At 35.2% G+C, this 57671-nt stretch carries 57 protein-coding genes and 1 pseudogene (1 of these 58 only partly in view); 17 read left to right on the top strand and 41 right to left on the bottom strand.

The window, feature by feature from the left end:
* Positions 1-2: 2 nt before the first annotated feature.
* From I7822_RS18415 to I7822_RS18405, 3 genes are all read right to left on the bottom strand, one after another.
* The gene (locus tag I7822_RS18415) at positions 3-1364 is read right to left on the bottom strand and encodes a UDP-N-acetylmuramoyl-tripeptide--D-alanyl-D-alanine ligase (protein ID WP_207980569.1); all 1362 of its coding nucleotides are present in this window, start codon (positions 1362-1364) and stop codon (positions 3-5) included.
* Positions 1365-1519: 155 nt separating this feature from the next.
* Complete coding sequence (locus I7822_RS18410; protein WP_207980568.1) at positions 1520-2602, bottom strand: D-alanine--D-alanine ligase; 1083 nt, start codon at positions 2600-2602, stop codon at positions 1520-1522.
* Between the two features lie 210 nt (positions 2603-2812).
* Positions 2813-3550 (bottom strand): class I SAM-dependent methyltransferase, encoded by a 738-nt coding sequence (locus I7822_RS18405; RefSeq protein WP_207980567.1) that lies wholly within the window; start codon positions 3548-3550, stop codon positions 2813-2815.
* A gap of 335 nt (positions 3551-3885) precedes the next feature.
* Between I7822_RS18405 and I7822_RS18400 the strand changes: the two genes are divergently transcribed.
* Together I7822_RS18400 and I7822_RS18395 are read left to right on the top strand one after the other, a co-directional pair.
* Positions 3886-4404 (top strand): RNA polymerase sigma factor, encoded by a 519-nt coding sequence (locus I7822_RS18400; protein WP_207980566.1) that lies wholly within the window; start codon positions 3886-3888, stop codon positions 4402-4404.
* Positions 4404-5273, top strand: coding sequence for a hypothetical protein (locus I7822_RS18395; protein ID WP_207980565.1), 870 nt, complete (start codon positions 4404-4406; stop codon positions 5271-5273). Before I7822_RS18400 ends, I7822_RS18395 begins: the two co-directional genes overlap by 1 nt.
* A gap of 53 nt (positions 5274-5326) precedes the next feature.
* Here the strand turns inward: I7822_RS18395 and I7822_RS18390 are convergent, their stop codons facing one another.
* Entirely contained in the window at positions 5327-5881 is a 555-nt protein-coding gene (locus tag I7822_RS18390) for a peptidoglycan-binding domain-containing protein (RefSeq protein ID WP_207980564.1), read from the bottom strand.
* A 150-nt stretch (positions 5882-6031) separates the two neighbouring features.
* Here I7822_RS18390 and I7822_RS30835 point away from each other — a divergent pair, with 150 nt between their 5' ends.
* From I7822_RS30835 to I7822_RS18375, 4 genes are all read left to right on the top strand, one after another.
* Positions 6032-6250: a DUF3784 domain-containing protein gene (locus tag I7822_RS30835; protein WP_504739653.1), complete on the top strand. Its 219-nt coding sequence runs from the start codon at positions 6032-6034 to the stop codon at positions 6248-6250.
* A gap of 490 nt (positions 6251-6740) precedes the next feature.
* Positions 6741-7181, top strand: coding sequence for a DMT family transporter (locus I7822_RS18385; protein WP_207980563.1), 441 nt, complete (start codon positions 6741-6743; stop codon positions 7179-7181).
* A 15-nt stretch (positions 7182-7196) separates the two neighbouring features.
* On the top strand, positions 7197-7778 hold the full coding sequence (locus tag I7822_RS18380) for an LOG family protein (RefSeq protein WP_207980562.1): 582 nt from the start codon (positions 7197-7199) through the stop codon (positions 7776-7778).
* Positions 7779-8097: 319 nt separating this feature from the next.
* Entirely contained in the window at positions 8098-8574 is a 477-nt protein-coding gene (locus I7822_RS18375; RefSeq protein ID WP_207980590.1) for a divergent PAP2 family protein, read from the top strand.
* A 99-nt stretch (positions 8575-8673) separates the two neighbouring features.
* Here I7822_RS18375 and I7822_RS18370 read toward each other — a convergent pair whose 3' ends face one another.
* Positions 8674-9300: a LysE family transporter gene (locus tag I7822_RS18370; protein WP_207980561.1), complete on the bottom strand. Its 627-nt coding sequence runs from the start codon at positions 9298-9300 to the stop codon at positions 8674-8676.
* A gap of 323 nt (positions 9301-9623) precedes the next feature.
* Complete coding sequence (locus I7822_RS18365; protein WP_207980560.1) at positions 9624-10145, bottom strand: YfiT family bacillithiol transferase; 522 nt, start codon at positions 10143-10145, stop codon at positions 9624-9626.
* 196 nt (positions 10146-10341) lie between these two features.
* On the opposite strand from I7822_RS18365, the gene I7822_RS18360 reads away from it, so the two are divergent.
* Positions 10342-11322: a DMT family transporter gene (locus tag I7822_RS18360; protein ID WP_207980559.1), complete on the top strand. Its 981-nt coding sequence runs from the start codon at positions 10342-10344 to the stop codon at positions 11320-11322.
* Positions 11323-11415: 93 nt separating this feature from the next.
* Here I7822_RS18360 and I7822_RS18355 read toward each other — a convergent pair whose 3' ends face one another.
* The 3 genes from I7822_RS18355 to I7822_RS18345 all read right to left on the bottom strand — a co-directional run bounded on the left by I7822_RS18355 (position 11416) and on the right by I7822_RS18345 (position 14348).
* Positions 11416-12207 carry an alpha/beta hydrolase gene (locus tag I7822_RS18355; RefSeq protein ID WP_207980558.1) on the bottom strand — a complete coding sequence of 264 codons (792 nt, stop codon included), beginning with the start codon at positions 12205-12207 and terminating at the stop codon, positions 11416-11418.
* Positions 12208-12493: 286 nt separating this feature from the next.
* Positions 12494-13591: a bifunctional diaminohydroxyphosphoribosylaminopyrimidine deaminase/5-amino-6-(5-phosphoribosylamino)uracil reductase RibD gene (gene ribD, locus I7822_RS18350; RefSeq protein WP_207980557.1), complete on the bottom strand. Its 1098-nt coding sequence runs from the start codon at positions 13589-13591 to the stop codon at positions 12494-12496.
* Complete coding sequence (locus I7822_RS18345; RefSeq protein WP_207980556.1) at positions 13584-14348, bottom strand: GTP cyclohydrolase II; 765 nt, start codon at positions 14346-14348, stop codon at positions 13584-13586. The genes ribD and I7822_RS18345 overlap by 8 nt, the downstream gene beginning before the upstream one ends.
* 337 nt (positions 14349-14685) lie before the next feature.
* On the opposite strand from I7822_RS18345, the gene I7822_RS18340 reads away from it, so the two are divergent.
* Together I7822_RS18340 and I7822_RS18335 are read left to right on the top strand one after the other, a co-directional pair.
* Positions 14686-15006: a thioredoxin family protein gene (locus tag I7822_RS18340; RefSeq protein WP_207980555.1), complete on the top strand. Its 321-nt coding sequence runs from the start codon at positions 14686-14688 to the stop codon at positions 15004-15006.
* 213 nt (positions 15007-15219) lie between these two features.
* Positions 15220-15537 carry a cytochrome-c oxidase gene (locus I7822_RS18335; RefSeq protein ID WP_307847807.1) on the top strand — a complete coding sequence of 106 codons (318 nt, stop codon included), beginning with the start codon at positions 15220-15222 and terminating at the stop codon, positions 15535-15537.
* 205 nt (positions 15538-15742) lie between these two features.
* Here the strand turns inward: I7822_RS18335 and I7822_RS18330 are convergent, their stop codons facing one another.
* The 5 genes and pseudogenes from I7822_RS18330 to I7822_RS18310 form a co-directional block, all read right to left on the bottom strand.
* Positions 15743-16294, bottom strand: coding sequence for a glycerol-3-phosphate responsive antiterminator (locus I7822_RS18330; RefSeq protein WP_307847806.1), 552 nt, complete (start codon positions 16292-16294; stop codon positions 15743-15745).
* Positions 16295-16397: 103 nt separating this feature from the next.
* Positions 16398-18089, bottom strand: a complete 1692-nt coding sequence (locus tag I7822_RS18325) for a glycerol-3-phosphate dehydrogenase/oxidase (protein WP_207980553.1) — start codon at positions 18087-18089, stop codon at positions 16398-16400.
* A gap of 241 nt (positions 18090-18330) precedes the next feature.
* Positions 18331-19839, bottom strand: a complete 1509-nt coding sequence (gene glpK / locus I7822_RS18320; RefSeq protein WP_207980552.1) for a glycerol kinase GlpK — start codon at positions 19837-19839, stop codon at positions 18331-18333.
* Positions 19840-20028: 189 nt separating this feature from the next.
* Complete coding sequence (locus I7822_RS18315; protein WP_207980551.1) at positions 20029-20856, bottom strand: MIP/aquaporin family protein; 828 nt, start codon at positions 20854-20856, stop codon at positions 20029-20031.
* A gap of 280 nt (positions 20857-21136) precedes the next feature.
* A pseudogene (locus tag I7822_RS18310) lies at positions 21137-21733 on the bottom strand (ATP-binding protein).
* A gap of 237 nt (positions 21734-21970) precedes the next feature.
* Here I7822_RS18310 and brfA point away from each other — a divergent pair.
* Complete coding sequence (brfA, locus tag I7822_RS18305; protein ID WP_207980550.1) at positions 21971-22204, top strand: ribosome rescue factor BrfA; 234 nt, start codon at positions 21971-21973, stop codon at positions 22202-22204.
* A 36-nt stretch (positions 22205-22240) separates the two neighbouring features.
* Here brfA and I7822_RS18300 read toward each other — a convergent pair whose 3' ends face one another.
* The 17 genes from I7822_RS18300 to I7822_RS18220 all read right to left on the bottom strand — a co-directional run bounded on the left by I7822_RS18300 (position 22241) and on the right by I7822_RS18220 (position 41800).
* Positions 22241-23518 carry an MFS transporter gene (locus I7822_RS18300; RefSeq protein WP_243459540.1) on the bottom strand — a complete coding sequence of 426 codons (1278 nt, stop codon included), beginning with the start codon at positions 23516-23518 and terminating at the stop codon, positions 22241-22243.
* A gap of 279 nt (positions 23519-23797) precedes the next feature.
* Complete coding sequence (locus I7822_RS18295; RefSeq protein WP_207980548.1) at positions 23798-24259, bottom strand: DinB family protein; 462 nt, start codon at positions 24257-24259, stop codon at positions 23798-23800.
* A 319-nt stretch (positions 24260-24578) separates the two neighbouring features.
* Positions 24579-25163, bottom strand: a complete 585-nt coding sequence (locus I7822_RS18290) for a CGNR zinc finger domain-containing protein (RefSeq protein WP_207980547.1) — start codon at positions 25161-25163, stop codon at positions 24579-24581.
* Positions 25164-25336: 173 nt separating this feature from the next.
* Positions 25337-26218, bottom strand: coding sequence for a sugar phosphate isomerase/epimerase family protein (locus I7822_RS18285; protein WP_207980546.1), 882 nt, complete (start codon positions 26216-26218; stop codon positions 25337-25339).
* A 237-nt stretch (positions 26219-26455) separates the two neighbouring features.
* Complete coding sequence (locus tag I7822_RS18280) at positions 26456-27652, bottom strand: MFS transporter (RefSeq protein ID WP_207980545.1); 1197 nt, start codon at positions 27650-27652, stop codon at positions 26456-26458.
* A gap of 66 nt (positions 27653-27718) precedes the next feature.
* Entirely contained in the window at positions 27719-29179 is a 1461-nt protein-coding gene (locus I7822_RS18275) for a CoA-acylating methylmalonate-semialdehyde dehydrogenase (RefSeq protein ID WP_207980544.1), read from the bottom strand.
* A 499-nt stretch (positions 29180-29678) separates the two neighbouring features.
* Positions 29679-30701, bottom strand: coding sequence for a LacI family DNA-binding transcriptional regulator (locus tag I7822_RS18270; protein ID WP_207980543.1), 1023 nt, complete (start codon positions 30699-30701; stop codon positions 29679-29681).
* Positions 30702-31025: 324 nt separating this feature from the next.
* Entirely contained in the window at positions 31026-32048 is a 1023-nt protein-coding gene (locus I7822_RS18265; protein WP_207980589.1) for a LacI family DNA-binding transcriptional regulator, read from the bottom strand.
* A gap of 160 nt (positions 32049-32208) precedes the next feature.
* Entirely contained in the window at positions 32209-33090 is an 882-nt protein-coding gene (fba, locus tag I7822_RS18260; RefSeq protein WP_207980542.1) for a class II fructose-1,6-bisphosphate aldolase, read from the bottom strand.
* 70 nt (positions 33091-33160) lie between these two features.
* Entirely contained in the window at positions 33161-34012 is an 852-nt protein-coding gene (iolI, locus tag I7822_RS18255) for a 2-keto-myo-inositol isomerase (protein ID WP_207980541.1), read from the bottom strand.
* Positions 34013-34055: 43 nt separating this feature from the next.
* Positions 34056-35084: a bifunctional inositol 2-dehydrogenase/D-chiro-inositol 1-dehydrogenase gene (gene iolG, locus I7822_RS18250; RefSeq protein ID WP_207980540.1), complete on the bottom strand. Its 1029-nt coding sequence runs from the start codon at positions 35082-35084 to the stop codon at positions 34056-34058.
* Between the two features lie 49 nt (positions 35085-35133).
* Entirely contained in the window at positions 35134-36036 is a 903-nt protein-coding gene (gene iolE / locus I7822_RS18245; protein ID WP_207980539.1) for a myo-inosose-2 dehydratase, read from the bottom strand.
* A gap of 16 nt (positions 36037-36052) precedes the next feature.
* Complete coding sequence (gene iolD / locus I7822_RS18240; protein WP_207980538.1) at positions 36053-37966, bottom strand: 3D-(3,5/4)-trihydroxycyclohexane-1,2-dione acylhydrolase (decyclizing); 1914 nt, start codon at positions 37964-37966, stop codon at positions 36053-36055.
* A gap of 12 nt (positions 37967-37978) precedes the next feature.
* Entirely contained in the window at positions 37979-38974 is a 996-nt protein-coding gene (iolC, locus tag I7822_RS18235; RefSeq protein ID WP_207980537.1) for a 5-dehydro-2-deoxygluconokinase, read from the bottom strand.
* Positions 38975-38995: 21 nt separating this feature from the next.
* On the bottom strand, positions 38996-39811 hold the full coding sequence (gene iolB, locus I7822_RS18230) for a 5-deoxy-glucuronate isomerase (protein ID WP_207980536.1): 816 nt from the start codon (positions 39809-39811) through the stop codon (positions 38996-38998).
* A 763-nt stretch (positions 39812-40574) separates the two neighbouring features.
* On the bottom strand, positions 40575-40964 hold the full coding sequence (locus I7822_RS18225) for a tautomerase family protein (RefSeq protein WP_207980535.1): 390 nt from the start codon (positions 40962-40964) through the stop codon (positions 40575-40577).
* 71 nt (positions 40965-41035) lie between these two features.
* Positions 41036-41800 (bottom strand): DeoR/GlpR family DNA-binding transcription regulator, encoded by a 765-nt coding sequence (locus I7822_RS18220; RefSeq protein ID WP_207980534.1) that lies wholly within the window; start codon positions 41798-41800, stop codon positions 41036-41038.
* Between the two features lie 381 nt (positions 41801-42181).
* On the opposite strand from I7822_RS18220, the gene I7822_RS18215 reads away from it, so the two are divergent.
* A complete protein-coding gene (locus I7822_RS18215) occupies positions 42182-43603 on the top strand; it encodes a sugar porter family MFS transporter (protein WP_207980533.1) in 1422 nt (473 codons plus the stop codon).
* A gap of 155 nt (positions 43604-43758) precedes the next feature.
* On the opposite strand, the gene I7822_RS18210 is transcribed toward I7822_RS18215, so the two are convergent.
* From I7822_RS18210 to I7822_RS18190, 5 genes are all read right to left on the bottom strand, one after another.
* The gene (locus tag I7822_RS18210; protein ID WP_207980532.1) at positions 43759-44100 is read right to left on the bottom strand and encodes a zinc ribbon domain-containing protein YjdM; all 342 of its coding nucleotides are present in this window, start codon (positions 44098-44100) and stop codon (positions 43759-43761) included.
* Between the two features lie 60 nt (positions 44101-44160).
* Positions 44161-45645 (bottom strand): PH domain-containing protein, encoded by a 1485-nt coding sequence (locus I7822_RS18205; protein ID WP_207980531.1) that lies wholly within the window; start codon positions 45643-45645, stop codon positions 44161-44163.
* Positions 45642-46082 (bottom strand): PH domain-containing protein, encoded by a 441-nt coding sequence (locus tag I7822_RS18200; protein WP_307847804.1) that lies wholly within the window; start codon positions 46080-46082, stop codon positions 45642-45644. Before I7822_RS18200 ends, I7822_RS18205 begins: the two co-directional genes overlap by 4 nt.
* A 92-nt stretch (positions 46083-46174) precedes the next feature.
* Positions 46175-47080: an ABC transporter ATP-binding protein gene (locus I7822_RS18195; RefSeq protein WP_207980530.1), complete on the bottom strand. Its 906-nt coding sequence runs from the start codon at positions 47078-47080 to the stop codon at positions 46175-46177.
* A complete protein-coding gene (locus tag I7822_RS18190; protein ID WP_207980529.1) occupies positions 47080-47769 on the bottom strand; it encodes an ABC transporter permease in 690 nt (229 codons plus the stop codon). The genes I7822_RS18195 and I7822_RS18190 overlap by 1 nt, the downstream gene beginning before the upstream one ends.
* 199 nt (positions 47770-47968) lie before the next feature.
* Between I7822_RS18190 and I7822_RS18185 the strand changes: the two genes are divergently transcribed.
* Both I7822_RS18185 and I7822_RS18180 read left to right on the top strand, forming a co-directional pair.
* A complete protein-coding gene (locus I7822_RS18185) occupies positions 47969-48685 on the top strand; it encodes a response regulator transcription factor (RefSeq protein WP_207980528.1) in 717 nt (238 codons plus the stop codon).
* Positions 48672-50399 (top strand): sensor histidine kinase, encoded by a 1728-nt coding sequence (locus I7822_RS18180; RefSeq protein ID WP_207980527.1) that lies wholly within the window; start codon positions 48672-48674, stop codon positions 50397-50399. The genes I7822_RS18185 and I7822_RS18180 overlap by 14 nt, the downstream gene beginning before the upstream one ends.
* 381 nt (positions 50400-50780) lie before the next feature.
* Here I7822_RS18180 and I7822_RS18175 read toward each other — a convergent pair whose 3' ends face one another.
* On the bottom strand, positions 50781-51221 hold the full coding sequence (locus tag I7822_RS18175; RefSeq protein ID WP_207980526.1) for a cell wall hydrolase: 441 nt from the start codon (positions 51219-51221) through the stop codon (positions 50781-50783).
* A gap of 548 nt (positions 51222-51769) precedes the next feature.
* Here I7822_RS18175 and I7822_RS18170 point away from each other — a divergent pair.
* From I7822_RS18170 to I7822_RS18160, 3 genes are all read left to right on the top strand, one after another.
* Positions 51770-52069: a hypothetical protein gene (locus I7822_RS18170; RefSeq protein ID WP_207980525.1), complete on the top strand. Its 300-nt coding sequence runs from the start codon at positions 51770-51772 to the stop codon at positions 52067-52069.
* A 518-nt stretch (positions 52070-52587) separates the two neighbouring features.
* Positions 52588-53592, top strand: a complete 1005-nt coding sequence (locus I7822_RS18165; protein ID WP_207980524.1) for a DUF3231 family protein — start codon at positions 52588-52590, stop codon at positions 53590-53592.
* A gap of 26 nt (positions 53593-53618) precedes the next feature.
* On the top strand, positions 53619-54074 hold the full coding sequence (locus I7822_RS18160; RefSeq protein ID WP_207980523.1) for a hypothetical protein: 456 nt from the start codon (positions 53619-53621) through the stop codon (positions 54072-54074).
* Between the two features lie 315 nt (positions 54075-54389).
* Here the strand turns inward: I7822_RS18160 and I7822_RS18155 are convergent, their stop codons facing one another.
* Both I7822_RS18155 and I7822_RS18150 read right to left on the bottom strand, forming a co-directional pair.
* Positions 54390-55238 carry an aldo/keto reductase gene (locus tag I7822_RS18155; protein ID WP_207980522.1) on the bottom strand — a complete coding sequence of 283 codons (849 nt, stop codon included), beginning with the start codon at positions 55236-55238 and terminating at the stop codon, positions 54390-54392.
* Between the two features lie 75 nt (positions 55239-55313).
* Positions 55314-55748: a MerR family transcriptional regulator gene (locus I7822_RS18150; protein ID WP_207980521.1), complete on the bottom strand. Its 435-nt coding sequence runs from the start codon at positions 55746-55748 to the stop codon at positions 55314-55316.
* 358 nt (positions 55749-56106) lie between these two features.
* On the opposite strand from I7822_RS18150, the gene I7822_RS18145 reads away from it, so the two are divergent.
* The gene (locus I7822_RS18145) at positions 56107-56364 is read left to right on the top strand and encodes a hypothetical protein (RefSeq protein ID WP_207980520.1); all 258 of its coding nucleotides are present in this window, start codon (positions 56107-56109) and stop codon (positions 56362-56364) included.
* Positions 56365-56528: 164 nt separating this feature from the next.
* On the opposite strand, the gene I7822_RS18140 is transcribed toward I7822_RS18145, so the two are convergent.
* Both I7822_RS18140 and I7822_RS18135 read right to left on the bottom strand, forming a co-directional pair.
* Complete coding sequence (locus I7822_RS18140) at positions 56529-57359, bottom strand: hypothetical protein (protein ID WP_207980519.1); 831 nt, start codon at positions 57357-57359, stop codon at positions 56529-56531.
* A 123-nt stretch (positions 57360-57482) separates the two neighbouring features.
* Positions 57483-57671, bottom strand: the end of a protein-coding gene (locus tag I7822_RS18135; RefSeq protein ID WP_207980518.1) for a DUF1835 domain-containing protein. It continues 642 nt past the right edge of the window; only the last 189 of its 831 coding nucleotides appear in the window; its start codon lies beyond the right edge, outside the window; it ends in the stop codon at positions 57483-57485.

Raw genomic sequence — 57671 nt, 5'->3', positions numbered from 1 at the left:
TCTTAAATAAGTGAATTTACGACTTCTTCGAGTTTCATTCCACGTGATGCCTTTACAAGCACTACATCATCTTTGTTAACCAACTTTTTTAATTGCTCAATTAAAGCCTGTTTATCTTCATAATGGTGAATGTATTCCTCTGACCGATTTTGTTTTGCACCATTAGCAATTTCCTGCCCCAATTTCCCATATGTAAAAATGTGAGAAATCTTATCCTGTTTAATTGATTCTCCAACCTGTTGATGAAATACTTTTTCATTTTCACCTAACTCAAGCATGTCTCCAAGTACAACAAACTTTTGATTAAATCCTTTCAGATCTTCAAGTAAGTGAATCGCTGCTAGCATTGAAGTCGGACTTGCATTGTATGCATCATTTATAACGGATACCCCATTTTTCCCTTGCACTAACTCTAAACGCATTCCTGATATTTTAATGGCACTGAATCCTTCAATAATTGCTTCATTTTTCACTTCAAAATAGCTCGCTACTGCATATGCCGCTAACGCATTACACACATTATGCTTACCAAGAACAGGAATAAAGTATTCTGTATCTTTGATTTTAAAGGATGTTCCATTTAACTCCTGCATAATATTTGTAGGGAAGTAATCATTTTTTTGACTCTCTCCGAAAGTAACAGTAGAAAGAGATAATGAAGGTACTCGGTCTTGTAGTAACGGTTCATCACCATAGTAAATGAAAAGACCATCTTTCTTTAGTCCTTTGACAATTTCCAACTTCGCCTCAGCAATTCCCTCTCTTGAACCTAAATCCATTAAATGTGCTTCACCGATATTAGTAATTACTGCTACATCTGGCTTAGCAATTTTTGATAATAGTTCGATTTCTCCACTTCCGCTCATTCCCATCTCTAAGATTGCAATTTCTGTATCCTCAGCCATACTTAATATCGTTAAAGGCAAGCCTATATGATTATTAAAGTTTCCTTTTGTTTTATGTACTTTATATGTTGTTTCGAGAACTGCTGCGATCATGTCCTTAGTCGTTGTTTTTCCGTTACTCCCAGTAATACCTACTACTTTTGGTTTCAGTTGCTCCAAGTAGGCTTCAGCAAGATCCTGTAGTGCTATTAATGTATCTTTCACAAGAATGACCGGTACATTTTCAGGAGGATTTGTTTCTGACTCATCCCAAATGACTGCAGCAGCTCCTTTTTCAATTGCCTTATCGACAAACTTATGACCGTTAAATTTATCCCCTACTAATGGAAAAAACAAATTTCCTTTTTCAACATGACGAGAATCAGTTGTTACCCCGTTGATTTGCTGGTTTTTAAATTTCGCATCTAACCCCGATCCATTTACCATTGCTTCTATTTCTGTTAATGTACGTTGAATCATTGTCATCGCTCCTTTTCTGTGAAAATAGGTATTTAAAGAACAAATCATAACTTGCTCAAATATCAAATAAAGAGGAACTGATCATAGATGATTTTCAGTTCCTCTTATTTACACCCTTTTAAGGGATTATCTTATTTCTGTTCTTGACAGTTAATTTAGAATGTGTGTTTAATTTGCTGCTTTTGTTCAAAACGTTCTAATGCTAGATTTACAAGCTTTTCAATTAATTGAGGATACTCTACTCCTGTATGTTTCCACAGTAATGGGAACATGCTATAAGGAGTAAAGCCTGGCATTGTATTTACTTCATTTATTAAAGCCTCTCCGTCTTCAGTTAGGAAGAAATCCGCACGTACTAATCCAGAGCCATCAATTGCTTTAAATGATGTAATTGCCATCTCTTTAATTGTTTCATATTCTTTTTCTGTGATGTTACCAGGTATGATTAAATCAGTATCTCCATCTTCGTATTTCGCTTTATAATCATAGAATTCCTTTTTAGGTGCAATTTCTCCCACAACAGAGCATGCAGGTTCGTCGTTGCCGATTACAGCTACTTCAATTTCACGACCGACTATTCCTTCTTCAATAATGATTTTGCGGTCAAATTCAAAAGCTTCCTTGATTGCATTTTCCAAGGATTGTTGATCCTTACATTTATTTATCCCAACACTTGAACCTAGATTAGCAGGCTTTACAAAACAAGGGTACCCTAATGCATCTTCAACTTGCTTGTGTGCTGCTTCTGGTGATTTTTCATAATCACTCTTTATAAAGGAAACATATTTTGCTTGAGCCAGGCCAGCTTGTGCAAATAGGTTCTTCATTATTACTTTATCCATTCCTGCTGCTGAAGCTAAAACGCCATTACCTACATATGGAATATTTAATAATTCAAGCAGTCCTTGCACAGTACCATCTTCACCATTAGGTCCATGTAATAATGGAAAAATTACGTCTAGTTTTTCCTGACCCTTCAAGTTTGAAGGAAATAATTCAGTGTTTAATGAAACTGGAGAAACTGTATTTCCTCCATCTTGGAGTTTAAGCGTGCTTACTTCCTTAACAGGAGCCTCTAAAGCATTCCCTCTTATCCATTCACCATTTTCATTAATATATATTGGATGTATATCAAATTTGTTCATATCTAATGCATTTATAACTGCAAGGGCTGTTTGCAGTGATACGTTATGCTCTGCAGACTTCCCACCGTATACAAGACCTAATTTAATTTTCATGTAAACCTTCCTCCTCAAGTTTCATCATTCTTATTTTATCACTTTACGCTAAAATTGTTATTAGAGATTCCTTTATTTCTTATATAAGTTTTCGTTTTCACGAAAGGGAAAGAAATTTACGCTTATTACTTAAGGAAGAAAAATGCTCTTGAGGATTGAGTAGGCTTCTATTTCTTCATAATAAGAGAAAAAAATTATTTCTACACTACTTCACACTGTTTTACTTGCTTCAAAAGTGAACATCTTCATGTCTGACATTCCGGCATTACTCTTAGATTCCTGGTAATCTCCATACAGTTTAACATCCATAAATCCAATTCTCTCAAGTACTAATTTAAACTCTTTTACTCCAAACCACAAAAACGATTGAAGCTTACGTTCACTTAGAATTAACTCTCCTTCATTCCATTGTTCATAAGACAATAAATACTTTACAATTTGAGCATAGAAGTCAACCTCAATGACTTGAGATTCGCAAATGATCAATTGTCCCTGGCCATTCTTTGTTTTAACTTTTCTTTGGTTCAAATGAAATTCATCTTGTAGAATCAAATCAATCATGATTCTACCATTCGGCTTTAAATGTTCATAGCAACATTTTAACGTCTTAATTGCCTCCACTCTTTCTTGAATTGTTAAAATATATCCAAACGGAATAATGATCACATCATAGAAAGAAGGAAGTTTGAAATTAGCTAGCTCAGCATGATAAACCTTAGCGGAGTGTGATTCAACCTTCTTGTTATTAGGAACAATCCCCTCAATTTGCAGGCCACTCTCCTTTAAAGCTGGTAGTAATAGTAGCTGATTTACTCCTACCTCAAGTATTTTCCCTTTTACATTTAAAAGTTGTTGTTTATAGAAGGTTAAAAGCTTTGAAAAAGTGTCATTTGTTTCTTCGTTCACTTTAACTTTATCCAATAAGAACCAGCGAAAATCAGCGTTCATTTTACATCACTCCTAAATAATCACTTTAAAAAGGTCGCGTGATTACGCCATAGCCATTTTGTATCTTATTATTTCTCTACAAATAACATTTATGTAAATACTACGCTTCATTTCTATAGTTTTTGGCAAATGTCGTCATTAAACAAACAATTTATATTTTTTAAAAAGGATTGTTCTAAAACGAACTACAATTTTTTCTTTATACTAATTACATATGAGCCTTTTTAGAGCAGAATTTCAAACTATTCGATAAACAGTTTTTATAAATTATCTCTATAAACGAAACATCTTTCATATTTAAGCGTCTTTCATTATGAAGCTAGGAGGGAAGGAAAGTGGATACGCAAAGCATTTCACAAATAATTGAGGAACACAGGTCGAAAATCATCAAAACAACGAAGAACATTATAAAAAACCCCTCTTTGGTGGACGACATAGTTCAAGACGCAAGTATAAAAATATATTCATACTTTCAAAAAAAGGATTATGAGCTGCCTAAAAATATTGAAGCCTGGGTAACAATTATTACTAAAAATACAGCTTATGACCATTTAAGAAAGCTAAAACGCCATCAAGATATTCACCAAAATGTAAGTGAAGCATATCAACATCATGACCAGAGTATAGATACTCCTGAAAAAACAATACTCTCTAAAGAGAAAATAAAAGATATAAATGAAGTCTTTCACTTACTTGATGAGGAAACGAAGGAGATATTCATTCTTCGTAACAAAGGTTATTCCTATCAAGATATTGCAAAGATGAAAAAGCTTTCTTTAGGAAAAGTGAAAACTAAGATTTTCCGTGGCCGCAAAAAAATGATGGATTACCTTATTGTAAAGGGGGTGCTGTAATGACCTGTAAAGAATCCAAACAAAGAATATTAAGATTTGATCAACTACCTGAACATGAACAAAATCATTTTTTGGAACATATTGAACACTGTGAGGAATGTCAAACCTATTTTGAACAATACTTAACGTTAGAGGAGGGGCTTGATCTTCTTCTACAAGAAAAGGATATTCATGTCCCTTCTATCAAGAGAAGATCTTCTCAGCGAATCTTTAAAAGGGCATTACTCACCTGCGCATCATTTTTCCTATTAATCATCGGTGCATGGAATACTCCACCTGTAAAGGCTGCTATTGAGAAAGCAATAAACGAAGTGATAATTGATCATTTTCTTAAAGGACAACAACCGCTCGAAAATAAAGGTGTAAATGAAGAAGCTACAGAGAAAATTATTTATGCTGAACAAAAGCTACAGAATAAGGAAATTGTATTTGTTTACCTTTCTGGAAAAAAGGTTAGAAACGAGTATGGAAATGGGAACTATTCTATTTCAGATGGTAAATATTTAGCTACTTACTCTAAAAAAGACAATTTATTTGTAATAAAAAAGCTTGAATATCAAAGTGTTCCTTATGAAGTAGAAATTTTCCGGAGCATTGATCCAAGTAGGATTAAGTATAAAGGTGAAAGAGAGTATTTAGATCGCCAAGCTGAAGTTTATTTAGTAGAAGAAAGTCAAGCTGTTCAAAGGGAATATTGGTTTGATAAAGACACGAGTCTTTTTGTTAAAGAAGTAGAAATTTATAAAGGACATCGTCAAGATCAAGACAACTTGAGTGAATTCAAAATCATTGAGGTTAAGAAAAATCATCGATTATTTGATTTTATTGCACCTGATGGAGCTAGAATTATTGATGAGTCCAATCAATAACCTACCGAGGGTAACGCAAAGGATCACCCCTTTGGAGTTACCCTCCATTTCTATTAGCTCGATGCAAAGGAAAGATAGTGATAGGTTTGTATACCAACTATCCCATCAACAGATAATCCTTTTCGTTGTTGAAATGCTTTTACAGCAGATTCTGTTTTTATCCCAAAAATTCCATCTATTGTTCCAGGGTTGTATCCTAAACAACTCAAAGTTGCTTGTATCCCTTTAACATATGTATTATTATTTCCAGAATACCCCTTTTTAGCTAAATAGGGATAATCAAAATCTATTTTTGTATTATTCAATACAACACCAAGCGATTTTCCGCCAGAATACCCCTCTTGGATATACCCCTTCACCCCTTGATTAATAATCCATGTATAACCAGATGATTCTGATTGAAGTTCTTTAGTCCACGAGCTGTTTCCATTACAAGTAAATGCCCTTACATAGTTATTCGATGCACTTTGTAATTGCATCGTTGTCTTTAGTTCTTGATCTTTGTAAGTTAGAGATGGAATATCCAAAGGTCCCTCTGCTAACACTTGTCCCATGTAACAGCTCCATGCTAATACCAAACCTATGATAACTGTGATTATTTTACCCATAGCTTCTCCTCCTTTTTAATTACTACGAAACAGGAGGTAGAAGGTTTCACCAATACGAACGAAAAGTTAATTTTTGTAAATTATAAAATTTACTATTCAGTCGCACGTATGAATATAATTGAACAACCACAATAAAAATGGGGAGTCACATTGTACCTTGGGGTTATTATAAGCAGTTTTGTTATCTTGTTGTTTATTTTAATAGGATACTTTATTTGGGTAAAGAAGAAACTATTTCTCATAGTTGGTTACAATTCGAAAACTTTTCGGGGAGATAGCAATAATTTAGCGAAAGCAATGGGGATATTTTTTATTTTGGCTGTTTTCGCAAACTTTGTTGCTATTTACCAAGTAATGCGCTCTGGTTGATTTCCGCTCCATTTGCTCGCTTTCCGCGGGGCGGGCGGTGAGCCTCCTCGGCGTATGCGCCTGCATGAGTCTCACCTGTCCCGCTGCTCCCACAGGAGTCTCGCACTTCCGCTCCAATCAACCTGAATTAGTTTTTATTTTAAAAGAAACAATCTCTTAGAAAATAGCCTTTATTTTCATTTGAATTCTTACTTTCCTTTTCGCATTTACGCTTGAAAACTTCTGTTCATATGCCGCGATTTTCTTTTCAATCATCATCACATTCGCGTCTATTGGAATAGGCATTTATGTAAATAGTCTATATAGGGAATGAAATTGCGGTAGGATGTCTAAAAAAATGAATATTATTTTTCTCACTAAGAGACATATATTGCGTTAGAGAGGTCTGACCCTTTGGTTTTTTTAGTCAGCTTTTTTATGAACAACCAGTTTCCAAATTTCAAAAAACCATCTACACTAAGAAAGACAGCTTATAGAAGGAAGGATACATATGTGGTTTTTGTTTATAATATTTGCCTTTATTGCCGGTTTAGCATTACCTGCCCAAGTCAGTATTAATGCTCAGCTTAAAAATTATGTAGGTACACCATTACTAGCATCAACGATTTCATTTTTAGTAGGACTACTAGTTCTCTTAATTGGTACACTTATCCATGGGTCATGGAATCTAGGTAAAAGCCTAACTACTGCTCCATGGTGGATATGGACTGGTGGACTTTTAGGGGCTCTTTATGTTTTTGCCTCCATTATCCTAATTCCAAGGCTCGGTGCTGCAACAACCATTGCTTGCGTACTAGCAGGTCAGGTAGTGGCCTCTATTATGATTGACCATTTCGGTTTATTTCAGGTAACAGTTCATCATGTAACAATCCCTCGTATGTTAGGTGCTTTACTAATTATAGTAGGAGTTATTTTAGTTCAAAAATTTTAAAGGATGTGAATGGATTTGAAACGTGTTAGTGTTTTTTGCGGTTCTAGCTCTGGAGCTTCTACCATTTATACAGATGAAGCAGAGCGGCTTGGCACACAGTTAGCTAAAGAAGGGATAACCCTAGTTTATGGTGGTGCAAGAGTAGGCATTATGGGCACAGTAGCTAACGCAGCCTTGCAAGCAGGTGGCGATGTAATTGGTGTAATTCCAAAAATGTTGATGACACGTGAAATTGCTCATACTGAATTAACAGAACTAATTGTTGTTAATACAATGCATGAACGTAAGGCTAAAATGGAAGAGTTATCTGATGGTTTTATCGCCCTGCCAGGTGGTCCAGGAACAATGGAAGAGTTTTTCGAAGTATATACTTGGGCACAGCTAGGTGAGCATCAAAAACCAATTGGCATGTTAAATAGTAACAGTTATTATGATAAATTGCTTACTTTTTTTGATCATATGATAGAAGAACAATTTTTAAAGCCAGAATATCAATCAATGATCATTGTCGAAAAAGATCCACACGTGCTAATTGAAAAATTTAGAACTTATGAACCACCTAAGCTAACAAAATGGATTAACCGTGAGGAAACGTAACAGAGAAGAAACTTTCTTCTCTTTTTTTATTGGTACCAATACCACTCTCCTCTCTTCTTGAGCTAGTTAGTTCACCTCAATTGTGTTTAATACTGTTAAAAGTGGGAAGAAGACGAATATATAAATCCAATTATTCTTTGGGAAATAATTTGTCTAAAATTGACGAGGACATCATAAAATGGAACATTATTCTATACGGTTTTATTACCAATTAAAAAAGGAATGAATGGTATAGAATGATTTATTCATTATGATCCCATGAAAATTATTTACTTGTTTGAATATCGTAACCAATTTGATAAACACTACATACATAGAGGTGAATGAAATGAATCGTGGGATATGGACAGCTCTTTCAGGTATTGGAATAGCTCAAGGTTTAAAGGTTTTTACAAATAAAAAGGTAAATGGTGTTTGGGATTGGAGACCGATCTTTACAACTGGTGGAATGCCAAGTTCCCACTCTGCTGGAGTGTCAGCCTTAGCAACCTATGTCGCATCAAAAAAAGGTTGGAATTCAACCGACACTGCTTTAGCAGTTATCTTTGGGATTATTGTCATGTATGATGCACAAGGAATTCGAAGACATACAGGTGAAATTGCTAAAATTGTAAATGATCTAGATGCAGATATCGAAGTACTCTCAGGACATATGCCAGGTTTGTTTCATGTTAAACAAGAAAAAGAATTAAATGAGCTTTTAGGTCACCAACCTGCTGAAGTAGCAGGAGGAGCTTTATTAGGCATATTAATTGGTCTTTTTAGTTCGATGACAGAGAGTAGTAAAAGAGGGTGACTTAACCACCCTCTTTTAGATCAAACTCTTTTCACATAAGTCTTTAGATAGGAAATCATTTTTGATTGTAATCTGTCTAAAAGCACACTTTCGGTTTTACTAATTTACTAGTAGGTTGAATGCTTGATAACCAAAGTACAGACCAAAACCAATTAAAGACAAGCCAGATATAACTGAAATTGTGATAAGTAGTTGATTCGTTAAAAACCTTCGAAACGTACTCGCTACACATGCCATAGTAAAATCCCAAATTAGTAGCCCTATTATTATTGCAGAGCTATAAAGAATTAATTGATTTGTACTGTAAGACGTGACTGCATTTGCTAAAACAGATCCATAAATACCCAACCAAAACATAATGGTAAGTGGATTAGCTAAAGACATAAAAAATCCTGACATAAATGATCTTGAATATGTAACCTTTGCTCTTTGGTTTTGTATCGTTATTTTACCTGCTCCTAGAAGACTTTCCATCCCTGTATATACTAAAACAAAAAAGCCAAATATCCATAAAAAGGATTTGATAAAGGGGATTTCAAGAAAGTTTACTAAACCTAAATAAACTAAAAGCATATAGAAAAGGTCAGCAATAGTTGCTCCTAACCCTACTAGCCAAGCATTAAAAAATCCTCCTTTAATTCCTTTATCTAACTGAGCTGCATTTACTGGACCAATCGGTGCCGCTAAAGATAATCCTAAAAAGATGTAACTAAAAATGATGTTCATTCCATTTCCTCCAGAATAACAATCAAATATTTTAGCGCTTGTACAATATTATTCATAAAGGAGGATTTTATCACCATTTTCCTAAGAAAAGCGCAAGCGCCTTGATCAGACCCGACAGGCATAAGACGCTCAGGAATAGAAGACGTTCTTTGTCTTCAATTCCTGAGTGGCTATAGACCTAAGAGGGTCTAGGCGCTGGAGCTAGACACCAAAACTGAGTAAGAAAAGTTATAATTTCTTATAACAAAAGCTAAAATCATCAATCCTATGTTATTTTCATAAAATAAAAAGCAGCCCTAATGGATAACTACTTCATTTACTTATTAATGTACTTTCACTAATTTAATATGTTCAATATGATGCTTCCCATGCCAAGAGTATAGAGCCAAAGTTGTGGCTAAGGACATATGGGTTTTCATACCTGGATGATAAAAGGTTTTTTCAAAATCAGTTGGGGGCATAGATCGTAGTAGGTATACCCATCGTTTATGAAGCGATTCTAAAAGTAGAAGGGATATTTCTATTGGTAACTGTGTAGAGTCTGACAAAGATGCCCATGCTGTTTCATCATAAGCTTTTATCGTTGGTTTATCCTCTGTTAGCGCTAGCTTAAAACGAATATAACTATTCATATGACTATCAGCAAGATGATGTACGACTTGTCTTAAAGTCCATCCACCGGGGCGGTATGCAGTATCAATTAATTGCTGTGAAATACCATCTAGTGCAAATTTCAAGAGTGCAGGCGTTTCTTCAATGTCTAAAATCCATTGATTGATATCATCTCCAGTTACTTTTTTAGGGACAATAAACTCACCGATAGGATATTGCAGGCTTTTTCTCATCCATAATCTCTCCCTATTTCGTTTTGGTACATACTAATTTGATTATATTTCCATATGTTGTTTTTAACAAGGATAAGCATGACTTTTATCAATAATCAGAAAGCTTTATGAACGGAAATAAAATTATGGTATAGTAAGGTCAGTTTAGTTACTATCATTAGTACATAGTCAAACTTGTTAAACAGAGGTGATTGTATTGAGATCTATTGTACTTGGGATTTGTTCATCCTTCTTTTTTGCGTTTACATTTGTGTTAAATCGTTCAATGGAACTCTCAGGGGGAAGTTGGTTATGGAGTGCCTCATTACGTTATTTTTTCATGCTTCCTTTTTTATTTTTCATTGTGATCTGGAGAAAAAAGTGGATAGCACTTTGGAAAGAAATGAAAAAAAATCCATCCCAATGGCTGCTATGGGGTACTATTGGTTTCGGTTTATTTTATGCTCCGATTTGCTTCGCTGGCGCATATGGACCAGGATGGCTCATAGCTGCAACTTGGCAGATCACGATCCTATCTGGTTCACTCCTCGTTCCCTTGTTTTATGAAGAAATAAAAACGACTAATGGCTCGATAAAAGTAAGAGGGCAAATCCCATTTAAAGGGTTATGTATGTCACTTATCATTATTATTGGTGTTGGTGTCATGCAATATGAACACGCAACTCAATTATCAATAAAGCCTGTGCTTTTAAGTATTATACCAGTGATTATCGCATCGTTTGCCTATCCACTTGGAAATCGAAAAATGATGTCACTTTGTGAAGGTAGACTAGATGTATTTCAGCGTGTTCTTGGGATGACTTTAGGCAGTTTACCTTTTTGGATTACCCTATCTATTATTGCATTGTCAACAACTGGGCTTCCTTCCAAAACTCAAACTGTTCAATCGTTTTTCGTCGCAATATGTTCAGGGTTAATTGCAACCCTACTTTTTTTCCAAGCTACAAATTTAGTTCAACATAATATGGCAAAGCTCGCAGCTGTAGAAGCAACGCAATCTATTCAAGTTCTTTTTGCATTATTTGGTGAAATTCTTTTCCTAAGTGCACCACTCCCTACACCTATTTCTCTAATAGGGATGGTTTTAGTTGTTGGCGGAATGGTTTTACATAGCTATGTATCAAGAACTGATCAATTAGAAGTCACACCTAGTGATACCTCTAAACAGTTTTCCTAAATGAAGATCACTACATTATGAGTTATTTTTCCATGTTAAGTGTTTACATTTTTGTGGATAAACGCGTGGAAATGTGAACAAGTTGTGGATAACCTATGCAGTTATCCACTTTTCACTTGTATATTTAACTGTTTTATCTGTAATCAATTTTTTTATATGTTGATGAATTTGCTCCACAATGAGTGGTGCATCATGATCCATTGATGCAACGTGATAGGAATTTTCTAAGACAATCATTTTTTTCTCAGTTGTATTCACTTGATCAAAAATAAACTCTGAATTTGTTGGAGGTACAACGTGATCAATTGCCGATTTAAAAATAATCGTTGGACTCGAAACACGTGAGACTTTTTTCTTTGTGTCATCCATTAAGTGTAAAAGCTGATGAATTGCTTTTAATGGCACTTTTTCATACGTTATTTCAAAAACGGAAGATTTATTTATATCTGGAGAACCTTCTTGAACATAGGCTGGCTTAGCCATGTTACGAAATTCCTTATAACAAACATCTGTTACAGCTGCATTAATTAGGAATATCCCATCCACGTTCTGGTTGTTTGCTGCCAATTGTAGTGTTAAGGCCCCACCCATTGATTGGCCTACGATAAACACCTTTTCACATTGTTTTTTTAAATGGTTATAGGCAGTTTGTAGACCAGATATCCAATCTTCATAGGTGCTCGTTTCCATATCTAGATAATGTGTACCATGACCGTTTAAGCGAGGGATGGATACAGTATAGCCATATTTAGTAAGTTGTTCTCCAATATATTGCATGCTTTGTGGCGTTCCATTAAACCCGTGGCAGAGTAACACACCAATTTCATCTCCTGAAAAAAATAGGCTTTCTGCACCTTCAACAACTGGATACAATTCCACGTTCATATCAATTCCTCCTTAAAAGGAAGGCTAAAGCGCCTTTCCTAAGTCTGACTTGCTTAAGATGTCAAAGGTCTCCCTTTACTTCTTGATTAGCATTCAACTCGAGAACACTAAGTCAATATTTATAATTGTCTTCTTAAAAAAAATTTATCAATTTAATATATTTTATAATTCTTATGCGTTTACTTGGTTTTATTTTACTCTATCCTGATCATAATCGCAATACCTCTATAAAGAAAAACACTTCCTAAGAAGATTTATATCCCTTTTTAGAAAGTGTTTTATAGATTTATAAAGCTTTGTATACTGGATAGCCTGTAACTTTAAAGTCCTTACCGATCTTTTGAATGTCCATTTCATCAATTTCAATTGCATCAGCCATTTTTTCAATCCCTGTGCCTGCAAAAAAGCCAGGTGATTGCTTTCCACCGATTAATTTAGGAGCAATATAGAGAACCAGTTTATCAACTAATTGTTCAGCCAAGAAAGATGCATTCACTTCACCGCCACCTTCGATTAGAACTGATGATACAGAGTGCTCTCCTAGAATCGTCAGCGTATCATGTAAATCAACGCGGCTCTCACCACTTGTGACAAATACTTTACAACCTAGTTGTTCAAGCTTTTTCTTTGTATTTGCTGAATATTGTTTTGAGGTAAAAATCCATGTTTGAGCTTTTTGATCTGTTACCACTTTAGAATCTAAAGGAATACGTAGCGTGCTATCTAAAATGATCCGGATTGGATTTCGACCATTTGGAATTCTTGTTGTTAATTCAGGGTCATCCTTAATCACTGTATGAACTCCTACCAGAATACCTACATTCTCATGGCGAAGCTGATGAACATCTTTACGCGCTTCCTCAGAGGTTATCCATTTGCTGTCCCATGTAAATGATGAAATCTTACCGTCTAGCGTCGTCGCTGATTTTAATGTGATGAACGGCTGCTTTTTAACAATAAACTTATTAAATACTTCATTCATTTTTCTAGACTCTTCTTCACAAACTCCAATTAGGACTTCAATATTTGCATTTTTTAAAATTGAAATCCCATTTCCTGCTACAACGGGATTTGGGTCTAATGTAGCAACAATTACTTTCTTTATCCCAGCCTTTACAATTGCCTCAGCACAAGGACCTGTTCTCCCATGATGTGAACAAGGCTCAAGAGTTACATATATTGTCCCTCCCTTTGCCTGTTCTCCTGCCATCCGTAATGCATGAATTTCTGCATGAGGTTCTCCTGCCTTTAAATGAGCACCCACACCTACAATTCTGTTATGATTGACGACAACCGCCCCTACAAGTGGATTTGGTTCAGTCTGACCCTTCATTGCCTTTGCATTATTTAGGCTTAAATTCATATAAAACTCATGTTCACTCAATCGGATATCCTCCTCTAAAATGACCAGCTCTCTCCATTTTCGTTTCTAGATAATGTTTATTATACCTTGAAATATCTCCCCATAATGGAATTCGTCCAGAAACGTTTGCGCCTGAACTCTGCAAGGCCTTAAGTTTATTAGGATTATTCGTAATTAATGTAACAGGTAATTGACGAAGTGTTTTTAATACTCTAATCGCTTCATCATAGTTTCTGGAATCATCCAAGAAACCTAACTGTTCATTCGCCTCGACAGTATCTAAGCCCTCTTCTTGAAGTAGGTACGCAAGTGCCTTACTGAATAATCCAATTCCTCTACCTTCATGATTAGCAAGATAGAAAAGTGCCCCAGCCCCATGCTCGGAAATCATTTTCATTGATTGTTTTAATTGGAAACCGCAATCACATCTCTTACTACCAAAAATATCTCCAGTATGACAAATACTATGCATACGAATTAGTGCATCTTCTGCGTGCTCAAAGTCTCCGTAGACTAAAACACTTGATTGTTGGTTATTTGCTAAATTAGCCTGTGGCAGACTTTTAATCAATTCTTCTACTTGATTCTCTGCTTGCATCCCTTCAATCATTTGAACATCTAACCAGCTATACCACTTAAAAAACACTGTCTCTCCGTCTAATTGAACTGGCAGATTAATTGGTCCAACAATAAACGTAGACCTGTCACCATGAGTGACAATTTGTACCTTTTCCTTTATTTTGTTTAACGGGCTTTCTGTAGATTTTTCGATGATCATAGACCTTCCTCCTCATACAATAAATATTGTAGCATCTATATGAAATCTCCAATAACTTTTTAATCAATAACTTACTTATTGTAAGTAAGTATACATTCGATAGTCTTCTTCGTCAAGCATTAAGAGTTCTCCTTCTATTCCTTTTACCTATCAATCTTTATTTGATCTTAGTAGTTACATCTATCAGTGAATAGTGTTGTGAAAATGACTAATGTTTACCTTAATCAGTCTCTAAGATAAGCTATTTATAAGGAAGATAATATGAAAGCTGGATAATACAAGCTAGATTACTGTTTTTTCTTTGCTTATTGGTTAAAATAGCTTTGAGGTGATAACAATGGAACAAGTAAAAACTCAAAATCAATTTCAAGAATTAATCTCTAGTAAGGAATCTGTAGTCATAAAATTTGTCACAGACTGGTGTCCTGATTGTAAACGAATGGATATGTTTCTTCCATCAGTATTTGAGGAAGTACAAAATGTTTCAATGTACGAAATCGACAAGGATGAGTTTCCAGAAATAGCTGAGAAATATGATGTGATGGGGATTCCAAGTCTTTTAGTATTTAAAGATGGAGAAAAGCAATCGCACCTACATAGCGCGAACGCAAAAACGCCTGAACAGGTAATTGAATTTTTATCCAATTCTTTTAAATAACAGAAAAAGAGCCTGACTTTTAGCACCCTTTATAAGGATGTGGGTCAGGCTCTTTTTTATTTGGAGTTACACATTCCTCGATTACATAGTGAAATAGTAGTCAATTATCCTAATACTATTTAACTGTAAATTATTTTTTTTCATAAACATTAGTTCTATCCTACTTGATTTGTATGTAAGATAAATAAAAGCACAAATTAAGGAGGATATTATATGGGGACTAAGTTTTTCAAGATAGCTGTTGTTTATTTAGTCATTGGCGTATCCATCGGGTACATTATGGGTATCACTCATAATTTCAGCTATACGTCTGTTCACACTCATGTAAACCTGCTTGGTTGGGCATCCATGGCACTATTCGGACTCATATATCATTTCTATCCAAAAGCTGGTGAAACAAAATTAGCGAAAACACATTTTTGGCTTCACAACATTGGAACTCCTTTTTTAACAGCTGGCGTGTTTTTAATTGTTTTCTTAGATAATGATACATTGACTGTACTACCGTCATTGGTTCAAATCTTGTCTTAATAGGAATTATTTTATTTTTAATCAATGTCTTCCGTCATGTAAAAGAGGAGAACATTCCTAGATAGAACTGACAAAATGAACGTCTGAATTATGTTTAAAAGGGTAGGCATCGTTTTCATGATGCCTACCCTTTTAACAGGAAGGAACGTTTTTTATCAAAAACTAATAGGTAAACACTAGGAATTATACACGAATAGCTTGAATTTCAGGATATAGACCATAAATCTTTTCTAGAAGTCGTTACAGCTTTAGCGCCAGCAGCTAAAACACTATTAATCTCTTCTTTTTTCGTTATTAAACCTCCTGCGATTACAGGTATCCCTGTTTCTATATGGACCTTTTCAATGAGATGAGGCACACAGCCAGGCAAAACCTCTATGAAGTCAGGATGAACCTTTTCAGCTAATTTATAACTTGTATCAATCGCAATCGTATCTAATAAAAACAGGCGCTGTATCGATAGAATTCCGTTTTTCTTTGCTGTTTTTAAGACACTGCCTCTGGTTGAAATTAGCCCATCAGGCTTTATTTTTTGACAGAGGAATTCTGTAGAATATTCATCATTTTTCAACCCTTGAATGAGATCAGCATGTAATAGGACTTTTTTAAAATGACTTCGAGCATATCTCATAATACTTTCTAATTGTGAAATATGAACTTCCAACATCACAATATACTCTATATTACTTGTTAAAATCTTTTCAAAATCCTTCATTGATTTTATCGCTGGTAACACTTGTTGCCCATTAAAGTCCACTTTGGCCCTCCTTTTCCTTACCTTAAGCATTCAATAATTTATGACAAGATCAGGCTTTTTAGTTAAATGATGCTCGCCATCAATAAGGAATGATTATTTCCGCCTATATGCTTTGAATATACGGTTGTTCCTCATTATCAAGCGGAACGACTGCATCATGAATGTATTTTTCTAAGTCATCACGATATCGAATTTCTTCTTCCTTTGACCAGCAAAGAAGAGTAGCCATATATTGACTAACTGGCTCCTTCCATTTTTGAACCCAATTAATATCAAATAATAGAGCGCTTGTTCTACGAATAAAAAAGTCACTTAAAGTTGCAACCATTTCATGTTGAATCCCATATAGAAGTGATGCGTAAACCTCTACTGATAAACCAGATTCTGCGGCTTGATTACCACTTTGTCGGATAACATCGTACACGTGAGAAATATTCGAACCATATCTTTTCACTAACTTTTCCGCTTCTTCCTTTGTTAAACCTAGCTTTATGCCTTCAGCTACCTTTTCTTGAATAAAACTTGAATAACCAGCCGAACCACCAACATTTCCTCCAGAAAGAGTTATACGATCTGTTGAGCAAGCCGGAAAACCTTTACTCTTTCCACTTAATTGTGACAACACTAGATTAACGACACTTTCAGCCATTTTTCGGTAGCCTGTTAGTTTTCCACCTGCAATTGTAATGAGTCCAGATTCAGATAGAAAGATCTCATCTTTTCTTGATATTTCTGACGGATCTTTTCCTTCTTCATGTATCAACGGACGAAGACCAACCCAACTTGATTCAACATCACCTGCTATCAAGTTTAGGTTAGGGAACATATAATTTGAAGCCTCAAGAATATAATCTCGATCCTCTGTTGTCATTCTTGGGTGATCAATTGATCCGTTATAATTTGTATCTGTTGTTCCAACATATGTTTTCCCAGCACGAGGTATGGCAAACATCATTCTCCCATCATTAAAAGGTGTATCGAAATATACAGCCTCTTTAAGTGGAAATTTAGATCCATCAACGACAAGGTGAACCCCCTTTGTTAAATGAAGATACTTTCCTTTTTTAGATTGATCTTTCTCTCGTAACGTATCAACCCAAGGACCAGCTGCATTGACAATTTTCTTTGCATAAATCTTTTTCTTCTCACCTGATAATTGATCATTTATTTGTACACCTACTAGTTTTCCATTTTCATAGATGAACTTTTCAGCCCTTGTGTAATTTACAGCTAAAACCCCTCGATTAACAGCTTCTTTAATCACTTCCAGCGTTAAACGGGCATCATCTGTTCGATATTCGACATACACCCCAGATCCTTTTAGCCCTTCTTTTCGTAACAATGGCTCCCTTGAAAGGGTATCACCACTATTTAACATTTTACGTCGCTCTGATCGTTTAACACCTGCTAGAAAATCATAAACTTTAAGCCCAATTGATGTTGAAAACTTACCAAATGTTCCATTCTCGATAATCGGTAGCATCATCCATACTGGTGTTGTAACATGTGGAGCATTTTCATAGACAATCGCACGTTCTTTCCCCACTTCTGCGACTAATTTCACTTCTAGCTGTTTTAAATAACGGAGACCTCCATGTACAAGTTTTGTCGAACGGCTGGATGTCCCTGCTGCAAAATCCTGCATTTCAATTAAGCCTGTTCTTAGTCCGCGTGATTGAGCGTCTAAAGCGATTCCTGTGCCAGTTATTCCCCCTCCAATGACTAGTAAATCTAATGGTTGCTTCTCCATCTCATTTAGATATGTTGATCGTTTTATGCTTGAAAATTCGTTCATTTTTTTCCTTCCTTTCCGTAAAAGGGCTTAAGAACAAATAAAAAGGGACCACAACATGAACTGTAACTTAATCACTTACAGTTTTGTTGTGGTCCCCTCAAATTCTCAGACCTTATCTATTAACTTGTATTTTGGCTATTTTCATAATATATACTTATTTTACAATATATCTATTTTTTATCAAGACTTTTCTTGGAAATTGTTAATCCAAAGAGTATAAATCCGATAACTTTCACTGCTACTACCTATTTTTATTAGGCTTAAATCCCATTGTAGCCTCTACAGCCTTTTTCCAGCCACCATACAATGAATCTCTTTGCTGATCATCCATTGTTGGTTCATATGATTCTTCTACTTTCCACTGTTTAGAAATTTCTTCACGGTCCTTCCAAAAACCAACTGCAAGTCCTGCTAAATAAGCCGCTCCTAAAGCAGTCGTTTCATTAATAACAGGGCGCTCAACAGCTACATTTAAAATATCACTTTGGAAATTCATTAAGAAATTATTTTTTACAGCGCCGCCATCTACACGTAGCTTCTTTAATTCGATACCAGAATCAGCTTCCATCGCCTTCAATACATCCTTTGTTTGGTAAGCAAGTGATTCAAGCGTCGCACGGACAAAATGTTCTTTCGATGTTCCACGAGTTAAGCCAAAAATAGCACCTCTTGCATCACTATCCCAATACGGTGTACCTAAGCCAACAAATGCTGGCACAACATAAACACCATCAGTCGATTCGACCTTTGAAGCATACCCTTCACTTGCAGGTGCATCATCGATCATTCTTAAACCATCACGCAGCCACTGAATAGCTGATCCCGCTACAAATATACTACCTTCAAGTGCATACTCTACTTTTCCATCGATTCCCCATGCAATCGTTGTTAACAACCCATTTTCAGAAGGAACAGCCTTTTCCCCCGTGTTCATTAACATAAAGCAGCCTGTACCATACGTATTTTTAGCCATTCCCTTTTCATAGCACGCTTGACCAAATAAAGCTGCATGCTGATCACCAGCGACTCCTGCAATCGGAACTGCTTCGCCAAAGAAATGATAATCTACCGTCTCAGCATATACTTCTGAGGATGAACGTACTTCTGGAAGCATGGACTTTGGTATGTCTAAAATTTCGAGCAACTCATCATCCCAAGCTAAATCATAAATATTATACATGAGAGTTCTTGAGGCATTTGTATAATCTGTTACATGCTCTTTACCACCAGAAAGCTTCCAAATTAACCATGTATCAATTGTTCCAAATAGCAATTTCCCTTCATTTGCTTTTTCTCTTGCCCCTTCAACATGATCTAGAATCCATTTAACCTTTGTTCCTGAGAAGTAAGCATCAATTAACAATCCTGTTTTATTTCGAAATAGATCATTGTAGCCCTTTTCTATTAATTCCTCACAAATGTCCGCAGTTTGTCTTGATTGCCAGACAATTGCATTGTAAACTGGTCTACCTGTTTCTCGGTCCCATACGACTGCTGTTTCACGCTGATTTGTAATCCCGATACTAGCAATTTCATTTGCTGATACATTCGTTTTTGTAAGAACCTCTGCAATGACAGCTAAAATCGAACTCCAGATTTCCTGGGCATTGTGCTCAACCCAGCCTGGCTTAGGAAAGTATTGTGTAAATTCTCTTTGTGCTGCATCGACAATTTCCCCATTTCTATTAAAAAGAATTGCTCTAGAACTAGTAGTCCCTTGATCTAATGATAATATATATTTTTTTTGCATGATTAATCCTCCCTATAACTCTCTTTTTTTCATTTATATACTATTTCCTGCTTCCACATCTCTATTCCTCTATTTGCATGAAGCTATTTTACCTATAATCATAGCCCAGAAAGTAGCGTTGTTTCATTTCATATAGCGTGACCCTTGCTCCGTTTCCCCCACAAAATGGGACTTGTAACAGAACTCAATTTACCCTTCATTTAAATGAGTAGAATTAGTATGCACTACTCGATTAGTATTAGCTACCCTAGCAATTAAAACGATAACAGCTAATACACCTATAAGTATATATAATGCATTTATTGACCCACTAACAAATAGTGCTTGGTGAAACTGTGCACCTAACATCCCACCTACGATTGGCCCTACCACTGGAATCCAAGCATATTTCCAATTTGAAGATCCTTTCCCTGCTATCGGTAGTAAAAAATGGGCAATACGCGGACCTAAATCACGTGCTGGATTAATCGCATACCCTGTTGTTCCACCAAGTGAAAGACCAATAGCTGTTATAAAGAATCCAACAATGATTGGGTTAAGCCCTTCTGTGAACTCATTTGCACCGATTGACAATAAACCGAATACTAATATTGCTGTCCCTAAAACTTCACTTATTAAATTGGATGGAGTATGTGGGATAGCTGGATCTGTTGAAAATACCGCTAATTTCGCACCTTGATCTTCAGTTGCTTTCCAGTGCGGATAATAATACAACCATACGATTGTAGCACCAATAAAAGCACCTATCATTTGAGCTGTAACATAGGCTGGAACATCAGCCCAAGGGAATTCCCCAATTGAGGCAAACCCGATTGTAACTGCTGGATTTAAATGAGCACCACTTACACTTCCAACTGCGTATGCACCGAAAGCTACAGCAAAACCCCACCCCATGGTTATAACAATCCATCCTGAATTTTGTGCCTTTGATTTATTAAGTACGACGCCACCAACAACACCGCCACCAAATATAATTAGAATCATTGTACCAATAACTTCACCTAGAAAAGGTGACATAGAAAAGCCCCCCTTGTTTTTTATACATCTCTATTAAGCCGCAAAAATAACAAGCCCATAGATAGTTCATTTATGTGGCTAAAAAATCAAAAAAAGACAGCTCATGTATTAAAAAAAGGCAAAAATCCCCTTTTTAATACAATAAGCTGTCTCTCAATGACTCATCAGCACGTTTCTTAACTTGTTAATGTTATTATAGAATAGAAACTTTATTTTGTAAACGCTTTTTCGTTAGATTATAAAGAACTAAATTATTTCAATCTCACATTTTAGATTCATACTATTTGAATAGTCTTATTTCTTTCATTTTCACAAAAAGTCTATCGGATATTTTTGTAAGATTTGATCGACGGTCAGGTAACAATGTGATTCCCGATCGATTCGCAATGGTCTCTACCACTTCCTCGATCGTCATCATATCTGTTTGTATATGTTCTTTGAATGCATTATTCGCTAAACTATTGAGTCGTTTATCTATCTGCTGGTATGCCCAAGAATTTTTACCCTCTAGTCTTTTTCTTAGTCTCTTTTGAACCGTTTGTGGTGAAGCTGCCAAAGTATAATGTTTTACCTCGATACCATCTGCTTTTAATCTCCCTATTATCTCTTCAAAATATAATTAATTTGTAAGTGTCATCGGTACAATAATAACCCCTTTATAGCCCTCAGCTACTTGTTTCAATAATGCATAGTTTGCCTCACGCCAGATTGTGTAATCCTGAAAATCATCTTTTGACATCTCTTTAGGAACGTTAGCCATTAACACATAACCAAACCGTTCTGGATCATAAACAAATGAGTTTGAGACTCTTTTTTGTAACTCGTAAGCTGTTGTTGTTTTCCCCGATCCAAAAGTTCCATTTATCCATATAATAATTTTGATCACCTCTTACTATGATGACAATTAGGTTTTTAAAACCTATTACCATTATTATACATATCCATTGTTATGATGAAATAAAAAACTATGCTGCTTACTCTTCAGATTGTAATTTTTCGTAATATTACCAACAAAACTTTTTAAAATAGTTGTTTTTTACTTATCGAGTCATTATATAATTGAGGGAACCATATAAATTGGTGATCATTAAACAATCCAAGGAGTGTGAATAATATGGCCAAATCAAAAGCAAGGAAAATTAGGGAGAAACAGGTTCGAGAGGGAAAATTGGATGTTACGATCAGACGTAATGATTGGGGTGGGTTTAACCCATATAACCGTCAAACAAAAACAAAAAAAGAAGCATTAACCCATATGCAAGCAAAACACCGAAAGAACCATTCTCAAACTGGTTATGATGAGAATGGTTCTTTTATTTTTACATTCAATTGTATTCCAATTATTTAATAGTAGAACAAGACATTAGAGTGATAGAAACGATATTTATTCTTTTATTTCAACTACTGGTTTTACGAATGAATCCTCTTCTTTTAACTTGAAAAGTGGCACAACAAGCATCGATCCAATCAGAAATAATAATCCTGCAGCTAAATAAACTCCAGATAAGGTTAATGGGATTTTTAAAAGACCTGAAATAGACATCCCAATGACCATCATTCCCATAAACAAAGGACTAAGCACCCCGTTTACACGTCCAACAAAAGATTCCTCTGTATGTTTTAATATTAAGGTGTTTATCCCAATATGAATACATGGGAAGAATAAACCGTTAAATACTTGTAATAGAATTGTTACCACAATACTTGTAGACCATCCAATTCCAATTGTACTAATCATACTTGCAAAAATACCAATGGCTAGAAGCTTTTGCGGAGATATCTTCTTAGAAAAAGCCATAACCACACCGCCACCAAGTAACATACCTATACCGTTCGCCATTAGTAACCATTGAAGAAAGTCCTTTGTCATCCCTAATTTTTCAATTGTGACAAAAATCATAAGCGGTTGAATTAGCCCAACTGCCAATCCACATACCGCAAAGATAGAACCCATTGATTTAAGCACCTTTTTAGAAAGCACATAGCGAAAACCATCTGCCAATTCTTTTTTGAAATTTCCTTGACCTTCTGTATCTTCCTTCTCAATATCACGTGGTAAAAACAATAGTACGATTGCAGAAAGGAAGAACATAGCACCCATTACGGCAATTGAAGTAACTATCCCATACTTTTGATAGACAAATGTTCCAATGATCGGACCTATGACCATAAATATAGCCATCAAAGATTGAAACATTGCCATGACTGACTGTAATTGCTCACCTGGCACATGCTGCTTAAACAGTCTCATCGCAGAAGGCATTGAAAACTGTGATAAAATAGCGGACACAAGTGTTGCAAAAAAGATTGCATGCCATGTTCCGTAAATAAGTGTCAATAACACAAATAAGATTGAGACTGCGGACAACAAGTCACACCAAACCATCGTAAGTTTGGGCTTCCACCTGTCTGCAAATGTACCTCCAATAAATGAAAAGATAAAAATCGGTGCAAACTCCGCTACAGAAATCAATGATACATATAAGGGATCATTATTTGTTATATCTGTTACATATAATAAAATAGCAAAATTCCTTACCCAAATACCAAGCTGTAGCAAGAAGTTCGAGGTCATAATCGCTAGTACAATGCGATTTGCAAATATATTTCCAACGGGATTGCTTTTTGATAAGGACGAATCCTCATTAAGATTTGTTTTCAATTTAATCGAACCTCTCCAATCTAAAAAATGTTGTATGAAAATATTCAGAAGACAACTATACCTCATTACGTTACGTAAGAGTCAAGTGGAATTTTTCAAGTAACAAATATAAATTTCCAAATACCGTTCTATTATGCTTAAAACTTATTAGAAAAGGAATAGACGAATATTTCACATTTCCCTATTAAGTAAAATATTAGCTAATACAAAAAGCCCAATTCTGAAATTCTATCATTTCAAAAAGGGCTTTAATGATTAATTACTCTATATTTCTAGTACCTATAACATCCGTTTAATCGATTTAATTGCATCAAAATGCATGCCTTCATGGTATAAGCAAAAGCTTAAAAATTCTTCTACTGTTGTTAATGTAAGACCTGTGGAAGTTGTATAGGGCCCTACAGCTACTTTCATCTTATTTTCTAGCACATTCTCTATTCTGTCCACTTGACTCTCAAGCAATTGAATTAATTCTTGAATGGATGGTACCTGTTCTCCCCAATTAGCTGGATTTGTACCAGGACTAAATAATTCTGGAAACGATGCCGGCATCTCCATTTTTTCTCCAATGAAGTGGAAGGCGAACTTTTCTTGTACGAGATAAATATGTCCAAGATTCCACTTTATATGATTGTTAAATCCTTCTGGAATGAAAAGCGAGGCCGTATCATCTATTTCTTTCACTTGTCGAATCGTATTGTCCCTTACAAAACGTAACTGTTTTATAATAAAGTTTCCCATCCTGATTCCTCCTAAAAAGTTTATATCCAGAAAGTAGGGCATGAGCGGTTCTTCTAAAGTTATTCAGCAGCAATGCAATGATAACAACTATCTCAGATTAATTAAGTAGCTCCATCTATATGCACAAACCAAAACGTGCAAGTGAAATAAATGAATGTCTGCTTTTTTCAGTCTTTGTACGGTTAAACTTATCCTCCCTTCATCAATTTCCATTATTTACATATTTAATTTACTTGAAATGAATTAACCTGTCAATAATTATTTAAGAGGTTAGTTAAAGACATAAAAAAGAACCAACTTTTTCTACATAAGTCGGTTCTCAATCACTTTCAACTTTTCGCTGTTTGAAACGCGCAGCTTTTTTTCTGTTCCCACAAATTTTCATGGAACACCATTTGCGTCTGCCGCCTTCATCAATAAACAACAACACACAATCGGGATTTATGCATCGCTTAAGCCCATTAAGCTTCTTAGATTCCATTAAAATTAAGCAATCAAATGCTATAAGCGATATAATCGCATCTTCACTATTTCCCATCGGAAATGGAACCAACTTATCATTGACTACTTTGTAAATAAACGGAGCTAGTTCAATCCTTTTTTCTAAAATATCGATAAGCGAATGAGGAATAGGTTCTCCATCAGCAATTCGTTCAAAATGCTCCCTTAAAAATGTTCGGAATTCTAGAAGCTTTGGATAAACCTTTTCAATTCGATCCTCTGCTTGATCAATCAGCTGCTCAGAAAAAGAGGCATTATCCTTTCTCATGACTTGCATCCAAGCTAGAACGTCTTCTTTTGAAAGCAGCAAATTGATACGTTGTCCTCGTCTAACCACTTCCGTATTTACTAGATCGAGAGAAGTATTTCCTGTTATGAGCGGGAAATTATTTGTATGTACCATTAAGTAAATCTCCAATATATTTTTCACCTTTATTAGAATATTAAAGGTTTATATACTCATTATATTTAAAAAAATAAAAAAGTGAAGCCACACAAGCCTAAATAAGCTGTCTGACTTCACTTTATCTAAATCAATTATATTTTTATCGATAGCTCGGCTACCTTATCCACGTATTAAATATTTAATCCCTCTTTAATATTTAATCCCTCTTTAATGGATTTCAGCGTTAATTCGTTGGACCATTCTGGTTTATCAGGATAAGCGAATACTGAATTTGTTACAATTCCGTCAAATTTCATTTCTCTTAATTTCCGATATAGTGCTTCAAAGTTAACTTCCCCTTCACCAGGGTTCAAATGCTGGTGAATGGTTACGTTTGCATTAGGAGGATTAACAATATATCGTAATCCAAATGCTGCTTTATGATTAAGAGTATCGGCAATTAGAACATGAGCAAGTAAATCTCCCGCTTCTTCCAAGTGTTTCTCTACATCGCCAACACCATCATCATAAAAGAAAGCATGTGCAACAGAATATACCAACTTAATCCAATCTTTATCTAGTGCACGAATCATTCGAATGGCTTCTGTATTCAACTCAATAAAATCGTTAGGATGAGATTGTAAATTAAGTTTAATACCCTCTTTTTCAAAAAGTGGCATTAGCTCTTCCATTGATTTAACAAAAGCAGCTTCACTGTCAACCGGACGGCTTTTATCCCCGGCAAATTCGCTGTTCATTAAATCTACTCCTAATTCAGAAGTGATTTCAATACAACGTTTCCAATTTCTCACTGCAGCTTGACGTTCTTCTTCAATGGGTGAAGACCATTGTTGAACAGGAAGTACAGAAGAGATTTTAACGCCGGCATCTAAACAATATCTTTTTAAATCTTTTATCAGCTGCTTATCAACCTTTGGATATTCATAAAACCAAATAAAATCTTTACGCGGTGAAAACTCTACATATTCATACCCTAATCTAGCAACTGCATCGATCGTATCTTTTAAATTTGTATTATCACGATAATGTGACGGATCATATGCTAAACGCAATTTAAACATCTCCTTTTTTTTGCTGTTTGGATTTAACCGTTATCTGCTGCATGTTCATCTTAGTATACAATTTGGAATGTTTATGTTAGTTTTGCAACGAAATAAAAAGTTAGATTCTCATACCATTTTTGGAATTGGTAAGTGTCTATACATATATGGATCTAAAGCTATTTTCATTGTTTTCAATCCTCCTATAAAATTAACAAATTATATAGGAATTAACTAAAAATATTCACTTCAACTGCTAATATTACAATGCTCTTTAAGCGCAATAGCTTCTTTTCTACTCCAAGTAATAACTAAAATGCTAGCTATTAATCCTAATATACCAGTAAAATAAAATCCTGCAGTAATTCCAAAACCTGAATTTAAAACACCTGCTATAAAAGGTCCTGAAAACATACCAAGTGCATATAATGCTTGATATACACCCATAGCTGTCGCTCTTTTTTCATGTGAAATTGATTCAATAGCTAATCCTAACAGGAGTGGAAATAGTATTCCGAGAGAAAATCCATTAAAGCCTTGAATGATCATTAGCAATCCTTTTGATTCCATAAAAGGTGTTAAAAGCGTAAAAAATGATGATGCAAGAAAAGCAATATTTAAAGACTTCCATTTACCTAACAGTGGTACAATAACTTTCCCCATAAAAAGTGTCGCTATAGCATGAGGAATCATAAATGCAAACACAATTAAACTAATATCACTAGTGTGAAGACCAATTTTTAAGGCATAGGCAGGGATGAAACCAAACATCGTAGTAAAAATAATACTATGGGCCAAAATAGACAACATAGAAACTTTTAGTAGCATTGGTTCTTTTATGACCGATGTAAGGTCTTTAACTTTTACTGGCACGCTCGCTTTCCCTTCTTTTTCCTCATAAATGAAGAGAAAAAGTATGGCAGCCATAATACTAGTAATTCCACCTACCCAGAATGGAGCACGCCATCCCCATTCATTTACGATAAAACCGCTTAGGCTCATACCTATGAGTTGCGCTAAAACAACAACAAAGGAAATGCTGCTCATTGCTTGATGAACTTCACGATCAACAAAATAACTAGAATATAATACAGTAAAAACAACCCATGTTGCTGCTGCAATACCTGCAAGAGAACGGGCTATAAGTACCCATCCTAAGCTATCTGTTAATGCAAATACTAAACAACTAGTTGTACTTATCAGCATCCCTGCTACTATAAACGGCCTTCTTAGTCTAAAAAGATCAGAATAAATCCCAATGGGAAGCCTAAATAAAAATTGCATGAGTCCATAGCTGCTTAGAACAATTCCTATAAATGTATATTTACCTCCCATCGTTTCTATATAAGGAGTCAAAATAGGAAGGTAAATAAAATGCGAGAACCAAAGCGCAAAAGAAACAATTAAAAAAATATATTTATCTCTAACGGAATAAAGAGAACTCAAATTACCACTCCATGTTTTCTTAGAAGAAAGGTACCAGGTTTATAAGCCTCGGTACCTTCAGAAAAATTACCAACGAGCGGTTACCATTTTCTTGCGTGTATAGAACTCAACTCCATCTGTACCATTAGCATGAAGATCACCATAGAACGATTTTTTCCAGCCAGAGAATGGGAAGAATGCCATAGGAGCTGGAACTCCTAAATTAACGCCGAGCATTCCTGCATCGATATCTTCACGGAACTTACGAACATTACTTCCGCTTGCTGTATAAATACATGCCCCGTTCGCAAAGTCTGATTCATTCGTCAAAGCAATCGCTTCATCTAGTGTATTTACTCGAACAACTGATAGTACTGGAGCAAAGATTTCTTCTTTCCAAATTGTCATCTCTGTTTTGACATGATCGAAAATCGTTGGACCGACAAAATATCCATTACCAGCAGCTGCTACATCTTTACGTCCATCACGTACTAATGTAGCACCTTCTTTTTCCCCGATTTCAATGTATTTTTCTGTTTTTTCCTTATGAGAATCACGAATGACAGGACCAAGGAATACACCTTCATCCATTCCATTTCCAATTGTAATGTTATCTACAGCTTCAACTAACTTCTCCATGAATGGTTCCGCTACTTCTCCAACAGTAACAACAACTGCTGCCGCCATACATCTTTCACCTGCTGATCCATAAGCTGCGCCGATAATTTGGTTAACAGCTCCATCTAAATCCGCATCCGGCATAACGATCGAGTGGTTTTTTGCTCCTGCTAGAGCTTGAACACGCTTACCATAATTTGAAGCAGTTTTATACACATATTCAGCAACTGGCTGAGAACCTACAAATGAGATTGCTTTCACTTTAGAATGCTCAAGCAAGCCATTAACTACGTCATGTGCACCATGTACAATATTTAAAACACCTTCAGGCAGTCCAGCTTCTGTAAACAATTCGGCTAGGCGATTCGCAAGCAACGGTGTACGCTCTGATGGCTTAAGCACAAATGTATTTCCACATACAATCGCTAACGGGAACATCCAGCATGGTACCATCATTGGGAAGTTAAAAGGTGTGATTCCGCCAACTACTCCAACTGGATAGCGGTACATCCCAGACTCTACATTTGTCGCGATATCTGGAAGCTGTTTTCCCATCATTAATGTAGGAGCTCCTGCTGCAAACTCAACACATTCAATTCCACGTAAAACTTCACCGTATGCTTCGTTGTAACTTTTTCCATTTTCAAGTGTTACTAAGCGAGCTAATTCATCCCAATTTTCTACTAGTAATTGTTGGTATTTAAAAAGAATACGTGCTCTGCGAGGAACTGCAGTTTTACTCCAAGTCTTGAATGCTTCTGCTGCTACTTCTACCGCTTTATCTACATCTTCACGGCTTGAAAGAGGTACATGTGCAAGTGTTTCACCTGTTGCTGGATTTGGAACAACCTCTGTTTTTCCAGATGTTGCTTCTACCCATTGCCCACCGATATAGTTTTTAAGGTTTTGTACTGTCACTGTGTTTGACATAATAATGACTCCTCTCATTTTTTAATTTCTATTACTACATGCTACCCCTCATTAATTCTGTCATTATCCTATCAAGTTATTTTTCTACTTAACTTATACAAATGACATTGAGGTAGATCATAACTCACGCAATACAATAGTTTGATAAAATCCAATGTAATCGATTTCAGTCAAAAAGAATATTTCACTTACTTACAAGACCCATTTTATCTCATTCTTTTACTTTTGTAAACGCTTTTTTCGTTATTTTTTTCTTTTTATTAATTTTTATTTTTTTGTAGATAACGGCAAGAAATCAAGATATATGTGCATTTTTTAGTGTTTAACTGAACAGATTACCATTAAAACAGAGTTCATTTCATATGAAGCTCTACTAAAGTAAGTTGTCTATCCCTTTTGATTCTCCAATTGATTAATACAGAAATCGATTTCAATGAACAATCATGCGTTGATTCACTTTAAGTTCAATTAGTAAACGTCTATCTGAAATTGGATCATGTTATATGACCTCTAACGATTCTCTAACTTTTGATTCAGAACTACAGGACTCTCTGATAATTAATTCATCCTTCATGACAATTTTTTTCTTGTGGATTGATTCCTTATTTATTAATTTAATCAACATCTCCATTGCCTTTTTACCAATTTCGTATTTGGGTTGATCTATTGTTGTTAATTTAGGCTCATGGAAAGATGACATTTTAATATTGTCAAAGCCCACCACCGCTAGGTCCTCTGGACATTTTAGACCACTGTCTTTCACAGCCTTAATTGCCCCCATTGCCATATCATCGTTAAAGGCAAAAACTGCTGTTGGCGGGTTTTCTAGTGCTAATAATTTTAGCATCTGATTATAACCAGATTCAAAACTAAAATCACCTTCCTGGATGTATGCTGAGTCAATATCTAAATCATGGCTCATCATCGCTTGTTGGTACCCTCTCATTCGATCTCTGCTTAATATCACATTTATAGTACCTGTAATATGCGCAATTTTCGTATGACCTAGTTTAATTAAATGTTCAGTTGCTTTTCTTGCACTACTAATGTTATCAATTGATACAGTAGGAATATTTAATCCATCAATGTATTCACATGCAAGTACCATTGGAAAATGATTTGATATCTCTTCTAGGTTTGCTTTATTAAGTCTCGCTGTTAAAAGAACCATTCCGTCTGCTTGCTTTTGTAGCAATAAATTAATATACTCCTTCTCTCTTTCAATATCATTTTCAGTATCGCCTAAAATAACTTGATATCCATGGTTAACAGCTACATGCTCGATCCCACGCAGCACTTTTGAAAAGAAAGCACTTGTGATATCTGGAACAACAACTAGAATGATCTTTGTTTCCTTTGTTCTAAATTGTCTCGCAACAATATGAGGCTTGTAATTCACTTGATTAATGACATCTAAGACCTTTTGTCTTGTTTCTGTACTTACCAGCTCTGGATGAGAAAGGACTCTGGAAACTGTTGCAGGCGATACATTTGCTAATTTTGCCACATCACTCATTTTCATATTTTCATATCGCTCACCTTCATTAAATGTATACTTACAACACTGTAAACGATTTCATTCGTAGGTACAGTTTGCCTGCATCTACATACTAATATAAGAGTAACAAATATTTTGTATCGTCATTATTCATTTTATATGATTCACAATTCCTTGTAAACGATTACTTTAATAAGTTAATACATTATGCTAGAGCAATTTAGCTGAATTAACTTTCTAATTTAAGACTATTTATTATCAGTAGTAATTAATTCGTTAAGTAAAGTAAAGAAAAAAATAATAAACCATGAGGCAGAAGAAACACATACTGCTTCAACACCTCATGGTCTATATTTTTGTTTGTTCCTTCATATCAAGAATAGAGCCACAGGATTCCCTAATAATCAATTCATCCTTCATGACAAACTTTTTCTTATTTATAGATTCCCCATTTATTAATTTTAGCAATAACTCCATTGCCTTTTTACCTATTTCATACTTAGGCTGGTTAATCGTGGTTAAATTGGGTTCTATGACAGATGACATTTTAACATTATCAAAGCCCACCACCGCTAAATCCTCTGGAGCTTTCAGACCACTATCCTTTGCAGCTTTAATTGCTCCCATAGCCATCTCATCATTAAAAGCAAAAACTGCTGTTGGCGGGTTTTCTAATGCTAGTAATTTTAGTGTTTGATTATAACCTGATTCAAAGCTAAAATCGCCTTCTTGAATGTATGCTGAGTCAATATCTAAATCATGGCTCATCATCGCTTGCTGATAACCCCTCATCCGATCTCGGCTCAATATAACATTAATTGGACCCGTAATATGTGCAATCTTCGTATGGCCTAGCTTGATTAAATGTTCAGTTGCCTTCCTTGCACTACTAATATTATCTATTGATACTGTCGGAACATTTAATCCATCCATGTACTCACAAGCAAGTACCATTGGAAAATGCTCAGAAATCTCTTCTAGTTTTGTTTTATTAAGCCTAGCTGTTAAAAGAACCATTCCATCTGCTTGCTTTTGTAGTAATAAATTAATATATTCCTTTTCTCTTTCAATATCATTTTCTGTATCCCCTAAAATTACCTGATATCCATTGTTAACGGCTACATGTTCAATCCCACGCAGCACCTTTGAAAAGAAAGCGCTTGTGATATCTGGGACAACAACAAGGATAATCTTTGTTTCCTTCGTTCTAAATTGCCTAGCAACAATATGGGGTTTGTAATTGACTTCATTTATGACATCTAAGACCTTTTGTCTCGTTTCCTTGCTTACTAATTCTGGATTACTAAGGACTCTAGATACTGTTGCAGGCGATACATTTGCTAATTTAGCCACATCGCTCATTTTCATAATCTTCTATTCACTCACCTTTACTTAAAAACGATGTAGTGGAAACATAACAATCTAACTTGTGAAAAAATATATCTAAATCGTTTTCATACTAATTATACTATTTTATATGCCTTTCGCAAAGCAAAGAGCTATCTTATTCATAAATAAGATAGCCCCTTTTTTATCCTTTATTACTCACACTAAATTCCCTTGCTTTATTTGTTGCATTAAATTCACTAATCTTACCTTTGACTGTTGCAATAATCGCTTCTTTGCCCGGTGTAGTTATCGCCCGATGGTCATAAACTTCGCTATCATTACTCAATCTATCCCGAACAGCTTGTGTCCATGCTTGTAAGCATTCGGTGTTAACATTGATTTTAGCGTGACCTAATTCAATTGCTTGCTTTATTTGATAATCAGGGATACCAGAACCGCCATGGAGTACAAGTGGTATGCCTGTCAATTCTGAAATCTGTTTCATTTCATCGAAGCCAAGCTTTGGCTCACCTTGATATGGCCCATGAACAGATCCAAGCGCTGCCGCCAATGCGTCTATTCCCGCTTCTTGAACGATACGTAAACATTCGTTAGGATCAGCATAGTTCACTCCACCAACAAGTCCATCTTCCATACCACCCACAGTACCTACTTCCGCTTCAACAGATACTTGTTTAGAAATTGCATAGTCAACAACTTGTTTGGTCATTGCAATATTCTCGTCAATAGAGTAATGAGATCCATCAATCATAACTGACGTAAATCCAGCATCAATTGCCTGCTTACATCGATCAAAGCTCATGCCATGATCTAAATGTAAAGCAACTGGAACTGTAATGGACATTTCTTCCACAAGTGCTTTTACCATTGCAGCAACTGTTTTGAACCCACCTAGGTAATCAATAAGTCTATCAGAAGCGGCAACAATAACAGGTGCACCTTCTTCTTCAGCAGCTTGTAAGATTGCTTGTGCCCACTGTAAGCTATTTATGTTAAATTGTCCTACTGCATATTTACCTTCTTTTGCTTTCAGGAGCATTTCTTTCATAGAAACTAATGTCACGTTAATCACCTCTCTACTTACAAAATTCCGTGGATGGAGTAATTCTTCCACCATTAAAAATGAAAGAAATTTATTTAGCAGCTATCCCAAGATCATAATGCTTCGAAACAACTTCAAGTGTTGTCTCTTTAGCAGTTTTAATTGCTTCTTCAGCGTCTAACTTATAATATTCTGGTCTGAATAATTCAACTGAAACAGCCCCTGAATACCCTTTTTCTTTCAATATTGAAAGAATACGATCTAAATCAATTGCACCTAAACCTGGCCACACTCTATCTTCATCAGTTAAGAAGCCAATTGGAAAGTCTTCTGTATCATCAATATGCAAAATAAAGATTTTAGAGATATCAGCTTTATTAAGATCTTTAAAATCAGATCCCATCGCATGGAAATGAAAGCAATCAAAAACTAATCCGACATTTTCGCGATTTACAGCTTCAACAATATCGTATGCTTGGCCGAATGTATTAACTGTACATTGTGGATGACCAACGAACTCCAATGCTATTTTAACTCCATATGGCTCCGCAAGATCAGAAAGCTCTTTTAACACTTCAACACAACTATTTTTTATATCTTTTTTTAAGATTTTTTCTTCCGTTACTAATGGCACCGCAACAACATATTGAGCTCCAATCTTTTTAGCAACTTCCAACATATTCTTATATTCATTAATAATATCCTTATATCCTGCTTCATCACGATTATTGAAGAAAACTAAAGCGTTTAACGCTAAAGGCTTAATATGATTAGTTTGAAAATAATTAGCCAAATCATCAATTGAGCGATCTTTTAAGTACTCTGGCAATTTATCCATCGTACGGATTTCAATATAATCATAGCCGTGTTTCTCGCAATATTCTAAGTCCTTTGCAAGATTAGAATTTTCTAATGTAGTAGCTTCATTAAAACATAATTTCATATTTATACCCTCCCAGATTTGATAATTTATTAAGCATTTATTTTTATATTGTTTGATATTGGTTATAGAAATCTGGTTTTTCTACAAGCGAAACTACTTCCTTCTCACCGGAATTCTGTGCTTTAATCGCAGCATCTGCAGTTACAGCTGCAATATATCCATCCCATGAAGTTGGCCCGTTTGGCTCACCTGTTTTCTTAATAGAATCCATGAAGTCTTGCAATTCTTTATCATACGCATCAATAAATCGATCCTTCCAATCATTTAACACGTTTGTACCAAATGTACCATTTTTGCGGAAGGAAATACTTTGGAACTCTGGTAAGCTTACAATTCCTTCATCACCGATTACCTCACATTGAATGTCATATCCATACTTACAATTAACAAATATTTCAGCATTGATGACAATACCACCATTTGTTTCTAACGTTACAATTTGTGGATCTTTAAGATGCTCTAATGCATGCTTTGATTTCTTCGGATAAGTAACCTGCACTGTTTTATAATCATCATTGACTAACCAATGTAGCACATCAATTTCATGAATTAACGTATCATGAATAGCCATATCCGTTGTATAATTTTCACCTACTTCTGGATTTCGGTGTGCACAACGAATCATTAAAGGTTCTCCAATGAAGTTGTTATCGATTGCTTCTTTTAATTGTACATAACCGCTATCATAGCGACGCATAAAACCTACTTGAACAAGACGCTTTCCATGTTTCATTTCAGCTTCGACAATTTTCATACACCCTTCAGCTGTTGTCGCAAGCGGTTTTTCAACGAATACATACTTCCCTGCTTCAATTGCAGCTAACACACTTGCTTCATGTGCAGGGCCCCAGCTTGTTACAAGAACAGCATCAACATTTTCAGCTGCAATAAGAGCTTTATCATCAGGGTATACTGCCGCATCTAATTCAAAGCTTTCAACGACATCTTTTGCAGAAGCTTGGTTAACATCAGTCACAGCGACAATTTCCCCACCGGATAATTTACTTTGAATACGCTTAATATGTTCTCTTCCAATCGCACCAGTACCAATAACTCCAAATCTAATTGTCATTTTTATTTCCTCCATTGATTTTGACTTTTATTCGTTTATATTTCTTTGATTACGCCATAGTTGTTTTTTTAAGTATTTTTTCATCTATATATTTTCTTGCTATTAAGGCATATTCCAATGGGTGAGCGATAGATGGATCTTGTTCCGCTTCAATCACAATCCATCCTTGATAGTTGTAATCCAGTAAAAGTTGGTATACTTCTGTAAAGTCGATACATCCATCACCTGGCACTGTAAACATGCCATTTAAAAATGATTGTAAAAAGGAATGACCATTATCCTCACATTGTTTTAAGATATTTGCTCTCACATCTTTAAAATGAACGTGTTTGATGCGATTGATGTGCTTATTTAATAAAGATGTGTAATCACCATCAGACACGTAAATATGACCTGTATCATAAAGTAAATGTACATATTTTGGATCTGTATGTTCCATAAGGCGATCGATTTCCTCTTTTGTTTGAACACCAGTACCCATATGGTGATGAAAGACTAATTTTAAATCATATTGTTCAGCGATTTTCCCAAGTTCATTTAGTCCCCGGCACAATACGCTCCATTCCTCATCAGTGAAGGTTGGCTTTTCAGTGAAGACATTCTTATCTGTACCTTGAATGCTGTATGTTTGTTCAGATACAACTGCTACATCTGCATTCACTTCTTGTAAATAAGCACAATGTTTATGAAATTCTTTGGCTACCTCTTCAAGGCCATCACGGATAAGGAAACTACTAAACCATTGACCAGCTATACGTAAATTTCGAAGCTTGAGCTCTTTATTTAACACCTTTGCTTCAGGAAAGAAACCACCAACTTCAGTCCCTTGAAATCCAGCAACAACGATATCGCTTAATAGGTGTGACAATGTATTTTCCTTGCCGATTTCTGGAATATCATCATTTCGCCAGCCAATAGGAGCAATGCCCCAACTAATATCTTGATTACTCATGATCATTCACCCTCTATTAATATTGCTTTGCATTTTTCAATTTTTGTTGTTTGAGTTCATATGTCTTTTGAACTCCTTCTTGATTAGACACTTCTGGGAATCCTAAATTCCACCAACTACCATCATAGCCATCTGTCATTGTCTTTGGGAGCACTTTCATTTCGATTAAAGTAGATCGATCTTGGTTCTTCGCATCCTCTAAAGCAGCTTTTAATTCTTCTACAGTATTTGCACGATATGCTTTAGCCCCATATCCTTCCGCAACTTTCGCATAATCGATATTCATAATTTGATTGTCATCTGTTCTGAATTCGCAATTGAAGCTACCATTACCAGAATCCATTTGTAAATTATTAATACAGCCATATCCAGAGTTATCGAAAAGAAGCACATTAATTTTTTTATTGTACTGAATAGCTGTAATAAATTCAGAGTGAAGCATGAGGAAACTTCCGTCACCTACTATTGTGTACACTTCTTTTGTCGGATCAGCTAATTTCAACCCTAATGTACCTGATACTTCATACCCCATGCATGAATAACCGTACTCTAGATGGTACGTATTCGGAACCTCTGAATGCCATAAACGTTGTAAATCTCCAGGAAGAGATCCAGCCGCACAAATAATGATACTATCAGGATCAATCGTGTCATTAATGGCTAATAATGCTGTCGTTTGTGCTAGCTCAGTATTTAAAGCATCTGCATATTCATTTAATTTTTCTTGTGAGAAATGATTTTTAATTTCAGGATCAAAATTCTCTCTATTAAATGTCACTTTACTTAAGCGATCACGTTCGATTAACCATTCTTCTTTTAATTCAGTGATCAAATCTCCAAATTCGCTCGTATATCCTTCCAACATCGGAATTAACGCTTCTAAGGTTGTTCTAGCATCAGCCACAACTGGGAATGCATCTAATTTATACGCTTGCATACGACTTACATTGATATTTAAAAACTTTGTTGTTTCAAAGTTAAATAGTGTTTTAGAGGACGTTGCGAAATCTGTAAATCTTGTACCAATACCAATAATTAGATCTGCCTGTATTGCTGCTTTATTTGCAGCTTGAGTGCCTGTAATACCTAGTCCTCCTAGATTATTTACAAATGAGGATTCTACAGCTGATTTACCTGCTTGCGTTTCTACCAATGGAATATTATACCTTTTTGAAAATTCCATTAGAGACTCACGTGCCTCAGAATATTTCACGCCACCACCAACAACAATTAATGGCTTTTTACTTGCCTTGATTAGCTCTGTTGCACCATTTAATTCACGTTCAGTCGGTAACTTACGATCGATGTAATGAACACGTTTTTCAAAGAATTTCACATCATAATCAAACGCTTCACCTTCAACATCCTGTGAAATACAAACCGTTGCAGGACCTGCTTTTGCTGGATCTGTCATTACTTCGAATGCGCGAATTAAGCTTGACATTAATTGTTCAGGACGAGTAATACGATCCCAATATCTTGACAGCGGTTTAAGTGCATCATTTGTTGTTATTGCTGTGCTGTGTTCTTGTTCGACTTGTTGCAGGACTGGATCAGGTTGGCGTGTAGCATACGTATCTGCCGGCAACAATAATACAGGAATATTATTAGCAAGTGCTGTACCTGCTGCAGTTACCAAGTTGGCTGAGCCCGGACCACTTGAAGTTGTAATTGCATATATTTTTTTACGTAACATTTGTTTACTATAAGCGATCGCTGCATGTGCCATTCCTTGTTCATTTTTCCCTTGAATAATCTTTAAATGCCCTGGATCTTGTTCAAGTGCCTGGCCAAAGCCTAATACATTTCCATGGCCGAAGATATTAAATATACCTTCTACAAAAGGAAATTCCTCGCCATCAATTTGAACATATTGTTGATTCAAAAACTTGATTAAAGCTTGCGCTGTTGTTAATCTAACCGTTTCCATTTTCGTTCACCTCTATGCTATTGAAATTGTTTCGTTTTTAGCAATTAATTCTTCAATTTCTTCTACTGTTGGCATAGCTTCTGATGAGCTATGTTTGCTCACTACGATTGATGCTGATGCACTGCCGTATTTTAAGGCTGTTTCAATATCTTTACCTGTGATTAATGCACATAGGAATGCTGATGCGTATGAATCCCCAGCACCAAACGTTTTCAATACGTTTGTTTTGTATGCTAGCCCTCTAAATACTTCACCTGATTTAGTGTAGGCATAAGAACCTTCTACACCATGTTTAATGACGATTAACTCTGGAGAATGTTTGAACAAATAGTTGACTGTATTCTCATTTTGACCTTCTGTTTCTCTATTTTCCATTGCATCGTATTCATCACGCGTACCAATGACAACATCTGCTTGCTCTGCTACTAATGAATAATAAACAGCTGTTTCTTCAAGGGATTCCCAAGAGTACGGACGGTAATCTAATTCAAAAATAACTTTTACATCATTCTTTTTCGCTAAACTTACTGCTTTTAATATCGCTTCACGTGAAGGACTTTTTGACAAAGCCGTACCAGAGACAAGCAAGACCTTCGATTTTTTAATGTACTCTTCATTCACTTCAGATGGAGCTAAATAAAGATCTGCAACATCTTGTCGATACATTAAAATGCTACATTCTTCTGGACTTTTAATCTCTGTGAATGCTAAACCTGTTTTATGCCCTTCTTTATCTACCACAAAATTAGAAGTATCAATACCAACACCACTCATATATTTCTCGATAAAACGCCCATGTTGATCATCGGAAATTTTACCGATAAACCCAGCTTTTAAGCCTAGTTTAGAACTTCCAATTGCAATGTTTGCTGGGGAACCACCCACATACTTTGAAAATGTCATCGTTTCTTCCATAGGACGGTTATACTCAACAGCATTTAAATCTATACAAGCTCGACCAATTGCAATAATATCGAATTCTTTTTCAGCATTAAAATTAATTTTCATCTTAATAAACAACTCCCTTTTTTAGCGTTTTAAAATCCATTCATGATCAGGATCGTTATGAAACTTCCAAATACGCTTTGGTCCTGCCATAACGTTTAAATAATAGGACGTATAGCCTTCAGGTACACCTACAGGATGGTAACCTACAGGTACGATGACCACGTTACCGTTTTCTACAGTCATCGTTTCATCCAAGGAACGATCATCTGTATAAACACGTTGGAATACAAATCCTTGCGATGGGTTCATTTCGTGATAATATGTTTCTTCTAAAAATGATTCCTCCGGTAAATTATCTTGATCATGCTTATGTGGAGGATAGCTAGACCAATTTCCACTTTCAGTAAAAACCTCAACAACTAGTAAACTATTTGCTGATGGATCTGAATCTGGTAGGATATTATGCACCATTCGCTTGTTGTTACCTGTTCCTCGTTGTTCGACACCATTTTCCGAAGCACTAATCAGTCTTGTTGGTAATTGTTTTTCTGAAGGTGAGTAGCATAAAGCAACACGCGCCCCACTAACTGCCTCTACCTCAAAAACGCGATCATTTGATACATATACACTATCTGTTGGTTGCTTTTCAAATACAGTTTCGCGGGTCCCTATATTTTCATAAGTTACTTCTCTATCTGAGACATTTACTCTCCCTGTTACTGCTACAATACAACATTCTTGCTTCCCTAATTCCTCTGTATATGTAGCACCAGGAGCTAAATCAATTATTTTAAAGCCTACATATTCCAGTGATGAATTTTCTGATGTCACATCATGTATTAGTGTTACACCTTGTGCAATTTCCTGATTATTTGGTTTGCGAAGCAATTTACTCATTGCTATCTCCCCCTTAATTGGATTTTTGTAGTAAGAAAATTCTCTAATGCTGCTTTTTAATAAATTGTTATTCACTGAAATCGATTACATTGATATTTTTTTAAGAATAGATGTTTACTAATTTTTACTAGTTTGTTAATTTCCTCTTCAGGATAATATTATAAGCGTTTTCAGTCAATGATTTTTATCCTTTTTTGAAAAATTTTTCTCTTTGAAAAAGATTAGTCATCTTCTTTATGCTTTATTTGTATGAATTTACTAACCATTATCGCTAAATTGGACTATTTTAATTGTTTAAATATCCTTTAGTAGCTCTTCACTGCAATCGATTTCAGTGAAAAAACTATTTTTGTCCCTATAAACAACCTATAGGTATTGGAGTTCTTGAAAAGACTTATTTAACCTTTTAATTATTTGCTTTTTAATAATTTTATAATAACATCAACCTAAAGCGCTTTCAACAGTTTAATTGAATTTTATATTCGACATAATCAGATTAGATCTTCATGAGATAAATTGATTCAACATTATAATCAACCTTTAAAGCATATTTATAAGAATGCATGACTGAACGTGATTGACAGTCATAGATTTGATCCGAAAATAAAAAGCAATCTATCTCCCACTAAGTCAAAAGATAATAGAAGGAGACTTTTCGCCTAAGTATATTAATAAGCTTTTCTGATAGTACTTATTTTTATGTTTAAAAGGGTGCTTACTCTTTCAATTGAATAAGTTTCGCACTTAGCCCTCACAAAATGAGTTATAATTTCCCGGTTAAAAACTGTGCTTCTCCTAGTCCAAAACTCCAGTCGGCATCCCCATTTTCTGTTATGGAGACCATTACGTCTTGGGGAGAAATGCCACACTCAGATTCAAGTTGGCTTGAAAGTAAAGCATATAACAGCTCCTTTTGGCTAGTAGTCCGAGTTTTGCTAACGATACTTATAATGACTAAATTTTTGCTTCGATTAAAGCCCAAACCTGTATCTTCAATTATAAGTTCATTTGCAGGATGCTGATGAACAATTTGATAACGGTCTCTTTCAGGTACTTTAAATGCTTCCACCATCGCATTATGAGCAACATCCAATAATTTTTTTAATGTTTTTTCATCGCGACCCTCTATTAAATCAAAACGTAATAATGGCATGTTTATGTTCCTCCTTCAAAATTTGTAATATTCATTGAATTTTTCAAAATCTTTTTTTCCCCTACTGTATGTCAATTCAAATTATCTGAAATTACAAGCTGAATATCATGCCTCTTTGTGTATTCTTGGTAATTTTCACTTGGTGGTTTATCCGTTATAATATAATCAACTTCATCCATATCACAATAGGTCATCAAGGCATATTTATCAAATTTAAAATGATCGACTAGTAGAAAGACTTTTGAACTCTTTTTAACGACAGTTTGCTTTATCTCACTTTCAAGAGGAGAGGAATGAGTCACGCCATTTGATATGGTGATACCAGTTGAAGCCATGAAAGCCTTATTAATATTATAGGATTTTAATAAATCCATATTTTTCAAACTAACAAATGACTTTGTTTTACGGTCAAATACTCCACCTGTTGAAATGACATTTAAATTATCATAAGGAAACGCTTTAAAAATAAAGTCGAGATTATTCGTAATGATCGTCACATTCTTTGACTGTAGGTTCTCCACCATTTCTAATGTTGTCGTTCCTGAATCAATATAAATAATATCCCCATCCTCAACAAAGTTTGCAGCTGCCCTAGCAATTGACCTTTTTTGTTGCTGATTGCGTGTCTGCCTTTCGTTAAACGATTTAAGTGTTGCATGATTTGCGGCTACCCCACCGTAGACTTTTACTATTTTCCCTCGTTCAACCAACTGCTGAATATCACGTCGAATCGTGTTTTTAGATACATCAAACACTTTTACAAGTTCATCTAAAGATACAGTATCATTAACAAGAACATAATCCTGTATTTGTTCAATCCGTTCTGTTTTTATCATAATTACCCCTCTTGACTGCATTTATTTTCTCTTTTCATGCGACTAGAAGCGTACTTCTACTATTACTATAAGTGTTTTTTTATATTCTATCAAGAGTTACCCAAAACTTCACCATTTATTTTTCATATAATGATTAATTCTTCTATCATTTACAGAATAGATTGTCAGTCAATTATTTGTCTATTAATAGTTTAGAATAGTGATAATACTGATCATCCCCCTAAGTTTCATGGTAATTTATCTATTATTATCTTAAATTTTTGGTAATATTCTAAAATTTCTATTGACTGAAAGCGCTTTTAATATTATGATCAAACCAACCACAAATAACCAAAAAATAATCAACATATAACCAATATGTTTCAAAAGGGAGGAATTATTTTGAATAAACAGGGAAATCAAAACTCGTTTTTACTCAAAGTTATCTTAGTCTCGACATTCGGCGGGCTTCTCTTCGGTTACGATACTGGTGTTATCAACGGTGCGTTGCCTTATATGTCCGAAGCTCTAAATCTGAATTCCTTCACAGAAGGTCTTGTTGCAAGTTCACTTCTTTTTGGTGCCGCACTCGGCGCAGTGTTCGGTGGTCGACTTTCAGATTATAATGGCCGTCGCAAAAACATTCTTTATCTAGCAGTGTTATTCTTTATTGCCACACTTGGCTGTACACTTGCTCCTAATGTTACTGTTATGGTTATCTTTCGTTTCTTATTGGGGGTTGCTGTAGGCGGCGCTTCAGTAACGGTTCCTACCTATTTAGCGGAAATGTCACCTGCAGAGAGCAGAGGGCGAATGGTTACTCAAAATGAATTAATGATTGTTTCCGGGCAACTATTAGCTTTCATCTTTAATGCTATCCTTGGCAACACAATGGGTGACAATGATCATGTTTGGCGTTACATGTTAGCTATAGCAGCACTTCCAGCTATTTTCCTATTCTTTGGCATGATTAAAATGCCTGAAAGTCCACGTTGGCTTGTATCAAAAAGAAAAAATAATGATGCCTTGCAAGTTCTTAGACAAGTACGTGAGGAAAGTCGAGCTAAATCTGAATTATCTGAGATAAAGTCTTCTTTCGTCGAGGAATCAGAAATTAAAAAAGTAACATTAAAGGATATGGCTGTACCATGGGTACGCAGAATCTTATTTATCGGAATTGGAATTGCAATTGTGCAACAAATTACTGGTGTAAACTCGATCATGTACTATGGTACTGAAATTCTTAAAGATGCTGGCTTTCAAACAGAGGCTGCACTTATAGGTAATATTGCCAATGGTGTAATTTCAGTGTTAGCAACTTTCGTTGGGATTTGGCTGCTTGGTAAAGTTGGCCGTCGACCAATGCTACTAACTGGCTTGATTGGAACTACGACAGCACTCCTACTCATTGGAATATTTTCACTTACACTTGAAGGATCTGCCGCTCTTCCATATATAGTTTTAGCATTGACAGTCACATTCCTTGCTTTCCAACAGGGTGCAATTTCACCAGTAACATGGTTAATGCTTTCTGAAATTTTCCCTTTGCGTTTAAGAGGTCTTGGTATGGGATTAACTGTTTTTTGCCTCTGGATCGTGAACTTTTTCATCGGTTTGATGTTCCCTGTATTACTAGATAAGGTCGGTTTATCCACAACCTTCTTTATATTTGTTGTTCTTGGACTTGCAGCAATCACATTCGTAAAGAAATTCTTGCCAGAAACTAGGGGATTAACACTTGAGCAACTAGAACAATACTTCCGTAATTATAAGAAAGAAGAACATTCATCTACAACGAACCATTTAAATAAAATGGCTAAGTAGGGCTAAAATATAAAGCGCTTTACTTTTTACAAATAAAATAAAACCATATAAAAAAAGGCGTTCATTAAGAAAATAAACCACTTAATGAACGTCTTTTCTTCATTCCAACAGAACCCTTTATCCCTATTAGATCGTTTCTTTATGTAAAACCAAATTTATACCTTTTTAACAAATTCAGATTTTAATTTCATAGCTCCAAAACCGTCAATTTTACAATCAATATCATGATCTCCATCAACCAAACGTATATTTTTAACCTTTGTACCTACTTTTACAACTAGTGAAGTTCCTTTTACTTTAAGGTCCTTGATTACTGATACAGAATCACCATCATTTAAAACATTCCCATTTGCATCTTTAATAATCTTACTATCTTCACTACTTTCAGTTTCTAATTCTAAAGACCATTCATGGCTACATTCAGGGCAAACAAAAAGACTTCCATCTTCGTATGTATATTCTGAATTACATTTTGGACAATTTGGCAAGTCTACCATTATTCCATTTCCTCCATTCGATATCCTTAAATCTACATTAATTATTATCAATTCCATTAATTATAACTTAGTATCAATCTCGATTTCAATTTCATTTCGGCGCCCCATATACCACTTGTAAAATGAGTCAGCAAGGACTAGTGGCACATCATCAACACCAGCATGCTGGATCGGTTTGGCCCGATTGATAGTTCCAATAGTAGCAAGGCCGAGCAATTTTTGAAAGATATTCCGTGATACTTTCACTTCAATCACCTTATCTCGCTTTGAAATGAATAATGATGTAGTCCAACTACCTTTTTTGATTTGTATGAAGTTCTCATTCAAAATGTATAAAGTATTGAGGAAATCTAGCAATCTAAGTACATAGATTATGATAAACAGGCCCACAGATAGAATCCACCAAGCTTGCTCCACACTTAAAACAGTAGGCTTGAAATAAAAAAGTACCCCAGATACAACGAGCCCAAGCCAGCTTGGCTTAAACATTCGCACCCAAAGGGATGTCCTCGGGAGACGGTTCATCTTCTCTGTTACTTCATAGGCTGGTAAAATTTCTGAAATTATTCCATATGCACGTTTAATAGGTAAAAAGGGGTAAAGTGAGTTAATTTCTAATAACTCTTCCCCAGAACTCAAGCTCCCTGCACTGGTTAGTTTCACTTCAGCAAGTCCGAGCAACCTTTTCATGATGGACTGTTTTATTTCAATAGCTTGGACTTTTTCTTTTGAAATTGAAAATGCAGTTTCTTCAATTACACCTTTTGTAATGTAGATACGATCTTGATCTGAAGAGATTTCATATTTCCCATATTTAAAAAATGTCCTCGCGATTCCAAACATGGCAGAAGTAAAGACAACAACAATGATGAGAATCGTAACCATCCACCAAGAACTCAACAGCTTTGAGAGAATTCCTTCGGCTTCTTCTTCAACATGAAAGATTTCGTTCATTTTGAAATAAAAAGAACCAATTAGAGGAATAAGAAATAAAAAGCTAAGTGATGTAAAGGATGCTTCTAAAATTTCCTTTCTCGTCGGCTTAAAATGAATGGTTCGGTTTGGTTTTGGATTTGTAGGGATTGTCGCCAATTCATCACGAACAGCACTTGTACTATGCGCTTCCATACGATCTGCTTCTATAAGAGAAATGACTTCAAATTTAACAGTAGCAACCTCGCCAGTCATACCCGTTTCAAAACTTATAGATGTAACATTAAAAATCCGATGGAATAAAGAGGCATGCCGTTTGACGTTTTGAATTTTTGAAAAAGGTATAGTTCGCTCAGATTTTCTGAAAATTCCTTTATAAAGATGAAAGGACTGATCGTCAAGTTCGTATTTATGTGTGAACCATTTCAAAATTATTGAAATAAGGGTAATCCCGACAGCGAAAATAAAAATAATCCGGCCATATGTGATGAAGTTGGATTTATAGCCAGCTTTAATCACGAATAAAAAAACCGCAAAGAAAATGGAGCTTTTAACTAATTTTGATAAATCAAAAAGCATGAGAAGTGGATGGTATCGTTTTAGTTTAATCACTCCTCCACTTCCTTTACTTTTGCGTAGTGAGCAATCTGTGTTCTTAACTTGATAGCAACATCTTTAGATAGGGCAGGTATTGTATGAGACGAACCCATCGTTTCAATAGAAACTGAGCAGAGTCCATATTTTCTAAGTAATGGTCCTTGCTTGGTTGCAACCGATTGAATCTTTGTCATTGGAACAAGTTCATGCACTTCATTTAGTACACCTGATTTCAATTGTAAAAACTCTTCATCTACATCAAAGCGCCAGTTTTTATAAAGTAGAAAAGGGCTGATCAAAGACCAGACTCCTCCTAGCACAGAGATAGCTGTAATCCCAAGCAGAATCCAGCCGATCCACTCTTTCCAACCAAAATGAAAATCTAAATAAAGTAAAATTCCTAGAACGATAAACGCGATTAGATTCGTAATCAGTTCACTTAAAATCCACACTTTAATCGCATCCTTGGATAATCTATTTTGAGGGTAAATAAAATCACCGCCTTTATTTCTAATCCATTGTGCTATATATACTTATATTTTATCTATTCGTCCAGGAAGATTTCTTCAAGTGATGGTTCTTCTACATCTACACGAAAGACATCTACCTTACACTGATTAAATGCTCGAATCATATCAGCAATTTTTTTCTCATCCTCAATGGTGATAGTGACATATGGATCTTTTATTTCCAGATCTGTACCAACTGACTCCAGCCACTGATGTAATTTTACTTGTTCAGATTTTGGTACCGGAGAATGCTTGAGTTTCACAGTGATCGTCGACCTATAGAAGTTTCTGAGTTCCTCCATTGTACCAATTTTTACAATCTGTCCTTCTTTCATAATCGCAATTCTTGTGCATATTTTTTCTACTTCATCAAGATTATGAGATGTCATGAAAATGGTCTTGCCTTTTTTGTGCAGCTGATCGATCAGCTTATGGATGTGGATCACAGATTCAGCATCAAGACCTGAAGTTGGTTCGTCAAGAAAAACAAGTTCAGGGTCATGGATGATGGCTTGTGCAATACCAAGCTTCTTTTTCATACCAAATGAAAATTTTGCGGTTTTTTTATGAGCATGATCTTTTAGACCAACAAGTTGGAGTACTTCCATGCATCGCACTTTTGCTACTTGCTGACCCGAAAGCGCAGATAGGAATTTTAAATGCTCAATCGCGGTTAAAGATCCATAGAAAGTGGAGTAATCAGGCATGACCCCGATTCTCTTCTTAACTTGATTATTTGGGCCTTTTACACCTAAAAGTGTGTATGCTCCAGAGCTAGGTTGCATAATGTCTGTTAACATATTAATGAAAGTCGATTTACCAGCACCGTTGCGACCTAGAAAACCGAAGATTTCTCCTTGTTCCACAATAAGGTCAATACCCTTTACAATTGATACTGCTCCAAACGATTTCTTAAGCTGCTTTGTTTCGATTGCAATCATTAGAATGCCCTCCTTTTAAAAATTAGGTTAGCCATAAAAAGCATGACACCTGCAAATAAAAAGATCACAATAAAGGTATAGTCATTTCTCTCTAAATAATAAAATGGTGTGATAAGCTTTATCCAGCTCACCCAAATGTTCGAAGTAAAGGTTATCCAAAACCAAAATATAGGAAAAGATAAGCCAACTAAAACTCCAAGAAACATGGTATATCCAGGCTTAAGAATTAAGACTGAAAGCAGAATTGTTAAGGCTATGTAGTATGTTAATAAACTAATTGTCTGTAAAAAAATGAAAATATCAATCTTATGTGCAAAAATGCTGATAAGTAAAAAGGAAACAGTCACACAAACAAACCAAAATAGCCAAATACCTAAGAACTTACCATATAGAATGGAAGTTCGGGACGTTCTTGTTACTAAAAATCGCATCGTACGTTCATGTGTCTCACGGTTTATGCTATCGTGAGACAGGCTCATTACAAATAATAGTCCAAAGGTTAAGATAAGCATCAAAAGTCCAGCTGTGTGAATATTTTCAGCTTCCTTTGAAGAAAATTCAATCTCAGACATAAATACATTCGAAAACTTTGCTGAATAATAGGAGGTAATAAATAATATCGCAATCATAATGATTGACCTTATTCCCTTGAATAAGTTAAAAAACTCTCTTTTACTAATGACGTACATAACTGATTTCTCCCTTCCAATGTTTCATTCATATTTTGATCTTTTGATATTCCGTTTACTTCTTCTATCAATCTATCACGATTATACGTTTTCTTTCTTAAACCTCCTGAAACTTAACCTTAATTTTTCCTTAATTTCTCTTTTTTTCACGACTGAATGATATCATTACTTATATACCAGATAGAATAGGAGCATCCAAATGCAAGAGACACGATTATTAATCGTCGATGATGAACAAGCAATTTTACATATGTTAACCACGATTTTAAAAAGAGAAGAATTTAAACATATTGATACGGCTTCTAATGCAAAAGAAGCACTTTTATTATGTCAAACTAAACGATATGATTTAATTTTTTTGGATGTGATGTTGCCAGATCGCAGTGGTTTTGAAATTTGTCCCTTAATTAGGGAAACGACAGATGCACCCATTTTCTTTCTTACAGCAAGATCAACAGATTTGGACAAACTTTCAGGCTTTGCATTAGGTGCGGATGACTATATTACTAAACCATTTAATCCCCTTGAGGTGGTCGCAAGGGTAAAAGCACATTTACGCCGTCATTCAGGCAAGATCTCAAAAAGCTCGCAATCAATCTATCAATATGGAAACATACAAGTAAATACTCTCTCTGGAGAAGTTAATGTCAAGGGCAAAACTGTAGAATTAACTGCACAAGTTTACCAGCTATTTCTTTTCTTCTGTAAACATCCAAATCAGCTTTTTAGTAAAAGTCAGCTTTATGAAAAAGTGTGGGGGGAAGAATTTTTAGGAGAGGATAATACGGTCATGGTTCATATTCGAAAGCTTCGGGAAAAAATTGAGGACGACCCAAGTAAACCGATACACATTGTAACAGTAAGAGGACTTGGCTATAAATTCGTTCCAAATGGTGGAAGACATGAACATCAATAAACGATTTCTCGTACAGTTTTTTATACAATTAATCCTTACTTTCAGTATATTTCTCTTAGTTTTCTTGTCCTTCTGGGCGATTATTGGCTTTTCGATCATGAAAAATGAAGCTAATCAAGATTTATCCAAAGTGGATAGCTATTTTTTTTCTGACAGGATTACAATACAGGGTGAGATAGTTAAGATTGATGATGACTTAAAACAACTAGTAACAAATCAGAACGGTTGGCTTCTTATCCTAACAGCAAAAGGGAATGTTATTGGATCGTACAATGCACCGAAACAAATACCCGGACATTTTAAAGAAAGTGAACTAGCCTCATTAATACTACCAAATTCCCCTGCCACTGTGGAATATCAGTATTGGAAATTAGATGAAACGTCACCACAGCCATATTTTCTTTTATTCGGTAGAAAAAATTTAGAGACCAATATATTAAACGAGATTAAGGCAGATATCGATTGGAAAAATCATCATCTTAATCTTTCCGAATCTAGTCTTCAACAAATTGAAGAGGAAAAGGCTTGGGTCCAATTAATAAATTCAAACGGAAAGGTAGTGGATGGATACGGTACGAATCAGCAGCCGGTCACTTACTCGACGAAGGATCTACTCACCCTTCCGAAAACTAAAGATGATTCTATTGCAACTTACTTTGATGCAGAGACTGAACAGACGATTATGGTGGGTATACACGAATCGAATTCAGCCTCAAGTATAGAAGAAAGCCTGTTTAAAACGGTTAGTAATAGTATTTTAATCATTTTTATAGGGTTATTTCTTGTATTGTTAATAGTTACCTTTTGGTATGCACGTAAATTTGGTGTTCCATTGATTACGATGATGAAATGGATTCAAAATCTTGGCAGTGGTCTTTATGAGCAGCCTTTAGATTTGCATCAAAGGCCAATCTTGTTTAATAAAGAGGGGAAATTAAAAAGGAAGTACCGTCTGTATAAAGATCTAATTGCAACCCTATCACAATTAACAGTGGCTTTAAAAGAAAACGAAGCACAACGTCACAAAATGACTCAAACACGGGAAGAGTGGATCAGCGGTCTTTCCCATGACTTAAAAACACCCCTCGCCTCCATATCAGGCTATGCTCAGATGCTTGAAACTGAGAACTACTCGTGGACAAAAAGGGAGACAAAAGAGTTTGCCGGAATCATCGCCGAAAAGTCAGCATATATGATGGAATTACTTGAGGACCTAACATTAACATACCGATTGAAAAATCAAGCCTTACCAATTACAAAAGAACAAATCGACATTAACGACTTCATCCGTCGGGCTATTATCCATTTCATCAATGATCCGGCTAACAACGATAAAGAATTTATTTTTCACCCATACAATGGAGAAGTTTTTGCATCAATTGATCCAAAATGGTTTCAAAGGATTATCGATAATCTGATAGCGAATGCCATTAAGTACAATCCTTCAGGCACTGCAATTACAGTATCCATTTCACCTATTGAACAACATCTTTTGATTATCACGATCACAGATAATGGCAAAGGAATGGACAATGAAACACTCGATAAGCTCTTTCAGCGGTATTACCGCGGAACCAACACAAGCGATACAAGCAACGGAACTGGTCTTGGGTTGACCATCACGAAACAATTGGTCCAGCTTCACGGTGGATCAATTAATGTAAAAAGCACACCTCATAAAGGTACAACCGTTCGAATTATTCTCCCAATCTAATTGGATGATAATGAGAAATAACTAGGTTTTATTCAAAAGTGACAATATTTAGGATTATTACCTATTCTTCGACCTTCCTTACTCAAACTTTCAATGTCAGATGATTTTTTTCTTTTTGGCATCATAACTGATTTTCATAGTAATGATAAACTCAAAATTATACTTTGAGGAAAAACCATTATAAAAAGCCCAATTTCTTTTCAATTGGGTTTTTTCTTGACTCTATAAAAGCGGTACGATTTTCGTGAGAAAATCATATTAAACTGAGGAAGTTGAAGAGGCGATATGACATAACCACCACTTATTGTAGTAACACACCCGTTGATTTAGGTGCATTAAACATTCTGAAAATATGTAAAAAAGCCTACTCAAAGAGTAAGCTTATCCACTATAAACACTATCACATGTTCCAGCTTTTGGTTCATAATAACAATGATTTTTATATTGACCTGCAAAAGGTTGACCATACCATGTTGGAGGGCATGGAGCATATGGATTAAAATACCATAGAGCATATTTCCCTGGGTGTTGTCTCCAATAATCCAAATTCTGTTTTGCTAATCTTTTTTCAACAGATCGTGCTCTTTGATAAAATACATTACCTTTTTGGACAGCTTCAAAAGAATAATTTCCTCCTTGTACTTGATAAATGACTTGTGGAATTGTTCTTAAATCTTTAAAATCTAAACAACCTGCTTTAAGACGATTAACAATTACATTTCCTACATATAACATTCCTTGTTTTCCTTCACCTTCGGCTTCTGCTCTCATCATCCTTGCCATTAAGTCAACGTCTGAACTTTTGTAATTTACTCTTGGCATTTTTTCACCTCCAAAATATAATATGAAAAAAAGCCTATATTGATGTTATTGGTTATAAAATAAGAATGCTCAGTTTTATGAATTGTAAAACAGGAAATGTTAACTTCCTTTAACAAAATCCTATTCGTTATTAATCATTTCTTAAGATTTTTCTTACTGAATACATCATACATTTCCCCTTTTTTTCAACCAGTCCAATGATTATGATGATCAAATAATATCTGTCTTAAAACATTTGTACCCATACGAAAAAATACCGAAGGTCTACCAGGATTAATCCTGATTTCCCTTCGGTCTTTGACCAGACCTTTTTATTTAAGGACATGTTTTTTGTTTAAGCACAACGATTATTGGGTGTGTACTGTAGTTGTCAAAAATAGTTCTACACTCCCCCCTTCTCACAAACCCCTGTCATTCCTGCCTTTCTCCGATTTCCCCAATTTCTGTCGTTTAATTGGTTCTTCCCTAACTCACTCCTTTTTTCTCCTATTTTTTGTCAGAACCCTATTTTTTCAGGAAAATAAGTTGTTCCGTAGGAACAGGAATAAATGGGATTAGGAACAAGGTTTTCTCCTACCTTTTTCCGCCTTTTTTCTCTGGATTTCTTTCTTGAAATCGTTGATTTATCGGGCATTGTCATGCTTTTCCTCTTGCTTTTATTCATGCCTTTCTCATGCTTTTTTCTGGCTTTCCCTCCGCTTTTGGATACAAAAAAAAGAGGAAAACTGGAGAAGACACTCCGATTTTCACTCGTTTTAGGGAACGACTTATTTAACCAAGGGAACAGTTTATTTTGCTACGGAACACTTGGAATTTCCGATAACATAGAAGCAGAAAATAGGGTTTAGGGATAAGATAAAAGCCATCTACCTTTTATACAAAGCTCTATCGGCATCTGCGAAAAAGTCCTCTGATTTCAATACAAAAACCCTCTTCAAATTCTTAAGCCGAGAAGAGGTATTTTAAAGAATAAATTTTTACCACAGTTTAACACTAACCTTAGTGTTATCATTTAACACTAAACTTCAATGTGGAGGGATATACTTTGAATATTCTTTATAGCTTATTCTCAACCTTAATTATTTTGGGTATTAAAGTAGCATTCTTAATTAGTAATATAAATACCAGATTAGCATCTTTGTTTAGAATGCCATCTTTAACTTAGTCTTTGAGCTATTCTACAAAGTATTGTCTAATACACATTGTTTTGGAGAAAGGTGGGCATAGAAATATGCTCACTTTTTTATTAATTCGCTTTATTGGTTGGCTCAACTAATCATAGAGTTCTTCTAAATAAAAGCATGGAAAGGTTAAATAAATACATATCTCTTCCCGAATTTGAAAATAATATCTACGAGGTGATACTGTGGATGAAAATAAATTAAAACTCACATCTTCAGAAATAGGAACACTATGGGGAGAATATGTGAATGGAACAGCGATAGACATAGTAAATAAATATATGGTTTCTATTATTGAAGACGAGGCGATAAAAGCTATATTTGAGGATGCTATTAGTACATTTGAAAAACAAAAAAGGCAAATTGTTACTTTTATAAAGAACGAGGGATTTCCAGTACCAATTGGATTTACTGATTCTGACCTCTTTAAAGATAAACCAAGATTATTCACAGATATATTTTGCCTGAATTATTTACATATTATGACGTTACATGGTTTACTGGGACACAGCACTGCTTTAGCTGTTTCTGTTAGAAAAGACTTAAGGGACTTTTACGATTCATGCGATAACGATGCGAAAAAGATGTATCATCAAACCATTGAGTTATTGCTTGAGAAAGGAAGTTTTCAAAGAGACCCTTTATTTTATCCAGCCCAAAACCCTGAGTTTATTTCCAGCCAAGATTTTATAGATGGATTTTTTGGAAAGGGTAGAACTTTATCAGCAACGGAAATCATTAGTATTTCTTTTAACCTTAAAAAGAGCATTATGGCTAAAACACTGTCTATCGCATTCAGCCAGGTCGCTCAATTAAAGGAAGTAAGAAAGTTCTTAACTGATTCCGAGAAAACCGCTGATGGTCAAATTAAAACATTTTCAAAAATAATGCAAACGGATAACTTACCTGTGCCGAAATCTTGGGAAACAGAAGTGACAACTTCAACGGACTCTCCCTTTTCCGATAAGTTAATGCTGTACCATATTGGGTTCTTATTCCAGGCCGCACAAAATTATCATGGGGCAGGATTAGCATCATCTATGAGAACTGACCTTGTAACAGCTTATGAAGGGACTATTCTAAAAAATTTAATGGTTACAAAAAAATGGTATAACTTAATGGTGCAAAATAAATGGTTAGAACAACCGCCACTCGCCCCTAATAGAAAAGAAATTGCAAAAGAAGTATAGGATAAGCAGTTACATGGTTGTGTTTAATGAGTAAAAACATATTGGAAAAATTAATATGGAGCATCGCACTTCCTGGATTTGGACAATATTTAAACGGAAAGTATTTTAAAGGCACAGTCTTTTTGATACTTGAATTTCTGATTAATATTCAATCAAATTTCAATCAGGTTATACTTTTAAGTTTTCATGGGGAAATCAGTGATGCCATAAAACATGCAAATTATCAGTGGCTGATGTTTTACCCTTGTTTGTACTTTTTTTCAATGTGGGATGCTGTTAAAGATGCTGGTGGAGGTAAAGACCCTATATCTTTCCTTCCGTATGTATTCACTGCGTTTTTTGTGACAGTTGGTTTGATTTTTTCGCCAAACTTAGCGTTATTTGGAGTTTTATTAGGTCCTGTTTGGCTTCCAATTTTGTTTGTTATTCCTGGGGTGACATTTGGAATCATTATCAAGAAAATTACAAATAACATCCTTTGAAAACCATCCCCTTAAAAAGAGATGGTTTTTGTTTATTCCATCATCATTAGTGATTTCCGCTGGTGTCTTGTAAGAGCCAATGACAATTGTTCAAATGCTTGGTGGTGTATTGCTTTTAGGCTCAACATTTGTTAGCAAAAATAACTCTTAATAAAAACACGAGCTAAATAACGAAAAAGATAGTGGGAAGCATTCGTTTCCCGCTGTCTTTTATTTTAGAATGTTTTTATAAACAACACTCGGTCTTGTTTGATTCCACCATAATTGCTGTGTACTTGTTATAACCGCTAACCTATCTTTATAAAAGAATTTCTCTTATAAACCTAATTTTCTATCGGCTAACAGCTTAATCATATTTGGGTCAGCATGTGAGAAGAACTGGCTTTCTCCAATATTTAAGGTCGCAATGGCTGTTTTGTCTTCATCAGTCAAGCTGAAGTCAAAGACATCAATGTTTTCTGCCATACGTTCTGGATTTGTCGTTTTTGCTAAGACTACAATTTCTTGCTCCACGAGCCAACGTAAAATAACTTGTGCAATTGACTTGTTATATTTCTTACCTATTTCACTAAGAATTTCATTTTGAAAAATCCCATTTTTCCCTTCTGCAAAAGGGGCCCATGCTTCAAGACAAATTCCTTCTGCTTTTAACGCTTCAATAGCTTCTGTTTGTTGGTTGAATGGGTTAATCTCAATTTGGTTAATAGCTGGAGTTACTTCGTTGAATAATGATAAATCTACTGCTCGGTCAACCGCAAAATTTGAAATACCAATGGCACGTATTTTCCCTTCCTTTTGAAGTTCTTCCATTGCTCTCCACGCACCATAAACATCATTATAAGGCTGGTGTATAAGTAATAAGTCAATATAGTCTAAGCCAAGACGATTAAGTGAACCTTGAAAAGAATTCATTACGCCATTATACGACACATTTTCAATCCATATTTTCGTTGTAATGAAAAGCTCTTCACGAGTAATACCTGAATTTTTAATTCCTAATCCGACTTCCTTCTCATTCATATATGATTGTGCGGTATCAATATGACGATATCCAGCTTTGATAGCATCAATCACCGCTTGTTCTGTTTTTTCTGCAGGGATTTGGAATACTCCAAAACCTAAAATTGGAATTTCAACTCCATTATTGAGTTGTACAGTTTTCATACTTTCTACCTCCTAATTGCTTACTTAATTACATAAGCTACTATAAACTATGGAGTTAGCTCCATAGCAAGAAATTTATTCGCCCTTTTTGAAATGTTTCATCTCCCATAACTTCTCCACTTTATCTTCCGTCAATTCACCACTTTTGAACTTCCTCATATGAACATCATAGGTATCAATCTTATATTGTAATAGGGAGCGTACTTCTTTCATTTTCTCTATATTTTTTTCAATTTCCTCTAACTGGTCAACCAATATTTGTTTTTGAGCTTCCTCCACATTTTGGGTTTCTCTAAGCCTCGCAAGTGAAGCGAATTCAATCAATGACTCAATGGATAATCCTGCCGAACGAAGACTTTTTACAAGAAAAATCCAATTCAAATCACTGGTTTGATAATTACGATAACCATTTTTATCACGTGTAACTGGTGGTATCATACCAATTCTTTCATAGTAACGAAGAGTGTCGACCGATAGGTCAAACATTTCTGCAACTTGTTTACTGTTCATAATGTTCCTTCCTAAACTTTTTTAAATTTATCTTACCCCCGATTAAAAAAAGAGAACGTAAGTCTCCGTGCTTTAGCAACGAGCTATTAAGGAGGTAACTTCTTCAACTCCTTCGTTAGTTGAAGAAAAAGCAACATCTTACATATACAATATCTTTCATAAAGAAAACCTTATTTCTCTGATTTCAATAAGAATTTTTAAGTTTAATGTTATATTATAATAAAAAAACATTTACAAGAGGTGAAGAACTTGAATCTTCTCACCATATGTATTGCCATCATACTCAGCCTGTAATGGTCTAAATTATTCTTTGGGGGACTTATACAGGCTGAGCCTTATCCCAAGGAGTTGATGGCAATTGAAACCACATCAAAAGAATCGAAGTCGTGCTTATTATCGACATCATCGAAGAAGAGTAATTCGGCGTAAAGCTAAAATTGCAGAATATAACGGGTGGTATGTACCCTCCAATGGATATTTTGCAAAAGGGAAAGTGCATTGTTCGTGCTGGATGTGTTCCCAAAAAACGAATAAAGATGGATTTCCTCATTCCCAAGTCATCCAATTAGAACGCCTGAACAGCCAATTATCTGATTATTATAGCGAAGAGGAATAATAACCTCATTAAAGAAGAGCAGTTTGGATTTTCTGCTCTTCTTTGGTTTTATTTATCGCTTTTTAATTTATTTAAATCTCTTCTTAAAACTTAAAGATTGTCTAAATCAGTTAAACCGCCTTTAGCCATTGGTATAATTATAGTCTACTTAGAGGTGTAATTTTTTATAAAGCATCAATAACCTTAGTACGATACTCTTCCCAATAGTTCTCTTCATCTCCCCATATACTGTGCAACCATATATACATCAAAATAATTTCAAGGTACTGCTTCTTTCCTTTTATAAAAGGTTTCTTTGAAATCTTTGTATAAAGTGAATTTAAATTAAATAGATTTGTTTTTTGCTTATAATCATAAATATATGGTTGCCACTCTTCATTGCTCTTAATTTTATGTTTTGATGGCCATAAGGAATCGTCATTAAAAAATCGTGACAAATAATCTGAAGCAAAAGCCCAAATATTCACTTTGTACTTATTCCAAGTATTTCCTAACCACTCGTTGATTTCTTCGGTTAAAAATACTGAAGGGGTATTTATTTCTTTTTCACTTTCAATCCTATGGTAATCTTTTATAAAGAGGAATAACATTTCTGTTTGGCCTTTTAAAAATGAGTTCTTTTTTATTAACTGAGCATAAGCATCATAAGAACAACTTCTAAACTCTTCCTCTTTATTGTAAAGGAAAAATAGTTCATCCTTCTTGAGAAAACTTATTACAGAGCGATGGATATGCTTTTCATGTACATCATAGATATTAACTAACCATTCCTGAATCTCTTTATCATACATTTCCAATTGATTTCTAAACTTTACTAAACGCTCTTCGTTTAAAAATGTCTTTTGTTCCATCTCTTCAATATTTAAATATTGATTAAAATACTCAAAAACGTAATTCACACAAATTCGCATGTTATCCATTCTTGCATCAATATCATATTCATTTATTTTATCTTCTCTTTTCCTTTTTGAAATATATTCTTCAAGAGAAAGCATCTGATTTTTCACATCCTATTTACTTTTCCATAAAGTTCATTATTAAATCCTATATAACTGGATTCAATCTCAAACTTGCAAATGCACACACTAAATGAAGTTCATCCCCTTCAATTCAGACTATCACTTTTTTAATCTCACACTATAAAAACGCATCGCTTCAAGACTGCCTTCCGACTCAAATATTCCTGCTTCTATCAGCCATTTAAGTCGATATTCAAGAAACGAATCACCTACATACTGTTCTAAGTGTCCGAGAACATGACCGATTAGTCTTGCTGATTTCATAAAGCCATTTAACTTCGGTTTTCT

This window comes from Metabacillus bambusae (genome assembly GCF_017497975.1).
In the GTDB taxonomy this organism is placed as follows: Bacteria; Bacillota; Bacilli; order Bacillales; family Bacillaceae; genus Metabacillus; species Metabacillus bambusae.
Note: the sequence above shows the minus strand (reverse complement) of the source record. Positions and strands in the feature narration are given on the sequence as shown.

Bases quoted from the DNA above. Each gene is read 5' to 3' on its own strand.
- iolG (WP_207980540.1), bottom strand. From the start codon at position 35,084: ATGACAATTAGATTTGGAGTTATTGGTACTGGTGCGATTGGAAGAGAA.
- I7822_RS18210 (WP_207980532.1), bottom strand. From the start codon at position 44,100: ATGGTAGACTTGCCAAATTGTCCAAAATGTAATTCAGAATATACATAC.
- iolE (WP_207980539.1), bottom strand. From the start codon at position 36,036: ATGAGTAATCAAGATATTAGTTGGGGCATTGCTCCTATTGGCTGGCGA.
- I7822_RS18160 (WP_207980523.1), top strand. From the start codon at position 53,619: ATGAGTAAAAACATATTGGAAAAATTAATATGGAGCATCGCACTTCCT.
- iolI (WP_207980541.1), bottom strand. From the start codon at position 34,012: ATGAAATTATGTTTTAATGAAGCTACTACATTAGAAAATTCTAATCTT.
- I7822_RS18415 (WP_207980569.1), bottom strand. From the start codon at position 1,364: ATGATTCAACGTACATTAACAGAAATAGAAGCAATGGTAAATGGATCG.
- I7822_RS18195 (WP_207980530.1), bottom strand. From the start codon at position 47,080: ATGATTGCAATCGAAACAAAGCAGCTTAAGAAATCGTTTGGAGCAGTA.
- I7822_RS18395 (WP_207980565.1), top strand. From the start codon at position 4,404: ATGACCTGTAAAGAATCCAAACAAAGAATATTAAGATTTGATCAACTA.
- brfA (WP_207980550.1), top strand. From the start codon at position 21,971: ATGGCCAAATCAAAAGCAAGGAAAATTAGGGAGAAACAGGTTCGAGAG.
- I7822_RS18150 (WP_207980521.1), bottom strand. From the start codon at position 55,748: ATGAACAGTAAACAAGTTGCAGAAATGTTTGACCTATCGGTCGACACT.
- I7822_RS18335 (WP_307847807.1), top strand. From the start codon at position 15,220: ATGGGGACTAAGTTTTTCAAGATAGCTGTTGTTTATTTAGTCATTGGC.
- I7822_RS18225 (WP_207980535.1), bottom strand. From the start codon at position 40,964: ATGCCATTATTACGTTTTGATTTAATAGAGGGTCGCGATGAAAAAACA.
- iolC (WP_207980537.1), bottom strand. From the start codon at position 38,974: ATGAAAATTAATTTTAATGCTGAAAAAGAATTCGATATTATTGCAATT.
- I7822_RS18295 (WP_207980548.1), bottom strand. From the start codon at position 24,259: ATGGGAAACTTTATTATAAAACAGTTACGTTTTGTAAGGGACAATACG.
- I7822_RS18185 (WP_207980528.1), top strand. From the start codon at position 47,969: ATGCAAGAGACACGATTATTAATCGTCGATGATGAACAAGCAATTTTA.
- I7822_RS18355 (WP_207980558.1), bottom strand. From the start codon at position 12,207: ATGAACGTGGAATTGTATCCAGTTGTTGAAGGTGCAGAAAGCCTATTT.
- I7822_RS18410 (WP_207980568.1), bottom strand. From the start codon at position 2,602: ATGAAAATTAAATTAGGTCTTGTATACGGTGGGAAGTCTGCAGAGCAT.
- I7822_RS18140 (WP_207980519.1), bottom strand. From the start codon at position 57,359: ATGCTTTCTCTTGAAGAATATATTTCAAAAAGGAAAAGAGAAGATAAA.
- glpK (WP_207980552.1), bottom strand. From the start codon at position 19,839: ATGCAAAAAAAATATATATTATCATTAGATCAAGGGACTACTAGTTCT.
- I7822_RS18405 (WP_207980567.1), bottom strand. From the start codon at position 3,550: ATGAACGCTGATTTTCGCTGGTTCTTATTGGATAAAGTTAAAGTGAAC.
- I7822_RS18155 (WP_207980522.1), bottom strand. From the start codon at position 55,238: ATGAAAACTGTACAACTCAATAATGGAGTTGAAATTCCAATTTTAGGT.
- I7822_RS18290 (WP_207980547.1), bottom strand. From the start codon at position 25,163: ATGGTACATACAAATAATTTCCCGCTCATAACAGGAAATACTTCTCTC.
- I7822_RS18170 (WP_207980525.1), top strand. From the start codon at position 51,770: ATGGGATTAGGAACAAGGTTTTCTCCTACCTTTTTCCGCCTTTTTTCT.
- I7822_RS18390 (WP_207980564.1), bottom strand. From the start codon at position 5,881: ATGGGTAAAATAATCACAGTTATCATAGGTTTGGTATTAGCATGGAGC.
- I7822_RS18385 (WP_207980563.1), top strand. From the start codon at position 6,741: ATGTGGTTTTTGTTTATAATATTTGCCTTTATTGCCGGTTTAGCATTA.
- I7822_RS18325 (WP_207980553.1), bottom strand. From the start codon at position 18,089: ATGAACGAATTTTCAAGCATAAAACGATCAACATATCTAAATGAGATG.
- I7822_RS18340 (WP_207980555.1), top strand. From the start codon at position 14,686: ATGGAACAAGTAAAAACTCAAAATCAATTTCAAGAATTAATCTCTAGT.
- I7822_RS18370 (WP_207980561.1), bottom strand. From the start codon at position 9,300: ATGAACATCATTTTTAGTTACATCTTTTTAGGATTATCTTTAGCGGCA.
- I7822_RS18275 (WP_207980544.1), bottom strand. From the start codon at position 29,179: ATGTCAAACACAGTGACAGTACAAAACCTTAAAAACTATATCGGTGGG.
- I7822_RS18175 (WP_207980526.1), bottom strand. From the start codon at position 51,221: ATGCCAAGAGTAAATTACAAAAGTTCAGACGTTGACTTAATGGCAAGG.
- I7822_RS18220 (WP_207980534.1), bottom strand. From the start codon at position 41,800: ATGATAAAAACAGAACGGATTGAACAAATACAGGATTATGTTCTTGTT.
- iolB (WP_207980536.1), bottom strand. From the start codon at position 39,811: ATGAGTAAATTGCTTCGCAAACCAAATAATCAGGAAATTGCACAAGGT.
- I7822_RS18315 (WP_207980551.1), bottom strand. From the start codon at position 20,856: ATGTCACCTTTTCTAGGTGAAGTTATTGGTACAATGATTCTAATTATA.
- I7822_RS18365 (WP_207980560.1), bottom strand. From the start codon at position 10,145: ATGAGAAAAAGCCTGCAATATCCTATCGGTGAGTTTATTGTCCCTAAA.
- iolD (WP_207980538.1), bottom strand. From the start codon at position 37,966: ATGGAAACGGTTAGATTAACAACAGCGCAAGCTTTAATCAAGTTTTTG.
- I7822_RS18190 (WP_207980529.1), bottom strand. From the start codon at position 47,769: ATGTACGTCATTAGTAAAAGAGAGTTTTTTAACTTATTCAAGGGAATA.
- I7822_RS18180 (WP_207980527.1), top strand. From the start codon at position 48,672: ATGAACATCAATAAACGATTTCTCGTACAGTTTTTTATACAATTAATC.
- I7822_RS18345 (WP_207980556.1), bottom strand. From the start codon at position 14,348: ATGATCATCGAAAAATCTACAGAAAGCCCGTTAAACAAAATAAAGGAA.
- I7822_RS18270 (WP_207980543.1), bottom strand. From the start codon at position 30,701: ATGAAAATGAGTGATGTGGCAAAATTAGCAAATGTATCGCCTGCAACA.